Source organism: Embleya sp. NPDC056575, assembly GCF_042793325.1.
Classification (GTDB): Bacteria; Actinomycetota; Actinomycetes; order Streptomycetales; family Streptomycetaceae; genus Embleya.
Genome location: NZ_JBHTVA010000052.1, coordinates 1 through 57671, shown reverse-complemented (window position 1 = coordinate 57671; position 57671 = coordinate 1). Strand labels below are relative to the sequence as shown.

The 57671-nt window shown below is 70.9% G+C and carries 50 protein-coding genes and 4 pseudogenes (1 of these 54 running past the window's edge); 33 read left to right on the top strand and 21 right to left on the bottom strand.

Translation table 11 applies throughout. The annotated features are described in order from the left end of the window. A pseudogene (locus ACFRCG_RS33600) lies at window positions 1-470 on the bottom strand (IS5 family transposase); it reaches 342 nt to the left of the window's first position. Between the two features lie 706 nt (window positions 471-1176). Between ACFRCG_RS33600 and ACFRCG_RS33595 the strand changes: the two are divergent. Then, complete coding sequence (locus ACFRCG_RS33595; RefSeq protein ID WP_380038492.1) at window positions 1177-2004, top strand: hypothetical protein; 828 nt, start codon at window positions 1177-1179, stop codon at window positions 2002-2004. A gap of 297 nt (window positions 2005-2301) precedes the next feature. On the opposite strand, the gene ACFRCG_RS33590 is transcribed toward ACFRCG_RS33595, so the two are convergent. Next, entirely contained in the window at window positions 2302-3543 is a 1242-nt protein-coding gene (locus ACFRCG_RS33590; RefSeq protein ID WP_380038490.1) for an MFS transporter, read from the bottom strand. Between the two features lie 43 nt (window positions 3544-3586). Continuing rightward, complete coding sequence (locus tag ACFRCG_RS33585; protein WP_380038487.1) at window positions 3587-4384, bottom strand: alpha/beta fold hydrolase; 798 nt, start codon at window positions 4382-4384, stop codon at window positions 3587-3589. 229 nt (window positions 4385-4613) lie between these two features. Here ACFRCG_RS33585 and ACFRCG_RS33580 point away from each other — a divergent pair, with 229 nt between their 5' ends. Further along, a complete protein-coding gene (locus ACFRCG_RS33580) occupies window positions 4614-5177 on the top strand; it encodes a cupin domain-containing protein (protein WP_380038484.1) in 564 nt (187 codons plus the stop codon). A 17-nt stretch (window positions 5178-5194) separates the two neighbouring features. Then, on the top strand, window positions 5195-5764 hold the full coding sequence (locus tag ACFRCG_RS33575) for a carboxymuconolactone decarboxylase family protein (RefSeq protein ID WP_380038482.1): 570 nt from the start codon (window positions 5195-5197) through the stop codon (window positions 5762-5764). A 21-nt stretch (window positions 5765-5785) separates the two neighbouring features. On the opposite strand, the gene ACFRCG_RS33570 is transcribed toward ACFRCG_RS33575, so the two are convergent. Beyond that, a complete protein-coding gene (locus tag ACFRCG_RS33570) occupies window positions 5786-9004 on the bottom strand; it encodes a BTAD domain-containing putative transcriptional regulator (RefSeq protein WP_380038480.1) in 3219 nt (1072 codons plus the stop codon). A 130-nt stretch (window positions 9005-9134) separates the two neighbouring features. Continuing rightward, window positions 9135-11702 carry a 2Fe-2S iron-sulfur cluster-binding protein gene (locus ACFRCG_RS33565; RefSeq protein WP_380038478.1) on the bottom strand — a complete coding sequence of 856 codons (2568 nt, stop codon included), beginning with the start codon at window positions 11700-11702 and terminating at the stop codon, window positions 9135-9137. Window positions 11703-11924: 222 nt separating this feature from the next. Here ACFRCG_RS33565 and ACFRCG_RS33560 point away from each other — a divergent pair, with 222 nt between their 5' ends. The 9 genes and pseudogenes from ACFRCG_RS33560 to ACFRCG_RS33520 all read left to right on the top strand — a co-directional run bounded on the left by ACFRCG_RS33560 (window position 11925) and on the right by ACFRCG_RS33520 (window position 19300). Next, window positions 11925-12623, top strand: a complete 699-nt coding sequence (locus ACFRCG_RS33560; protein ID WP_380038476.1) for an alpha/beta fold hydrolase — start codon at window positions 11925-11927, stop codon at window positions 12621-12623. Between the two features lie 48 nt (window positions 12624-12671). Beyond that, window positions 12672-12884, top strand: coding sequence for a 2TM domain-containing protein (locus ACFRCG_RS33555; RefSeq protein ID WP_380038474.1), 213 nt, complete (start codon window positions 12672-12674; stop codon window positions 12882-12884). Window positions 12885-12913: 29 nt separating this feature from the next. Continuing rightward, window positions 12914-13405, top strand: coding sequence for a DUF4188 domain-containing protein (locus tag ACFRCG_RS33550; protein ID WP_380038472.1), 492 nt, complete (start codon window positions 12914-12916; stop codon window positions 13403-13405). Then, a protein-coding gene (locus tag ACFRCG_RS33545) for an IS5 family transposase (protein ID WP_380038469.1) occupies window positions 13290-14164 on the top strand; the annotation gives its coding sequence in 2 pieces (ribosomal slippage) (window positions 13290-13647 and window positions 13647-14164; 876 coding nt in all). Before ACFRCG_RS33550 ends, ACFRCG_RS33545 begins: the two co-directional genes overlap by 116 nt. A gap of 162 nt (window positions 14165-14326) precedes the next feature. Then, window positions 14327-15403, top strand: coding sequence for a polyprenyl synthetase family protein (locus tag ACFRCG_RS33540; RefSeq protein ID WP_380038466.1), 1077 nt, complete (start codon window positions 14327-14329; stop codon window positions 15401-15403). A gap of 53 nt (window positions 15404-15456) precedes the next feature. Next, window positions 15457-16044, top strand: a complete 588-nt coding sequence (gene idi, locus ACFRCG_RS33535) for an isopentenyl-diphosphate Delta-isomerase (protein WP_380038464.1) — start codon at window positions 15457-15459, stop codon at window positions 16042-16044. After that, window positions 16041-17025 (top strand): annotated as a pseudogene (locus ACFRCG_RS33530) (hypothetical protein). The gene idi and the pseudogene ACFRCG_RS33530 overlap by 4 nt, the downstream one beginning before the upstream one ends. 40 nt (window positions 17026-17065) lie before the next feature. Continuing rightward, the gene (locus ACFRCG_RS33525) at window positions 17066-18586 is read left to right on the top strand and encodes a cytochrome P450 (RefSeq protein ID WP_380038462.1); all 1521 of its coding nucleotides are present in this window, start codon (window positions 17066-17068) and stop codon (window positions 18584-18586) included. A gap of 381 nt (window positions 18587-18967) precedes the next feature. Continuing rightward, window positions 18968-19300 (top strand): SH3 domain-containing protein, encoded by a 333-nt coding sequence (locus ACFRCG_RS33520; protein WP_380038460.1) that lies wholly within the window; start codon window positions 18968-18970, stop codon window positions 19298-19300. Between the two features lie 369 nt (window positions 19301-19669). On the opposite strand, the gene ACFRCG_RS33515 is transcribed toward ACFRCG_RS33520, so the two are convergent. Next, window positions 19670-19948, bottom strand: coding sequence for a SchA/CurD-like domain-containing protein (locus ACFRCG_RS33515; protein WP_380038457.1), 279 nt, complete (start codon window positions 19946-19948; stop codon window positions 19670-19672). Window positions 19949-20083: 135 nt separating this feature from the next. Between ACFRCG_RS33515 and ACFRCG_RS33510 the strand changes: the two genes are divergently transcribed. Together ACFRCG_RS33510 and ACFRCG_RS33505 are read left to right on the top strand one after the other, a co-directional pair. After that, window positions 20084-20338: a helicase associated domain-containing protein gene (locus ACFRCG_RS33510; RefSeq protein WP_380038455.1), complete on the top strand. Its 255-nt coding sequence runs from the start codon at window positions 20084-20086 to the stop codon at window positions 20336-20338. A gap of 355 nt (window positions 20339-20693) precedes the next feature. Further along, window positions 20694-21809, top strand: coding sequence for a pentapeptide repeat-containing protein (locus ACFRCG_RS33505; protein ID WP_380038453.1), 1116 nt, complete (start codon window positions 20694-20696; stop codon window positions 21807-21809). Between the two features lie 76 nt (window positions 21810-21885). Here ACFRCG_RS33505 and ACFRCG_RS33500 read toward each other — a convergent pair whose 3' ends face one another. Further along, a complete protein-coding gene (locus ACFRCG_RS33500; protein WP_380038451.1) occupies window positions 21886-22311 on the bottom strand; it encodes a hypothetical protein in 426 nt (141 codons plus the stop codon). 269 nt (window positions 22312-22580) lie between these two features. On the opposite strand from ACFRCG_RS33500, the gene ACFRCG_RS33495 reads away from it, so the two are divergent. Continuing rightward, window positions 22581-23030: a hypothetical protein gene (locus tag ACFRCG_RS33495; RefSeq protein WP_380038449.1), complete on the top strand. Its 450-nt coding sequence runs from the start codon at window positions 22581-22583 to the stop codon at window positions 23028-23030. Between the two features lie 146 nt (window positions 23031-23176). Here the strand turns inward: ACFRCG_RS33495 and ACFRCG_RS33490 are convergent, their stop codons facing one another. Further along, window positions 23177-23353 carry a hypothetical protein gene (locus tag ACFRCG_RS33490; protein ID WP_380038447.1) on the bottom strand — a complete coding sequence of 59 codons (177 nt, stop codon included), beginning with the start codon at window positions 23351-23353 and terminating at the stop codon, window positions 23177-23179. 230 nt (window positions 23354-23583) lie between these two features. On the opposite strand from ACFRCG_RS33490, the gene ACFRCG_RS33485 reads away from it, so the two are divergent. Beyond that, window positions 23584-25170, top strand: coding sequence for a tetratricopeptide repeat protein (locus ACFRCG_RS33485; RefSeq protein WP_380038445.1), 1587 nt, complete (start codon window positions 23584-23586; stop codon window positions 25168-25170). A gap of 156 nt (window positions 25171-25326) precedes the next feature. Here ACFRCG_RS33485 and ACFRCG_RS33480 read toward each other — a convergent pair whose 3' ends face one another. Continuing rightward, window positions 25327-25485, bottom strand: a complete 159-nt coding sequence (locus ACFRCG_RS33480) for a hypothetical protein (RefSeq protein WP_380038443.1) — start codon at window positions 25483-25485, stop codon at window positions 25327-25329. 190 nt (window positions 25486-25675) lie between these two features. Here ACFRCG_RS33480 and ACFRCG_RS33475 point away from each other — a divergent pair, with 190 nt between their 5' ends. Then, on the top strand, window positions 25676-28660 hold the full coding sequence (locus ACFRCG_RS33475) for a transcriptional regulator (protein ID WP_380038442.1): 2985 nt from the start codon (window positions 25676-25678) through the stop codon (window positions 28658-28660). 152 nt (window positions 28661-28812) lie between these two features. Here ACFRCG_RS33475 and ACFRCG_RS33470 read toward each other — a convergent pair whose 3' ends face one another. Further along, window positions 28813-29061, bottom strand: a complete 249-nt coding sequence (locus ACFRCG_RS33470; protein WP_380038537.1) for a HEAT repeat domain-containing protein — start codon at window positions 29059-29061, stop codon at window positions 28813-28815. Between the two features lie 73 nt (window positions 29062-29134). On the opposite strand from ACFRCG_RS33470, the gene ACFRCG_RS33465 reads away from it, so the two are divergent. Together ACFRCG_RS33465 and ACFRCG_RS33460 are read left to right on the top strand one after the other, a co-directional pair. Next, the gene (locus ACFRCG_RS33465; protein ID WP_380038441.1) at window positions 29135-29494 is read left to right on the top strand and encodes a hypothetical protein; all 360 of its coding nucleotides are present in this window, start codon (window positions 29135-29137) and stop codon (window positions 29492-29494) included. A gap of 329 nt (window positions 29495-29823) precedes the next feature. Further along, the gene (locus ACFRCG_RS33460) at window positions 29824-31425 is read left to right on the top strand and encodes a protein kinase (protein WP_380038440.1); all 1602 of its coding nucleotides are present in this window, start codon (window positions 29824-29826) and stop codon (window positions 31423-31425) included. 116 nt (window positions 31426-31541) lie between these two features. Here ACFRCG_RS33460 and ACFRCG_RS33455 read toward each other — a convergent pair whose 3' ends face one another. Further along, window positions 31542-31976 (bottom strand): hypothetical protein, encoded by a 435-nt coding sequence (locus ACFRCG_RS33455; protein ID WP_380038439.1) that lies wholly within the window; start codon window positions 31974-31976, stop codon window positions 31542-31544. A gap of 70 nt (window positions 31977-32046) precedes the next feature. Further along, window positions 32047-32298 carry a hypothetical protein gene (locus ACFRCG_RS33450; RefSeq protein ID WP_380038438.1) on the bottom strand — a complete coding sequence of 84 codons (252 nt, stop codon included), beginning with the start codon at window positions 32296-32298 and terminating at the stop codon, window positions 32047-32049. Between the two features lie 760 nt (window positions 32299-33058). Between ACFRCG_RS33450 and ACFRCG_RS33445 the strand changes: the two genes are divergently transcribed. Beyond that, window positions 33059-33307, top strand: coding sequence for a hypothetical protein (locus ACFRCG_RS33445; protein WP_380038437.1), 249 nt, complete (start codon window positions 33059-33061; stop codon window positions 33305-33307). A gap of 75 nt (window positions 33308-33382) precedes the next feature. On the opposite strand, the gene ACFRCG_RS33440 is transcribed toward ACFRCG_RS33445, so the two are convergent. Then, a complete protein-coding gene (locus ACFRCG_RS33440; RefSeq protein WP_380038435.1) occupies window positions 33383-33661 on the bottom strand; it encodes a hypothetical protein in 279 nt (92 codons plus the stop codon). 610 nt (window positions 33662-34271) lie between these two features. Between ACFRCG_RS33440 and ACFRCG_RS33435 the strand changes: the two genes are divergently transcribed. After that, window positions 34272-34490 carry a hypothetical protein gene (locus tag ACFRCG_RS33435; protein WP_380038433.1) on the top strand — a complete coding sequence of 73 codons (219 nt, stop codon included), beginning with the start codon at window positions 34272-34274 and terminating at the stop codon, window positions 34488-34490. 185 nt (window positions 34491-34675) lie between these two features. Here ACFRCG_RS33435 and ACFRCG_RS33430 read toward each other — a convergent pair whose 3' ends face one another. The 3 genes from ACFRCG_RS33430 to ACFRCG_RS33420 form a co-directional block, all read right to left on the bottom strand. Next, complete coding sequence (locus tag ACFRCG_RS33430) at window positions 34676-36187, bottom strand: tetratricopeptide repeat protein (RefSeq protein WP_380038431.1); 1512 nt, start codon at window positions 36185-36187, stop codon at window positions 34676-34678. Window positions 36188-36446: 259 nt separating this feature from the next. Continuing rightward, entirely contained in the window at window positions 36447-37610 is a 1164-nt protein-coding gene (locus ACFRCG_RS33425) for a methyltransferase domain-containing protein (protein ID WP_380038429.1), read from the bottom strand. Continuing rightward, window positions 37607-37732 carry a hypothetical protein gene (locus ACFRCG_RS33420; protein ID WP_380038427.1) on the bottom strand — a complete coding sequence of 42 codons (126 nt, stop codon included), beginning with the start codon at window positions 37730-37732 and terminating at the stop codon, window positions 37607-37609. The genes ACFRCG_RS33425 and ACFRCG_RS33420 overlap by 4 nt, the downstream gene beginning before the upstream one ends. Before the next feature lie 623 nt (window positions 37733-38355). Between ACFRCG_RS33420 and ACFRCG_RS33415 the strand changes: the two genes are divergently transcribed. From ACFRCG_RS33415 to ACFRCG_RS33405, 3 genes are all read left to right on the top strand, one after another. After that, a complete protein-coding gene (locus tag ACFRCG_RS33415; protein ID WP_380038425.1) occupies window positions 38356-38826 on the top strand; it encodes a hypothetical protein in 471 nt (156 codons plus the stop codon). A gap of 234 nt (window positions 38827-39060) precedes the next feature. Next, window positions 39061-40269, top strand: a complete 1209-nt coding sequence (locus ACFRCG_RS33410; RefSeq protein ID WP_380038423.1) for an AAA family ATPase — start codon at window positions 39061-39063, stop codon at window positions 40267-40269. Beyond that, the gene (locus ACFRCG_RS33405) at window positions 40158-41225 is read left to right on the top strand and encodes a tetratricopeptide repeat protein (RefSeq protein ID WP_380038535.1); all 1068 of its coding nucleotides are present in this window, start codon (window positions 40158-40160) and stop codon (window positions 41223-41225) included. The genes ACFRCG_RS33410 and ACFRCG_RS33405 overlap by 112 nt, the downstream gene beginning before the upstream one ends. A 131-nt stretch (window positions 41226-41356) precedes the next feature. Here ACFRCG_RS33405 and ACFRCG_RS33400 read toward each other — a convergent pair whose 3' ends face one another. Beyond that, complete coding sequence (locus ACFRCG_RS33400; RefSeq protein ID WP_380038421.1) at window positions 41357-42004, bottom strand: transposase; 648 nt, start codon at window positions 42002-42004, stop codon at window positions 41357-41359. On the opposite strand from ACFRCG_RS33400, the gene ACFRCG_RS33395 reads away from it, so the two are divergent. The 5 genes from ACFRCG_RS33395 to ACFRCG_RS33375 all read left to right on the top strand — a co-directional run bounded on the left by ACFRCG_RS33395 (window position 41899) and on the right by ACFRCG_RS33375 (window position 49866). Further along, on the top strand, window positions 41899-42375 hold the full coding sequence (locus ACFRCG_RS33395; protein WP_380038539.1) for a hypothetical protein: 477 nt from the start codon (window positions 41899-41901) through the stop codon (window positions 42373-42375). The two genes, ACFRCG_RS33400 and ACFRCG_RS33395, sit on opposite strands and share 106 nt — an antisense overlap. Before the next feature lie 1360 nt (window positions 42376-43735). After that, entirely contained in the window at window positions 43736-44284 is a 549-nt protein-coding gene (locus ACFRCG_RS33390) for a SigE family RNA polymerase sigma factor (protein ID WP_380002039.1), read from the top strand. Next, a complete protein-coding gene (locus ACFRCG_RS33385) occupies window positions 44281-44859 on the top strand; it encodes a PASTA domain-containing protein (RefSeq protein ID WP_380038419.1) in 579 nt (192 codons plus the stop codon). Before ACFRCG_RS33390 ends, ACFRCG_RS33385 begins: the two co-directional genes overlap by 4 nt. A 1594-nt stretch (window positions 44860-46453) precedes the next feature. Next, on the top strand, window positions 46454-46894 hold the full coding sequence (locus ACFRCG_RS33380; protein WP_380038417.1) for a hypothetical protein: 441 nt from the start codon (window positions 46454-46456) through the stop codon (window positions 46892-46894). Next, entirely contained in the window at window positions 46891-49866 is a 2976-nt protein-coding gene (locus ACFRCG_RS33375; protein ID WP_380038415.1) for a tetratricopeptide repeat protein, read from the top strand. Before ACFRCG_RS33380 ends, ACFRCG_RS33375 begins: the two co-directional genes overlap by 4 nt. A 437-nt stretch (window positions 49867-50303) precedes the next feature. Here ACFRCG_RS33375 and ACFRCG_RS33370 read toward each other — a convergent pair whose 3' ends face one another. Beyond that, the gene (locus tag ACFRCG_RS33370) at window positions 50304-51134 is read right to left on the bottom strand and encodes a leucine-rich repeat domain-containing protein (RefSeq protein ID WP_380038413.1); all 831 of its coding nucleotides are present in this window, start codon (window positions 51132-51134) and stop codon (window positions 50304-50306) included. 93 nt (window positions 51135-51227) lie between these two features. On the opposite strand from ACFRCG_RS33370, the gene ACFRCG_RS33365 reads away from it, so the two are divergent. Together ACFRCG_RS33365 and ACFRCG_RS33360 are read left to right on the top strand one after the other, a co-directional pair. Then, window positions 51228-51599: a transposase gene (locus ACFRCG_RS33365; RefSeq protein WP_380038411.1), complete on the top strand. Its 372-nt coding sequence runs from the start codon at window positions 51228-51230 to the stop codon at window positions 51597-51599. A 193-nt stretch (window positions 51600-51792) separates the two neighbouring features. Further along, a complete protein-coding gene (locus tag ACFRCG_RS33360; protein WP_380038409.1) occupies window positions 51793-52812 on the top strand; it encodes a transposase in 1020 nt (339 codons plus the stop codon). A 34-nt stretch (window positions 52813-52846) separates the two neighbouring features. On the opposite strand, the gene ACFRCG_RS33355 is transcribed toward ACFRCG_RS33360, so the two are convergent. Further along, window positions 52847-53716, bottom strand: a complete 870-nt coding sequence (locus tag ACFRCG_RS33355; protein WP_380038407.1) for an IS5 family transposase — start codon at window positions 53714-53716, stop codon at window positions 52847-52849. 473 nt (window positions 53717-54189) lie between these two features. Between ACFRCG_RS33355 and ACFRCG_RS33350 the strand changes: the two are divergent. After that, a pseudogene (locus ACFRCG_RS33350) lies at window positions 54190-55061 on the top strand (IS5 family transposase). Window positions 55062-55076: 15 nt separating this feature from the next. Here the strand turns inward: ACFRCG_RS33350 and ACFRCG_RS33345 are convergent. Beyond that, on the bottom strand, window positions 55077-55559 hold the full coding sequence (locus ACFRCG_RS33345; RefSeq protein ID WP_380038405.1) for a MarR family winged helix-turn-helix transcriptional regulator: 483 nt from the start codon (window positions 55557-55559) through the stop codon (window positions 55077-55079). 142 nt (window positions 55560-55701) lie between these two features. Between ACFRCG_RS33345 and ACFRCG_RS33340 the strand changes: the two genes are divergently transcribed. Then, window positions 55702-56808, top strand: a complete 1107-nt coding sequence (locus tag ACFRCG_RS33340) for an epoxide hydrolase family protein (protein WP_380038403.1) — start codon at window positions 55702-55704, stop codon at window positions 56806-56808. Between the two features lie 93 nt (window positions 56809-56901). Here the strand turns inward: ACFRCG_RS33340 and ACFRCG_RS33335 are convergent. Then, window positions 56902-57576: pseudogene (locus tag ACFRCG_RS33335) on the bottom strand (transposase); the annotation flags it as partial. Window positions 57577-57671 lie beyond the last annotated feature (95 nt).

Genomic DNA, 57671 nt, shown 5'->3' with positions numbered 1-57671 from the left:
GGGCGGCGGCGCGGTCGGTAACGTCCGCGCCGGTGACCAACACGGTCAGCAGCAACCCGAGTGCATCGACAACGATGTGCCGTTTGCGGCCGTTGACGAGTTTGCCGCCGTCGAAGCCCCGACCGTCGGCGGGGACCGAGGAAGCCGCCTTGACCGACTGCGCGTCGACGATCGCCGCGGTCGGCTCCGCGTCGCGGCCTTCTGCCTCACGGCAGCGTGCCCGCAACCGGTCGTGCAACTCGCGCACCAGCCCGCGATCACGCCAGCGGGCGAAGGAAGAACGCGTAAACCCGGTCCCAGGGCGGGAAGTCCGCGGGCATCGCCCGCCACTTGATCCCGTTGTCGACCAGATATCGCACCGCGTCGATCATCTGCCGGTGGCAGTACGCCTCAAGCTGCCCGCCCCGGCCTTCCAGCCATGCCGGCACAGGCAGCGATGCCCGGACCACCGCCCACTCCGCATCCGTCATGTCCGAGGGATACGCGCACACCCGGTCCGCCTGCCCGGCCGCGTTTCCGTACACGTGCGCGAGGCAGTCACACCCAAGGCTGAACCGATTGGACTCGCCCACCGCGACCGCGTACAACCGTGGCAACAGGGCCTCCTGGACCTCTTGATGGCGTCGACAACCACCAAGATTCCAAGAGGCCCTGCTCTTATGCGTGCACGGCTTCGACTTCACCCCATCGGGAAGCCAAGTCCTATAACCCGACGCCAAGTTCGGTACAACTACGGCCTCTAAGGCGTTGGAGGTCGCTCCTCTGGTGAGGGCTGCTCAAGGGCACGACGATCTGATCACCCGAGCGCGCGAAGCCGACGCGCTGCACTGGCAGCAACATCGCCGCCCTATCTCGGCGGAGTCGCTCCGCAAAGAGCTCAAGGTCGGCGCGACGCGATCGCGGGAGCTGGTGACGCAACTCCGCGGCGCGGTGGATTGGCCCGGATACCGCACATGAGCTGGTCGCTGCCTGTCTGCTGTGTCCGAGCCGACGCATACGCGGGTTTTCCGCGTACAGACTGCGCCTTGTCGCTATGGTTGGCGCAGGCAAGGAGCTTGGGACTGTACCTGAGCCACCGCCGAACCCTTCAAGGCACGGAGCGTCGGAACGCGCCCTCGCCACCGCCTTCTCCCATTACTTCACGCTGCCGGTGGGCCCTCTACGGTTGCTGCGACGATGCCGGTCAGCGTGTACGACCGCCGCGGCGGCGGCTTCGAGCACTATCCCCGCACGCACCTGGCAGCCCTCACCGGCCCGGACGCCCGCGCCGACCTCCTCGCGGGGGCGCACAGCCTCTGGTACGAGCTTGCCAAGCTGCTCCTCCACCAGGCCCTTTCCGACCTCGACGACGCACTTGCCGCGGTCCCGCCCCCTGTGCGCACCGCAGTCGATGCCGAACTGGCCACCGAGGAAAGCGAACTCAGCGCCGCTTTGGCGCAATTCTCGGAAGCCATCGAGCCTCCGGACTCGGAGAGCCCACGCGTATGGGACTTCGATTCACCCGTGGTGGCCCTGGAAGAGGGCCGGGACGAACTTGGCGGTGACGCCCGTGAAGGGCTGGACCGGCTCGAGCGGCAGCTCCTGCCAGGGCATCTCGATCAGTCCGTCGCAGACCTCCGCTTGCTCGCCGAGGCCTACACGCTGTACCGGGGTGAAGCGGGAATGCTGGAGACGGAAAACCTCGTCATCTTCAACGAACCCTACGACTCGGACGGGTACTTCATCACCGTCGGAACGCCGCAGCGCGAAAACGGGGACGGAGCCTGGCGGGTCGAAGTCAGCCATTGGGTACCCGACGACCCCGACGACGAGGACTGCAGCAGCGCCACAAGCGATCGACTCCTCGTGTGCGCCCTCCCAACTCCGCCCACTGCTGCCGAAATCGCGGATCTGCTGCACCGCGGCGAGGCACAAGCGGATCAACTGGCAGCCTGGGCGCGGACGCCTGTCGGCGAGACCCTCGCCGGAACCGGCTTCGTGGTCACGGAGCGAGACGACGGGTGACGAGCCCCGGCCCACCGTGTCCCCCCGTCCGGCATCCGTTCACGCGCCGCTAAGCGACGTATTGAATGCGCTCAACCGTCCGTGAATGTGAACCACAGCTGCCGGGGCCTCCTCCCTGGAGGCAGAGGTGTCATAGATGGACGCGGTGGAGACGGCGGCATCGAGCACCCGGCGGGACATTCGGACGTCACCGAACATGTGTCCGCCCTGGGGAAAGTGACCGACGGCCGCGATCCGGACCGGATGTCAGCCTTCGCGCGCGAAGGCTGACATGACAACTGACGACCTGGCCCGCGGTCATGCGTGGACCGGGACGGGCGCTGGCTTCACCCGTGCGATGGTCGTGAGGTACAGCAGCAACCCGGCGGTGGTGAGGACGAAGCCGGCCCAGACGGTGGACAGGGTGCCCCAGCCGGCACCGAGGGCGACGGCGCCGCCGATCGCGCCGAGGCAGTTGGCCAGGTTGAGGGCGGCCAGGTTGAGCGTGCCCATCAAGGTCGGGGCGTCCGGTGCGAGGCTTGTCAACCGGACCTGAATGGTCGGGATGGCGAACATCATGGTCGCGCCGACGCCGAACAGGCAGGGCAGCAGGATCATCAGGTTGCTGCCTGCCAGACCGATCAGCACGAGGAACGCCAGCGCACCGCCGTACCCCCAGATCAGGCCGCGGCTCTCGTGCCGGTCGGCGACGCGTCCGCCGACATGGTTGCCGACCGCCATGCCGACGCCGAAGACGGCGAGCGCGATCGGGATGAGCGACTCGTCCCGCAGCGCCGCGTCGGTGACGAACGGGCCGATGAAGGTGTAGACGGCGAAGATGCTGGAGATGCCGAGCGCCGCGACGGCGACCATCAGCCAGACGTCGCGCCGCCGGATGGCGCCCAGTTCGCGTGCGAGGGAGCTGCCGCGCAGGTCCTCGGTGCGCGGCAGCCAGGCCATCAAGGCGGCTCCGGCGAGCAGGCCGGCGGCGACCACCGTCCCGTACATGGCGCGCCAGCCGGCGTGCTGGCCGATGAAGGTGCCGAGCGGCGATCCGGCGATGGTGGCCAGGGTGAGTCCGCCCATCACCGTGGCGAACGCCTTGCCGCCCTTGCCCGGTCCGTACACGTACGCGGCGACGACGGCCCCCGCGCCGAAGAACGCCCCCTGGACGCTGCCCGCGACGAACCTGAAGACGACGAACAGGACGATGTTCGGCGCCAGGGCGGAGAGCCCGTTGCCGACCAGGAACAGCCCGATCAGTCCGAGCAGCAGCGTGCGCCGGTTGACCCGGGCGGCGAGCAGGGTGATCGCCGGAGAGCCGATCATCACCCCGAACGCGTATGCGGTGATCGCATAGGTCGCGGCCGGGACGGACACCCCCAGATCGGACGCGAACAGCTGGATGATGCCGTTGCTGCCGAACTCGCCGGCGCCGATCGCGAAGGTGCCCAACGCCAGGGCGAACAACGTGAGTTTCGGATTGGTGCTGTGCGACTTGGCCAGGGTGTGCCGGTGCTCCTCGGCGGAGCACTGGCCTTCGTACGCGTGCTGATGCATCGTTTCGCCTCGTCAGGTCAAGCGCCTCGTCGGCTTGGTGGGGTCAGCGCGCGGCACGCTTGATGAGAGCGGCCGTCGCGGCGGGCTGCGCGATCATCGCGACATGCGAGGTGTCGGCCTCGAAGGTGCGCGCGCCGGCCCGGCTCGCCATGAACCGCTGGGCCTCGGGGGGCAGCACCTTGTCGTTGCGGCCCACGAGGTACCAGGACGGAATGGTCTTCCACGCCGGTGCCCCGGACGGCTCCCCGAGAGTGCGCACATCGGCCGGCCGCTGGCCGGCCCACATCAGATCCGTCGTCGCCCTCGGCAGGTCCCCGGCGAACACGTCGTGGAAGAACTCCTTCTTGATGTATCCGTCGACGAGGCCCGCTCCGTAGGGGCGGAAGTCCAGCGCCGCCTCGCTGAGCCTGCTTCCCGGGTACTTCGTCTGCAGCCCCAGCAGCGTCTCGCCCTGGTCGGGTACGAACGCGGCCACGTAGACGAGCGCCTTCACGTTCGGGTTGCCGGTCGCGGCGTTTGTCGCGACGATCCCGCCGTAGGAGTGCGCGACCACGACGAGCGGGCCGCTCAGGGTCGCGAGGATGGCGGCCAGATAGGCGGAGTCGGAGGCCACGCTGCGCAGCGGGTTGGGCGGCGCGATGACCGGATAGCCGTCGCGGAGGAGCCGCGAGGCGACTCCGTTCCAACCGGAGGCGTCGGCGAACGCGCCGTGCACGAGCACCACGGTGGGCTTTGGGCCGCTGCTGCTTTCGGTGTGTGCGTGCGCGGCGGGCGCGTCGAGTGTGGCACCTATTACGACCGCGGCGGATCCGGCCAGAAGTCCCCGGCGAGTTGTCGTCACGATATCTGCCCTTCGGCATCCGGTGTTCTCGGTGTTGATCGCGGATCAGCCTAGAAACGGCCACTTGACGAGGACTGAACAACAATCCCTGCCTATGCCAAGCGCCGCTTCAGAATGGGTTCCGTTGTTGTCAAGAACGCCCGACTAGCCTGCGGACACAAAGCCGGGAAAGCCCGCAGACGGCTGATACGGCAACCCGAACGACTTCCGAGAAGGAGAGGACTCCGCCGTGAACGCGACGCGACCGTTCCGCAGGATTGTGACCGGCCATGACCCGTCCGGCCGTGCACAGATCACGCAGGATGCACCGCCGTCCCGCGTGGTCCAGATCGGCGGGCCCGGCGGCCCGACCTTCCACGAGGTGTGGAGCACGCGGGAGACGCCGGCCGCCATCGACCGGCAGTCGGACGAGCCGGCGGAGGACGGCCTGGTGCTCGGACCTCCCAAGCACGGCACGCGCATCAGGGTGATCGATTTCCCGCCGGAGGACGACCGTATCCGAACCCTGACGCCTGCCGAGGCGGCCGAGAAGTTCGGGGAGATGGGCGGCGCCGACTCCGCCAATTCCGCCGCGGGCGCCCCGCATCCGTTGATGCACCGCACGCAGACAATCGACTACGGAATCGTCATCGAAGGCGAACTCACCATGATCCTCGACGACAGCGAAACGACCGTCCGTGCCGGCGACATCGTGATTCAGCGCGGCACCAATCACGCGTGGGCGAACCGCTCGGAGGCGAACTGCCGAGTGGCCTTCGTCCTGATCGACGGCCAGTACACCGACGGACTGTGACAGGGAGACGCATACGCATGCGCATTCACCCCATTCCGCCCGACAAGCTGGACCCGCAACTCCGCGAGGTGCACGACGGTATTGCCGGGTTGGTCACCGAGGAACAGGGCCGCGTCGTGATCCTCGACGACGACGGCGCGCTGGTCGGACCGTTCGCGGCGATGCTGCACTTCCCCACGTTCGGGGTCCCCGCGCTGCTCCTCCAACGGGCGGTCGCGGCCGAAGCGCGTCTCGATCCCGTCGTCCGCGAGGTGGCGATCCTCACCGTCGGCAGTGCCTACGGAGCGCGCTATCTGCTGTACGCACACGAGCAGACGGCGGATGAAGTCGGCCTCGGTGCCGCCCAGATCGCGACGTTGGCCGCCGGCGGGCGTCCCTCCGGGCTGAGCGACGCGCAGGCGATCGCCCACGACGTCGCGCGGGCGTTGACCTCGGGACACACCGTGCCGGATTCGACGTACGCCCGAGCCACCGAGCTGCTGGGCGAGGAAGGCGTCGGCGAGCTCGTGTTCCTCATCGGCAGCTACTGCCTCATCGCGATGGTGCTGAACTGCTTCGACGTGCCCGTCCCCGGCCAGGACCGCTGAACCGCGCGGCCGGGTCCGCGCTCATCCGTTGCCTCCGAGTTCGGAGAGGAGTCGTTCGGCACGGCGGGCGGACAGGTGGGCCTCGCGCTCGACGGACAGTGCGTGCGCCCGCTCGGCAACGGCCCGGCAGGCGGCGACCGGCTCGCCGCGTGCCTGCATCACCTGCGCCCGGAGCACGAGCACCAGGCCCTCGGCATAGCGCTGGCCGTACGTGTCGAGGGCCGACTGCGCCCGGTCGAGCGCCGCGAGGGCCTCGTCCAGTTTTCCTGCCACCAGCCACATTTCACCGAGGAACCCGTACCAGACGGCCAGATCCGAGCGCGGCGGGTCGGAGAGCGACGCGACGATCAGGTCCTGTGCCTCCGCAGCGGCGCCGGCCGGGTCCTCGCCGGTAACCGCACGCGCCCAACAGCGGGCCAGCCGCTGGTAGCTGCCCAGGAAGCCGAACGAGGACGCGGGGTCGGCGGCGGCCCCGTGCTCGGCGGCACGCAACGCCCGCGCCGGGTCGCCGATCAACGCGGCGACCCGTGCGGAGTAGGTCGCCCACACGGTGATCACGTAGGGGTCGTCCTCCGCGGCGGCCTCCATCGTGTCGAGCAGGGCCAGCGCCGCGTCGGGGTCACCGTGCAGCGCGGTCATCATCGCGAGCATCCCGACCCCGATCAGCCGCAGATCGCGCCCGAGCGGGTCCTCCTCCTGATCGGCCAGGTCGCCCGCAACGGTCCCATTGGCCCGGCTCACATAGCGGAACGCCTCGCCGACGTTGCCGACACACCACTGCTGGATGCCCCAGGCGTACCAGCCGTACGCGCGCACGACCAGGTCGTCGGATACCTCGCCCTGCTCCAGCAGCCGGCTCGCCAGTCGGCCGGCGCGGTCCAGTCGTATGCCTTGGGCGTACGAGGCCCAGCGGGAGTAGAGGAAGGCGGTGGCTTCCCGTTCCCGGCCGAGTCCGCGGGAGAGGTGTTCGGCCCGCTCCAGCAGGTCGATCGCGGAACCCACGAATCCCGCCCGCATGCCCTCCACTGCGGTGAGCAGTGAGAGGGCTGCCAGTTCCAGCTCCGCCAGACCCGCTGTCCGCGCCACCTGCGCGGCCGCGTGAAGGTGTCGCGAGGCTGCGTCGAGAGCCAGTTTGGCCGCCGCGCAGCGGCCGGCACGGACGAGCTTGGCTGCGGTTCGGGCCGGATCCGCGAACGGGCCGGCCGACCAAAGGTGGTGGGCGAGGCGCTCGGCCACCAGCTCGGCCTCCGCGACCCGGTGCTCCAGGGCGTCGGCGACCATCAGGTGCAGCCGGGCCGCGCGCGGCGGCGGTATGTCGTCGGCCACGGATTCGCGGACCAGGTCGTGCGGAAAGCCGAACGAGTACGGGTCCCCGGGCGACGGTCCGAGCAGGCCGAGGGCTTCGCACGACTGAAGGCCGTTCAGGCACGTCTCGTAATCCAGTCCGGCGGCGCGGGCCAGGAGGGCGAGGTCGACGGTACGGCCGATCAGCGCGGCGATCTGCAGCAGGTTTCCGGCATCGTCCCCCAGTGCGGCCATCCGGTCGCGGACGACGTCCCGGACGGTGGCCGGCACCGCGGTCCGGGCCGCGGTGGCCTCATTGAGGACGTCGCCGTCGGCGAGGTACCGGCACAGCTCGCGGACGAAGAAGGGGTTGCCGGCGGTGCGGGTGTGGATGAGACCGGCGGCGCCGGGACCCGGGTCCCGGCCGGTCTCGCGACGGACGAGTTCGGCCACCTCGGCCGGGACGAGTGGGGCGAGCGGGATCCTGCGGTGCCGGGGCAGCCGGCTCGCCGCGGCGAGCAGCCGCCCCACGACCGTGCTCGGTGCGGGCGCACGGTCGCGGAGCGCCGCCATCACGACGGTGCCGTCCGGCAGCCGGGCCATCAGGTGACCGAGGAGGTCCAGCGAGGCGGCGTCGGCCCACTGAAGGTCGTCGACCACGAGCACCACTGCTCGCCGTGCCGACACCTGGCGGACGAGCGCGACGGCCTGCTCGAAGAAGCGGAACTGGACGCCGCTGTCCGGCAGCACCGACGTCGTGGGACCGCCGTCGTGCGGTGTCAGAAGGCGACCGAGTTCGCCCGCGAGCCAGTCCTTCCGAGCTGCGGACGGCACTTCGTCCAGGAGCCGGCCGACGACCTGCACCCACGGCCACATGGACGGCGTGCCGTCCCCCGGCAGGCAATGGCCCCAGACGACGAGCGCGCCCCGGCGGTTCGCCTCGGTACCGGCTTCCTCGAGCAGGCGGGTCTTGCCCACCCCGGGTTCCCCCTCGACGACCACGAGCGCCGTCGAGCCGGCGAGTGCCGATTCCACCGCCTGCCGCACCACGGCCAGTTCTTCGGTGCGGCCGACCAGATCGTCGGCGGTCGACGCTCCGGCCGCGGGTATCGCTTGCCGTTCGTGCGGCGGGTACTCGGCCGGCTCCCGTTCCAGCACGCGCAGGTGGGCGGCCACCAGCACCGGGCTGGGATCGATGCCCAGTTCCTCGGCCAGTCGGGCGCGGACCGTCCGGAACACCGAGAGCGCTTCCGCGGGGCGGCCGGCGGCGGCCAGGGCATCGATGAGACTCGCCTGCACCATCTCGTGCAACGGCGCCATGCGGGCAGCCATCTGCAGGGACGGGAGCACGCGTTCGGGCTGGCCGAGCGCCACCGCCAGATCGGCGGCCGCCATGCAGGCGTGGCGGAACTCGTCGTCCAGCCCTGCGAAGATCGCCATCGCGGTCGAACCGTAGGCGACTCCGTCGCCTGCCGAGCCGTGCCAGAGCCCGACGGCCGCCAAGTACCCGTCGAGCGCGGCTTCGTGCCGCTGCTCCTCGACGCCCCGGTCGGCCGCGTCGACGAGTTCCCGGAACCCGACGACGTCCAGTGTGCCGGCGTCGGCCACGAACAGGTAGCTGCTGCCTCGGCGTTGCAGGTACGAGCCGGCTTCGCGCGCGGGCAGCGCCGGCTCCAGCAGCCGCCGCAGCGCGCCGACGTACTTCTGGACGATGTTGATCGCCGAGGCCGGGACGTCCTCGGCCCAGATGAGGTCTACCAGCTCGCTCATGCTGACCGGCTCGCCCGAACGGGCGAGGAGGACGGCGAGCACACACGCTTGCTGCGGAGGCCCGGCGTCCAGTTCCACGCCGTCCTGCCACACCCGCAGCGGACCGAGGACCTGCAGCCGCAAAGCGGCACCGGAGAAAGCCAATTCCCTTTCCCACTCCCAGTCCCGGGCCGCTCTCGCCGCCATCCGCTGTCCATGGTGACTCAGATCCGGCGGCGGGGAAAGCGGCAACTGGCAATCGCCGACCGGAAATGCACATGCTCGACCGGAAACGACCAGCGGTGACAGTAGCCGCGGCCGATTCCTTCAGGCCGTCCTAGCCGTCGATCACCAAGTCCCCGGTGGGTAGTGTCTGGCAGGCCAGCCGCCAGCCCGCCGCCAACTCGTCGGCGGAGAACATCCCCCGGTCGTCGGTCTCGTAGCCGCCGGAGAGCACCCGCACCCGGCAGGTGCCGCACGCGCCTTCGCCGCACGACTGGGGCAAGGCGAGGCCGACGGCGTTGGCTGCGTCGAGGACCGTCTGCCCGGGAGGGCAAGCGAACGCCGGTGCGCCGCCGACCGTTCCGATCATGAACTCGGTGACCCCGGCAGCCGCGGCCGCGACGGCGATGGCGTGCGCCTTCTCCCGGCGGGTCTCCTTGCTCCGGCCCGATACGAACGCCTCCGTGTGGATCGCCGTTCGCGGCACCCCCAGTTCGGCCAGGCAGCCGATCAGGTCCTGCATCATCGGCGCCGGCCCGCACAAGTGCACGCGGGTCGCCGGACCGGCATACGGGCGCAGCTCGTCGAGACCGATCCGCCCTGTCCGGTCGGTAGCGAAGACCGACACCTCGAGCCCCGGCAGCCGGGACCGCAGCGCGGCGATCTCCGGCCCGAACACCGCCTCGCCCGCGGTCCGGTGGCTCGCCAGCAGGACGATCCGCCCCGTATGACCGGCGTCGGCAGCCGCGAACAGGACGCTCATCAGCGGCGTGATGCCGATGCCCCCGGCAAGCAGCAGGAGAGTGCCCTCGTCGGTGCCCGGCTCCCAGGTGAACTCGCCGTGCGGGCCGCTCACCCGCAACGCAAGCCCGACCTCCGGTTCCTCGTGCAGAAACCCCGAGCCCAGCCCGTCCGGCTCGTGCTTCACCGCTATCTCCACGAAGCCGCGCTCCCCGGGGCCGCTGCAGATCGAGTACGACCGTTCGATCGGCTCGACGGAGACGGGCAGTTCGACCTTCACGTACTGCCCCGCGGCGAAGGTGAACGGCATCGTGCCCCCGGCCAGGGGTTCGAGGCGGATCCTGCGGACCGTCGGGGTCAGCACCTCGATGCCGGCCACGCGCAGATATCCGTCCCAGGGCGAGGCCGGGAGATCCGGGGCCTTCCCGCCGGCGCGGATGGCCCGCCACATCGTCCCCTGCTGCCGCGGTCTCAGGACCGCGTTCGCCGCCATCAACCCGCCCGCCAGCGCCCCCACCACACCGGACCCCCAGGCGTCCTGCCCGGCAACGAAGAGGCCCTTGACCGGCGTACGGCACCCCGCACGCGGCGAGCGCAACCGCTGGGGAGTCGCCGCGAGTCCGTAGAAGGAGCCCAGCACGCTGTGCTGGTATGTCTCGAACGACAGCGGCGTCGCCAGTTCCGCGAAGGCGATCGTCTCCCGGAAGCCGGGCCAGCGTTCCTCCAGGCGGCCGATGAGCCGTTCGGTCAGCTCGTCCTTGAACTTGCGGTAGCTGTCGGGCCGCTCGCCCTCGGGCGTCCCGCGCCACTGGTCGACCACCGCCGGATCGACGAGTTCCAGCAACTCCACCGTGTGGAAGCGCGCGGCCGGGTTGTTGAGCGAGGCGAACGAGACGTACAGCGTGCCTTCCCCGGGCAGGCGACCAGGGCTGTCGGGGTCGTCGAGATCCGGCATGAACCAGTGGTTCTCGCCGTGCAGCCCGAACACGGCCGGTGACCGGTCCAGGCCGAGGAACAGCATGACCGCCGACCGCTCCTCGGGCAGCTCCGCCAGTTCGTGGCTCTTCCCGATCAGAGCGTAGGTGTTGCGCACCCCGGCTGCCGAGACAACGGTGTTCGTCCGCACACGGTAGCGGCGGCCGGTGCCGGTGTCTTCGACATCGACGCCGGTCACCCGGCCGTTGTCGACGACGACCTCATGGACCGTCTGCCGGGCGCGCAGCTCCACGCCGTAGCGCCGGAGGCCCTCCAAGACCACCCGGTTGAGCTCCTGTGGGCCGCCCACGGGATGCGCGGTGCCGTCCATGAAGTAGGTCAGCGGGACGGCAGCGTGATAGCCGAACGCGCTCGACGTCGGCGGAGTGCCATAGAGCCCCCATCGCGCGGCCAGAACGGCCCGCAGCTGCGGATCGCGGAAACTGCGGGCAACCTGATCCCGCAGCGTCCGGTACGCCGCCGGGAAGAGCCGCCTCATGACCGGCGCACCCGCTTTGTGCAGCCCTCCGGGGAACGATGCGAAGACATTGCGCACGGTCAGCCCGACCATGGCCCGGCGCGTGGTCCGGAAGAATCCGTCGATCGCGTCTGCCTCGTCGGGGAACCGTTCCTTCAGGCGCGCACGGAACCGTTCCTTCGTGGCCGGGACGGCGAAGTCGAACCCGGGGAAGTGCAGTGCGTCGTACTCGTCCGGCAGCGGCCGCAGCTGCGCCCGCCCGTCCGTCATGAACCCGAGGAACGGGCCGGCGTTCGCACTCATGTAGTGCAGCCCGGTGCCGAACCGGTAGCGCCCGGCGCGGGAGAACTCGTGCGTCATCCCGCCGAGCGTGTAGTGCTGTTCGAGGACGAGGACCCGCTTCCCACCGAACTGCGCGATCGCGCGTGCCGCCGCGAGACCGCCCATGCCCGACCCGATCACCACGACATCGGCCTCTTCGTCCGACACGATCCACCCCCGGTCATCCGTCCTGAGAGGGCTCAGACTGACCGCACCCGCTTGATGTCGACTGAATGATCCGTGAAGGCCGCCGGGAACCGCGTCCCGGTCGCATTCAATCCACGTCCAGTGCGACGCCGTAGCTTTGCGCCGAGCACCAGGAAATCGAACCGTGTCGTTCGTCGCAGAATTGGAAGAGGTGGGTCCACGGTGAGTGGGAATCCGACAATCGTGCTCGTTCACGGAGCCTTCGCCGACAGCAGCGGCTTCAACGCCGTCGCCAAGCGCCTTGTCGCCGACGGCTATCCGGTGATCGCCGCACCGAATCCACTCCGGGGGCTCGCCTATGACGCGGCCAACGTCAAGGCACTGCTGGACAGCATCGACGGGCCGATCATCCTGGTCGGGCACTCCTACGGCGGAGCGGTCATCTCCACCGCCGCCAAGGGAAACCCGAACGTGAAGGCACTGGTCTACTTGGCGGCGTTCGTGCCGGACACGGGTGAGAGCGCGCAATCCCTCGTCGAGAAGTTCCCGGGCAGCACGGTGGGCGAGTCCCTGAAGCCGGTGCCGCTGCCCGACGGGCAGGTGGACCTCTATATCGACCCCAGGGTCTTCCACCCCCATTTCGCGGCCGACGTATCCGCGGAGGAAGCCGCGCTGTTCTCGATCACGCAACGCCCGGCCACCGGCGCAGCCCTCGGCGAGCCGGCCGCAGGCCCGCAGGCGTGGCACACGATCCCGAGCTACAACCTGATCAGCGGCGCCGACAGGATCATCCCGCCGGCAACGCAGGAGTTCATGGCCCAGCGCTCCGGCGCAAACACCCAAGTGGCCGAGGGCGCCTCGCACATGGTGTTCGTCTCCCGGCCGGGCGCCACAGTGGCCCTCATCGAAACGGCCGCGCAGGAACAGACGCTCCCGCAATAGCACCGCCGCGCCCCGCAAGTGCACCGACCCGTCGATCCAGGGGAGAGCATGCACAAAAGCGAAAAGGCCATGAAGTGGGGCCTGCGCATCCACGCGCTCTGGTACATCGTGGCCAACCTGGCCCAGATACTGCTGTGGGCAATCCTCACCCCAGACCACTTCTTCTGGCCCGTGTGGTCGATTCTGGGCTGGGGCATCGGCCTGGCATCCCACTACTGGGCGATTCGCTCGAAGTCCCGATCGGTCGCCCGGCCAACCTGAGCCGCGCGAGGGGGAACAAAGGGGGAAGCATGTCCCAGAAGGTAGTTCCAGGTCGCAATACTGCCGCCGCCGAAGGCGAGGTCGTCGTCTTCCACATCGGGCTGCGCATCAACCGGCTGCGGTCCTTCTCCAGTTGGTTGCCGGCATTCATGTCGATGCCGCGTATGCTGCGCGAGCTGTCACAGGAGAAGAGCAGCGGGCTTCTCGGCTACAAGGTGCTGTACGGCAGCCTCCGAGACTTCTACGTCATCCAGTACTGGGCCGACAAGGAACGGCTGATCGCCTACGCCCACCAGCAGGACAAGCAGCACCGGCCTGCATGGACGGCCTTCAATCGGCGAGCGCGCGCCGGAAAGGGACACGTGGGTATCTGGCACGAAACGTTCATAGTCCCGGCAGGCTCCTATGAAACGGTCTACGTTGATATGCCTGCGTACGGCCTTGGTGCCGCAACAGGTGTGCTGCCGGTCGGTCGGCGCGGCGAAACGGCGGCCCAGCGACTCAGGGCGGCAAAGCGGTAGGCGTCCGTTCAGCGACGCGGTGGCGTTCAAGTACCGCAACAATCTCGTCTGGCGTGACCTGCCGGGTGAATGCCCGCCGTGGCAGACGGTGTTCGACCGCTTCACCCGCTGGGCCCGGGACGGCACCTGGCATCGGATCCTGACGACGTTGCAGGTCCGGGCGGATACCGAGGGCGACCTGGACTGGCTCGTCGGCGTCGACTCCACGATCGTCCGCGCGCATCAGCACGCCGCGGGTGCCCTGAAAAGGGGGCACCCGCGGGCGAGCCGCCCGACCATGCCCTCGGACGGTCCCGGGGTGGATTGACCACCAAGGTCCACCTCGCGGCCGACGGCCGGTGTTGTCCGCTCGCGTTCGTGGTCACCGCCGGGCAGGCGGGCGACGCACCGCAGTTCGAGAACGTCATGGCCGCGATCCGAGTGCCGCGTGCGATCGGGCGCCCACGTGTCCGCCCGGATGCGGTGCTTGCCGATCGCGCCTACTCGTCGAGGGCGATACGCACCCACCTGCGACGACGCGGGATCCGCGCGGTGATCCCCGAACCCGCCGACCAACAGGCGAACCGGAGGCGACGTGGCCGGCGCGGCGGGCGTCCCGTCGTGCTCGACCGCGACGCCTACCGCGCGCGCAACGCGGTAGAACGCTGCATCAACCGATTGAAACAGTGGCGCGGCATCGCCATGCGCACCGACAAACTCGCCACCAACTACCAGGCCGCACTCCACGTCGCAGCCATCTTCCTCTGGCTCAAAACCTGATCCACCAGACAGGGCCTAGGTGGTGCTCCCGTGCGCCGCTTCAGTTCCGGCGGTTGCGTGGCCCATCGTGGGAGCGGTTTCGGCCCTTCGTTCGACGGGTCGCCCGCCCGGCCCGGAATGCGTTCGGGCCTCGGGATCACGATCGCCGGGGAGTGATCACCCGTGACGTACCCGCCCGCCGCCGGGGAGCGGATCGACATGACCGTCGTGCGCGAGCAGGTCGACGCCGTGCTCGAGGAGTTCCTGGCCGGCAAGGCGCGCGAGGCCGCCGAGTGCGGGCATCCGCCGGAAGTGGTCCCGGTGGTGCGGGACTTCCTGGCGGCCGACGGCAAGCGCATCAGGCCGGTGTTGTGTGTGGTGGGTTGGCATGCCGCGGGTGGGCGGGGCGAGCGGCACGCGATTCTGCGGGTGGCGGCGTCGCTGGAGTTGTTCGTGACGTTCGCGCTGATCCACGACGACATCATGGACGACTCCGCGACGCGCCGCGGTCGTCCGACCGTTCATCGCCTCCTCGCGAAGCGCTACGCCGACCACCGCCGACCGGAGCGCATGGGCGCGGATGCCGCGCTGCTGGTGGGCAACCTCGCCCTGATCTGGTCCCGGGAACTCCTGCACTCGGCGGGGCTGGACGCCGATCGGGCGCGGGCGGTGCACGCGGTGGACGACACGCTGCAGGCGGAGGTGATGTTCGGCCAGTACCGTGACCTGCTGGGCGGCGACCGCTTCGACGAGGACGTCGAGGCGGCATTGGCGATCGTGCGGTACAAGACCGCGGGCGGGACCGTGCAGCGCCCCCTCCAACTGGGCGCGGCGGTGGCCGGCGCGGGCCCGGATCTCGCGAACGTGTTCACCGCGCTGGGTCTGCCGCTGGGCGAGGCGTTCCAGTTGCGGGACGACCTGCTGGGCGTGTTCGGCCGCCCGGACTCCACCGGCAAGCCGAACCTGGACGATCTGCGCGAGGGCAAGCGAACGGTTCTGCTCGCGCTGGCGCTGCGTCGTGCCGACGCCGAGCAGCAGGCCACGTTGCGGGCCCTGGTCGGACGCGCGGATCTGGACGAGGACGGCGCGCGCCGGATCCGGGTCGTGTTGGAGGCGACCGGCGCGCGACGGGGCGTCGAGGACATGATCACCGCCCGGTACCGACGTGCCCTGCGCGTGTTGGACGAGGCCGCGTTCGCGCCCGCGCCGGACGCGGCCCTGCGGGAGTTGGCCCTGGCCGCGACCGCACGGGAGATGTGACCGCTCACGGCGCCTCCGCCACGACGCGGCGGGCCCGACGGGAGGGAGGGGCGATGGCGAAGGGCTGCGGCGACCTGGTCGTGTTGTTGAACGAGCGGTGGGAAGCGATCGGCGTCGCCCCCGGGGCGACGATCCATCACGAGGACACCCCGTTGCATCTGGCGTTCACCTGCTACGCGTTCGATGCCGCGGGCAGGTTCCTGTTGACCCGGCGGAGTTGGGCGAAGCGGACGTGGCCGGGGGTGTGGACGAACAGTTGCTGCGGCCACCCGGCCCCCGGAGAGGCGCTCCACGACGCGGTGTGCCGCCGGCTCGACGCGGAACTGGGCGCGGTCCCGGACCGGTTGGACACGGTGTTGGCGGCGGTGCGCTATCGGGCGGTGATGGACAACGGCATCGTGGAGAACGAGGTCGGACCCGTCGTGCGTGCCTTGCTCACCGGCGGCATCCGGCCCGATCCGCGGGAAGTCGCCGAGACCGCGTGGGTCGACTGGAGCGATCTGGCCGCGGCGAACACGGTCGGCGTCGCGTGCCTGTCCCCGTGGAGCACCGTGACCATCGCCGCCCTCGCCGCTCTGGGCCCCGACCCGCGCGCCTGGCCGGCGATCCCCGCCCTCGATCTTCCCGGAGGACTGCGATGACACCCGCGCAGGCCGCGACCGGTGCGACTCCACCCCGGGTGTCGCCGACCGGGGCCGGTACGCCTTTCGTGATCCCGTTCCCGCCGCGGGTCTCCGCGGTGCCGGCGTCGGCGCTCGAGCGTAATCTGCGGTGGGCCGCGGGCCACCGCATCGTCGTCGGCGACGAGGCCGCCGCGCGCTATCGCGCGTCCCAAGTGCCCGACATCGCCGCGTATTTCTTCCCCGACGCCGTCGGCCCCGACATCGACCTGGTCTGCGACCTGTCCGCGTTCTTCTTCCTCTTCGACGACGGCTTCACCGTCCCCGCCGGGGCATCCCCCGACGTAGCCCTGGCCGCCTGCGATCAGCTCCTGACCGTGCTGTCGCGACCCGACGGCGGGGCCGGCGACGACGCCCTGCCCATCGTGGCCGCGTTCGCCGACGCGTGGGAGCGCGAGCGCGAGGGCATGTCCGCCACGTGGTGCCGGCGCGCCGCCCACGAATGGCGACGCTACCTCTACGGGCACTACGCCGAGGTCGCCGACCGCACGGGAGCACCTGGCGACCCGACGCGACACGCTCGGGTTCCGGCCCACCGTGAACATGGGCGAACGCGTGGGAGGCTTCGAGATGCCGCTCGCGGCCCTGCACCACAGCCGCTTCCGGGCCATGCTCGAAGCGGCCCTCGACCACGTCCTCGTCGTCAACGAGATCTACTCGCTCGACAACGACGAGATCACCGGCGACCACAACCTCGTCCACTGCGTGATGCACGCCCACGACCGAACCCGGGCCGAGGCCATCGCCGATCTGGTACATCTTGCCGACGCCCACGCCCGCACCCTCGCCGCCGCGACGGCCGGGACGAACGACCTGTGCCGCGCGCTGGGACTCGATGGCGACGAACGCCGCGCGGTGCGCCGGTGGGTCGCCACGCTGTGCGACTTCGTGCGCGGCAACCACGACTGGGGCTTCGCCGCCGGCCGCTACCGCGCCCCGTGAACACCACCTTCTCCCACCCGCACCCGGGAGTGACCGAAGCATGAGCCGCGACACGCACACCGACCCCACGACCGACCGGCACCCGCCGCGGTTCGCGCGACTGCCGGGCGCACGGCCGCTGTTCGGCCACGCCCCGGCCCTGCTCCGCCGGCCCTTCCCCCTGCTGGCCGCCGCGGCCCGCGCGGGCGACCTCGTGGAGATCCGACTGGGCCCCAGGCCCGCCTACCTGGCGTGTACGCCCGAACTGGTCCGCGAAGTACTGCTCCACCCGGAGACCTACGACCGCGGCGGGGTGTTCATCGACGCCGCCCGAGAGATCGTCGGCGCGGGCCTGGTGACCTGCCCATGGTCGCAGCATCCCCGTCAACGACGCCTGGTGCGCGCCGGGTTGACGCAGGCGCGGCTTCGGACGTACGCCCCGATCATGATCCGCGAACTCGAGGCGGCCGCGAGCGACCTGCGCGAGGACGTGCCCTTCGACCTCCGTGCCGAGGTCGGGTCGATCAGCGCCCGCGTGATCGTCAAGACGATGATCTCCGCGTGTCCCACCGACGCCGACGAGAACGCGATCGCGACGATGGTCCGGGACCTGCCGGTCGTCATGTCCGGCCTGGTGGCCCACGTGATCGTCCGTGCCTGCGGCCTGCGCGGCATACCCACCCGCGGCGACCGTGCCTTCCGGCGGGCGCGAGCGCGACTGTACCGGGCCGTCGACGCCGTCGTCGCGGACTACCGCGCCCATCCCCGCGCCCCGGCCGGTGCCCCGGACATGCTGCGGGCCCTGATGGATCATCGCGACGAGGACGGCGAGGCGTTCACCGACCGGGAACTGCGGGACCAGGTGATGACCGTCCTCACGGCGGGCCAGGCCACCACCGCCGTCGCGCTGGCCTGGACCTTCAAGGTCCTGGCCGACCATCCCGAGGTGGAGGCGCGCGTGTTCGGGGAGATCGACCGCGTCCTGGCCGGGCACCCGGTCACCGCCGAGGACCTGCCCCGGCTCGAGTACACCCGGCGCGTACTCACCGAAACCCTGCGCATGTACCCGCCCGTGTGGGTCTTCACCGAGAACGTCGCCGAACCGACCCGCGTCGCCGGCACTCCCCTGCCCGCCGGCGCCACGATCGTGTGGAGCCCCCACCAGATCCATCACGACGCCCGCTGGTACCCCGACCCCGAACGCTTCGGCCCCGACCGGTGGCTCCCCGAACGCGCGGCCATGACGCCAACGGGGGCCTTCCTGGGCTTCGGCGCCGGCGCGCGCCGCTGCGCGGGAGCGGACTTCGCCCACACAGAGATGCTCCTCGCCCTCGCCGTCCTCACCCGCGGCCGACGATTCCGCCCCGCCCCCGGCGCCCGCGTACGCCCCATCACCACCGTCGAGTACGCCACGGGCCCCCTGTACATGACGTACCAATCCCGCAGCCCGCGCGCTCGGCGCCCCGGCGCCGCCCCCGACATCGTCGGCCGGCCCGGGCCGGCGTGCGCCCGGCATCCGCGGCCCACCGACGACCACCGTCTCCGGCACCGAGACGACCCGGACGGGACCACAGCACCCTGACACCCACGCCGACACCGGACGGGCGCGGCGCGGGAACGCCGGGAGGTACTCCCGGCATGCCGGCGCGGGCACCGCCGGAATCCCCCGCCGGCGCGCTTTATGCACGAACGGCGGGTGCAGGACCCTCGCGACACCGTCCCGGGGGGAAGGCGAGGAGAGCCTCGACGAACTCGACGACGGCCCCGACGAGTCCCACGCCACCGACTACCCGACCGAACAGGTCGCGCGGGGCGCGGGCGGCCGGCTCGACGACGTCGGCCCGGGCGTCGTCCACCGCGGAGCACCGATCGGGCGGTGTTCGTTCGAATACTTTCCACTCTCCGGTGGAACCGTGTGGTTGGTCGGTGGTCTCGCCGGCCGACCCCGCGTCGAGGAGTCCCCGTGTCCCCCGTATCCCGTCTGCTCGTCCGCGCTGGCACCGCCGTCGTCGTAGTGACCCTCGCCCTCGCGGGCACCGCGTCCGCCGCGCCGCACCACGCCCCGCCCACCGCGTCCGCCGCGCACGCCCCAGGACACCGCGCCGGGGTCCAGTGCAACGTCAACGACGACAACGTCACCTACCGCAACGGACCCGGCACGGAGTACAAGGCCCTGGGCACGGTGAACCAAGGCCAGGAATTCGACGTCACCGGCCAGAACGGCGAGTGGTACCAGGGCGACCTCCCCGGCATCGCCAGCGGCGTCTGGATCAACGTCGGCAACGTCGACTGCTGATCCACACCCGACCACCCCGAACGCAACGGGCCCGGCCAGCGCGACCCCACCATCACGCGACGGTGGCCTTTGCACGTGCCCCGTGGTGGGGCGCCGGGCCCGGGTGGGGGACACCCGCAGGCGCCGCGTGCCGGTTCCGTGGCACCGCACGTCCGCAACGGGGTCGCCGCGACCAACCGCGAGACATCGAGGTCCGCGGCGCGAACATCCCCCACGTCGAGGAGCACCTCGACGAAGCCGGCGGCGCGTTCCTTCCCGGCCCGGTCCGGTGCGACCGGGACTCGCGCCTCGCCGGGGGGATCCACCCCGTCGTGGGCGGCGGGTGGGCCGAAGCGTCACCGGGCATGCGGGGCCGGTTCCGCCCCGCCGTCAGGTGGGGTCGCCCCGGCCGCGTTGGTACACGCAGGGCAGTTGCGCGTGGCGGAAGAACGCGGCGAACGCTTCCGCGGAGTCGATGCTCGGGTTCTCCGGCAGGTGGGGGGCGAGTTCGCGGGCGAGGCCGCCGGAGAGGAGGGACCGGCCGATGTGCAGCAGGAGTCGGCCCAGGTCTCCCCGGTAGTGGACGACGCGCAGGAGCCGGTCGTCCCGGGCGAAGACCGCGGTGCCGAGGCTGCGGGCGACTTCGGTGCCGTCCGCGTCGCGGACCACGGCGGCACCGCGGCGGACACCGCCTACTCGAACGAAGGAAGCCGAGGCGCGGCGCAGCACGAGCAGCCGCTCGCGCCCGGGCTCACCCCGCCAGCGACGGTCGACACCGCGGCAGCCGAGCCCGAGACGGCGGCGGTGCCGGACGGGCCTCGGCCGAAGCGCACGCGGGAGCAGGCATGGGCGATCGCGGTGGGCGCGGCGGCGGCGTATCGGGCCCGGGTGGGGCACCTGGAGGTGCCGCGCGCCCACGTGGAGACGGTGACCGCGTTCGACGGGTGGCCGCAGGACGTCAGGCTCGGGGTGTGGGTGACCACGACCAGGAGCAGGCGGGCGAAGCTCTCGGAGGAGCGGATCGCGGAGTTGGACGCGTTGGGGATGCGCTGGACGTGAGCCGGGGGCGGCCGGGCCGGCCGGGGGTGGATTGGGGTTACTCACGATGAACCCCATATACAGCCTGCGCATTTTCGAGGGTGCACATTCGCCCCCGACCGGCCCGAACACCCACGTGGGCCCCGTCGTTTCCAAGGACGACGGGGCAGGCGACGCCCCAGGCGACGGGGCAGGCGACGGGGCAGGCGACGGGTAAACGGTCGGCCCGGGGGCGGGCCGGGCGCGGGCCTCGGTGCGCGGGTCGGGTGAGTGCAAGGGGGCCCGGTCCGGGCTTGCTGCTGGGGAGTCCCCTCGGAATCTGAGCGAACCCTTGGTTGGCTCCCCGGGCGGTCCAGTCGCGCTGTTCCATGGGGGTATGAGGCTTCCTGGGTGGGGTTGGCGGGTGTGGGCCGGGATCGGCGGAGTCGTCGCGGCGGGGGTTGCGGTGATGGCCGCGTGGTGGGGGGCGGCGGTGCTCCACGCGCTGGTGCCGATGTCGCGCCCGGGATGGGACAAGCTGAATGCGGAGACGCGTGCGCAGGCCGAGGGGCAATTCCGGCTGGCGCTGATCCAGGGACTGGCCGCGCTCGGCGCGGGGTTCGCGTTGTTCTACACGGCCCGGAACTTCCGGTTGAATCGGCGTGGTCAGGTGACCGAGCGGTTCACCAACGCGCTGGAACGGCTGGGGTCGGATCTGCCTTATGTGCGGTCGGGTGGGGTGTTCGCGCTGGAGCAGATCGTCCAGGACGCCCCGGAACAGACCGACCACATCGTGCGGATCCTCGTCGCGTTCCTGCGGGACCGTGTCCCCGCCGCCGGGGCCGAGGGGGCGCCCGGCCATCCCGACCCGGACGTGCAGACCGCACTGACCACCCTTGTGCTCCTCGAACCCACCCGGTCCCTGGTCAACCTGTCCAGGATCCACCTGCACGGCGCGGGCCTGGTCAACGGGAACCTGAGGCGCGCGGACCTGACCGGCACAAACCTGGCCGCCGCGTATATGCGCGGCGCGGATCTGCGCGGGGCGCACCTGTACGGCGCGAACCTGACCGGCGCGAACCTGAGCAGTGCGAACCTGACCGGCGCGAACCTGCGCCACGCGGACCTGCGCGGGGCGCACCTGACCGGCGCGGACCTGAGCCACGTGAACCTGCGCGGGGCGCACCTGACCGGCGCGGACCTGAGCCACGTGAACCTGCACGGCGCGGACCTGACCGACGCGGACCTGAGCCGCGTGAGGCTGCGCCACGCGGACGTGATCGTCGCGGTCCTGAGCGACGCGCAACTGGACTGCGCGGACCTGACCGGCGCCAACCTGACCCACGCGAACCTGCGCGGCGCGCGCCTGACCCGCGCGAACCTGACCCGCGTGAACCTGAGCGGCGCGGATCTGCGCATCGCGGACCTGACCAGCGCGGACCTGACCGGCACGAACCTGACCGGCACGAACCTGAGCAGCACGAACCTGACCGGGGCGACTCGGGCAACCTGACTCGGTCGGGCGGTGTCCGGCACGACGGGCAATCCGGCCCCGGCGTCGTGATCCTGGAGAACGGCGACAGGTTCAATCAGGTCCAGGATCCGCCCGTTCGAGGGGGCCGGGCCGGCCATCGTTCACCCGCGAGCGCGCGTTCGACCAGGACCACGGCGCGTTCGGTCGCCGCGGCGCGGGATCCCTCGTACTCGTACATCCTCAACACACCGTCGATCGCGTGCACCGGGATCGCGTCGCGCAGGTCCAAGCGCGCGGTGCCGTAGCCGTCCCGGGCGGCGGCGAGGGTGGCCGCGACGTGTTGGCGCGCCATCCGGGCCAGGATCAGCGGGTACTTCCGCAGGTGCGGATGGTTGCGGTACCCGGGCGGGCAGAGGTCGAACAGCCACGCCACGGCGCTGTCCTCCCATCCCGCCTCGCCGGGCGGGCGCACGCCCCGAGGCCACCCGGGCGGCGCGATGCCGTCCCGCCCGGGTGACTGCGGGGAGGGATCTTGGTGCATGTGTCCGAGTATGGGCGCCCTATCCGGAGCGGCACGCTCCACATCCGTGGGTGAGCGGTGTACAACGGTCTGCACCCCACAGGGCTGGAGGCGATCACATGAGGTGGCACCTGCGCCGGACCCGCCGCCGGACGCGCCGCGCGACGGTGCGGTGCGGGTCGTGCTGGTCGACGGACGTCACGCCCGAGGCGCCCGGGATGTGGCGCTGCCACCGGTGCGCGTACGAGTGGGGGACCGAGGCCACCTGGCGGCCCCGGGAGGTGGTTCCGATGCTGCCGCCGACCCCCGCCGAGGACCAGGCCGTCGCGGCCCGGCTACACGAGCCTCGGCGGTCCGGCGCGGCGGGCCCGCGCCGGCCGTGGGCGGCACGTCGCATCGACCCGTACGACGCGCCCGACGACGGGCCCGAGAACGATCCCGGGCCTGCGCTGGACGCGTACGAGACACCGATCCCCGCGGCCGAGGCCGCCGCGTCGGAACCGACCCCGGACATGGCTCTCCCGGGCGGGCCGGCGGAACGCCCGTCGCCGAACCCGGATGCGGTGGTCGCGGCGCACGCCTCCCGGATCCTGGATCATCTCGCCGGTATCGCCCTGGTCGACGGAGGCGACCCGGCCGTCACCCTCGTGGTGCTGGGCGACGTCGCCACTGCGGTGGAGACCATCCAGGCCGGCGCCGCGCACGCACGACGTACCCGACCCGCACCGCGGCAGCAATGACCGACACCACCCCTGCACCCACCGGGTGCACGTGGTGCTGCGCGGCGTGGTGGGTGACCCGGCCGCCCGCGCTGCACTGCTGCCCGTGATGGGCAACGGCACGCCGGATCGACAGCGTCCCGCCGTTGCGATGGTCACGCGAGACGTCAGCCGTGGGTGATCCACCACACGAGCCAGGTCCCGGCGGCGGTACCGATACCGGTGGCCACGCCGCGCGCGGCGGTCGCGGTCAGGACTCGGCCGGCACGGGCCAGACGAGCCCACGCAGTCACGGTGGACGAGGCGGTGGGGCGGTCGGGCGTGCCGGGGGCGATGGTGGTCATGTCTGTGTCCCGAGGATGCGTCGTGGATGGATGGGCGGTGTGAGGTGCCGCCTTGTTCCAGCGTGGACGTGTCGGGGGTGTGCGAGCCGTGCGGGCACACGGGAGCCGGACGCGAACGGCACGTGTTCCACACGAGGTCTGTCGTGGGCGGATCGGCGTTTCGTCTGCGCAAGGCACGTGCGGCGCACGAGACTTGGCGGAAATTGGCGTACGGGTGCATGGGGGCGTGGATGGCGATCGGGATGCCGGACGAACGACGGTTGCCGGCGGGCGCGCGGCGGGAGTTGGTGATCGCGTTTCACGCCCTGTACACCGACGCCGGACGGCCCGGAACCCGCGCCGCAGCGAACGCGATCAGCCGACGCGAGGATCTGCCGTCCACGGTCAGCCACGAAACACTGTCCGCGCTCCTCCATGGGAAAAGCGTCCCCGACTGGCCGCGGTTGGCGTCCGTCGTGCGGCACTTCGCCGGCGAGTCGGTGCACCACCCCGACCCGGATGAAACCGTGGTGCGGTTCCACGCGCTGTGGCGCGCCGAACGCGACGCACCCCCGTCCCCGAGAACGGATCGACTGACCGTCGGGGCACTGATCGGGGCCTGCCGACCCGATCCCACCGACGCCGAAGCGGTCCTGCGCGAGACGGGCCTGGACCCGGACACCGAACTGTCCGTCGGCGAAGCCTTCACGCTCCTGACCGACTTGGGCGCCCAGTGGCACGCCCTGCGCAAGGAACTCGCCGACGCCCACACTCGAATCACCGAACTCCGCGACGAACTGGTCCGATCGGCGCCGACGCCGACGCCGATCGGGAACCCGGACATCGACACACCGGACGATCCCGCGCCCGCAGGTACCGACACGACCCGCTACAACCCCATCGCGGCGCGCCTACCCCACCTCGCCGACACACTGAGCAAAATGGGCCTCTCCCTACGCGACGCGGGTCGGCACGAGGACGCAGCGACCGTGTTCACCGAGGTCGTCTTCCTCCACCGCGACCTCGCCGAGCACGACCCCACACACCGCCCCCTCCTCGCCAAGTCACTGTCCATCCTGGGCACCGAGTTGAAACACATGCGTCGGCACAAGGACGCGGCGAACGTATACGCCGATGCGGTCGCCGTCACTCGCGACCTCGCCGAGCACGAACCCGGACACCGCCCTCGCCTCGCAAAATCACTGATCACCCTGGGCACCGAGCTGAAACACATGCGTCGGTACGAGGACGCGGCGAACGTATACGCCGATGCGGTCGCCGTCACTCGCGACCTCGCCGAGCACGACCCCGCACACCGCCCCCGCCTCGCAAAATCACTGTTCAGCCTGGGCACCGCCTTGAACAACGTGGGTCGGTACAACGACGCGGCGAACGTATACGCCGATGCGGTCGACGTCACTCGCGACCTCGCCGAGCACGACCCCACATACCACTCCGACCTCGCCAACTCACTGGACATGCTGGCCTTGACCCTGCACTCACTGGGTCGACACCAAGAGGCGGCGAACGTGCTCACCGAGGTCGTCGCCATCCGCCACGACCTCACCGAAGGCAACCCCGGACACCGACTCGGCCTCGCCAACTCGCTGGAAAGGCTGGCCTCGACCCTGGGCAGCATGCTTCGACACCAAGAGGCGGCGAACGTGCTCACCGAGGTCGTCGCCATCCGCCGCAACCTCGCTGAACAACACCCCACGCACCGAAACCGCCTCGCCAACACGCTGGACAAACTGTCCACGACCCTGCACTCACTGGGTCGACCCGAAGAGGCGACGGCCGCCCAAGAAGAAGCCGTCACGCTACGAGAGGACATGTGAAACCCGGGCAGAGCGTTGCAGCCACTTGGAGTGGTGGGCGCTTTTCGCCTTTTGAGGCATGTCGCCGCCGTCGCCCGGCGTGGTCCCACTACGGTGCCCGTGGCGGCCTCGGGGCCGGGCGTCGGGTGCTGGTGGTGGAGATGGTCACGCGAGAAGTCAGCGGTGGGTGATCCACCACACGAGCCAGGTCCCAGTGGCGGTACCGATACCGGTGGCCAGGCCATGCACGGTGCTTGCGGCGAGGGATCGGGTGATACGGACGAGGCGGCCGCGGCGCGCGGTGGTCGGGTCGTTGGTCGACTGGTCGTCGTTCACGGTGGTCTCCCCGAGCGGGTGCGAACTCCTGGGCGGGTTCGCGTCGTCCCATCGAGCGCCCACGGACGTTTTTCCGGCGACCGCCTCAGGGCCGGTGGTCCGTCTCTAGGCTGCTGGGTCCGGGTGCGCGGGTTATCCGGTGGCCGTCCGGACCGGATCCGGACCGGATGCGTCGAGAAGGTCGGGGTTCGTGGCGGGAGATGCGGGCGGCAAGGCAACGGAACTGGCGGAGTCGCTGCGGAAGTTGTACGAACGGGCCGGATCGCCCACGTACGCGACACTCGTCCGCCAAGGTGCCGGGCAGGAGCAGCCGGTGGTGTTGAGCACCACGGTGCTCAGCGACTGGTTCAACGGACGCGGTGTGCCGGCCGATCCGGTTCGGTTCGCCTTCCTGGTGAGGTGGCTCGAACAGGAAGCCGCCCGCCGCAACCACGCCTATGTCGCGACGCCGACCGCAGCGTGGGAGCGCCTGCGGGGCGAGGCCGTGCGCGAACGCCGCCCCATGGGGCGCCCCCACACACCCCGCGACGGTGAACCCACGGTCGTGGGCGAAGGTTTCGCCGGTCGACCGGTTCGCGAGTTCACGGATCCGTTCGCGTTGGAGGTGCACCGCGCGATAGAGGGCCCCGAACACACGCGAGCGGGGCTGCCGGTGCTGCCGGTGTACGTACCCCGCGCCCACGACCAGGTGCTGCACGAGGCGGTGGAACGCGCGACGGGCGGGGAGAGCACGATGGTCACGTTGGTTGCCGGGTCCTCCACCGGCAAGACGCGCGCCTGCTGGGAAGCCCTCCACGGCGTGCCGGACGGGTGGCGGTTGTGGCACCCCATCGCCCCCGGACGCCCCGAAGCCGCCCTGGCCGAACTGTCCGCGGTGGGGCCACGCACGGTCGTGTGGCTCAACGAGGCCCAGTTCTACCTGGAACCGGCCGGGGCCGGCGAGCGCGTCGCGGCCGAACTACGCGAACTCCTGCGTGATCGCGCCCGCGCGCCGGTGCTCGTCCTGGCGACGTTGTGGCCGGACCCCTTCTGGAACACCCTCACCAGTCGGCCCTCCACCGACCGCCCGGATCCGCACGCGCAGGCACGGGCGCTGCTCACCGGCACCGATGTGCGCGTGCCCGAGGCGTTCACCGGCACCGACCTGGAGACCCTCCGCGCCAAAGCAGGCGAAGACCCGCGGTTGGCACACGCCCTCGCCAGTGGGACCGACGGGCGCGTGGCCCAGTTCCTGGCGGGCGCCCTCGCGTTGCTCAAACGCCTCGACCTCGCCCCGGCCCACGGACGGGCGGTACTCGAAGCCGCCATGGATGCCCGCCGCCTCGGCCACGGCCCCGTCCTACGCCAGGGATTCCTCGAGGACGCAGCCGACGCCTACCTCACCGACGACGAATCCGACGCACTGGCCGACGACTGGTTCGAACAGGCCCTCGCCTACACCACCGAACGCGTCCACGGCGCCACCGCGCCCCTGACCCGCATCCGACCACGACGACGCACCCGCAACCCGGCCACGGGCGACGGACCCACCTATCGCCTCGCCGACTACCTCGAACAACACGCACGCCACACACGCGGCGCCCTGTGTCCCGGCACCTCCTTCTGGAACGCCGCCCACGACCACGCCCGCACCACTGACGACACTCTCACCCTCGGTCGCGCCGCATACGCACGGCTACGGATACGCCACGCCGAACGCCTCTACGCGAAGGCAGCGAACGCCGACGATCCACGCGGGTGGGGCGCACTGGCCTATTCGCGGCACGAGGCGGGAGACCTTGAGAGCGCCGAGCGGTTCTACCGCCAAGCCGCCGACGCCGGAGACACCGAGGCATTGGAACGGCTGGTTCTGGTGCTGGCGGACGCAGGGGATTTGGCGAACGCTGAACCCCTGGCACGCGAAGCCGCCGAAGCCGGCTCCCACAACGCGCTGATGTGGGCAGCCACGGCTTGCGAAAGGGAGGGCGATCGCGAGGCCGCCGAACGCCTGGCCCGCGAAGCCGCCGATGCCGGACACTTCTACTCGCTGTCATGGTTGGCCGAACTACGGGAACAGGCAGGCGATCATCAGGAAGCTGAAGATTTGGCCCGCAGAGCCGCTGGCATCGGTCACCCGGAGGTACTCACGGACCTGGCCCTGTTGAGGGAACGGGCAGGTGATCGTGGCGGAGTCGACAATCTGTACCGCGAAGCCGCCGACGCCGGGGACGTCGGGGCACTCATGCGGTTGGCCGCGCTACGCAGGCAAGCCGGCGACCATGAGGGCGCCGAACACCTGTACCGCAAAGCCGCCGACACGGGAATCCGTGAAGCCCTGACGGGGCTGGCCCTGCTGCGCGAGCAAGCGGGCGACCATGAAAGCGCCGAACACCTGGCCCGCCAAGCCAACAACGCGGGAAGCATTGACGCACTGACACAGCTGGCCACGCTGCGGGAGGAGGCAGGCGACCATGAGAGCGCGGAACGCTTGGTTCTCGAAGCCGCCGAAGCCGGGAACCTTCGGGCACTGACGTGGCTGGGCGCAACAGGCGAACATGAGAGCGCCCAACGGCTGTACCGCAAAACCACAGACACCAGGAACCCCGAGGCGCTGGTCTGGTTGGCCGCGCTGCGCGAGCGACTGGGCGATCGTGAAGGCGCCGAACACTTGTACCGCGAAGCCGCCGACATGGGAAACGTTGAGGCACTGAAAGGGCTGGTCCTGCTGCGCGAACAGGCGGGCGATCGAGAAACCGCCGAACGCCTGGCCCGCCAAGCCGCCGACGCGGGAAACTTCGACGCGCTGACACAACTGGCCGTGCTGCGCGAGAAAACAGGAGACCACGAAAGCGCGGAACACTGGGCCCGCCAAGCCGCCATTAAAGGAAATTACTACGCTTTGGCAGGGCTGGCCCTGCTGCGCGAGCAAGCAGGCGATCGTACGAGCGCCGAACACCTAGCCCGTCAGGCGGCCGTCCACGGACATTCCTATGCCCTGTCATCCCTGGCAGAGTGGCGAGAGAAGGCGGGTGATCACATGGGCGCGGAGCGCCTGGCCCGTGAAGCGGTCGAGGCCGGAAACAGGCATGTGCTGATGAGCTTGGCTCACTTGCGACAAACAGCGGGCGACCACGACGGCGTCAAACTCTTGCGCGAGTGGTCGCAGCAGGGCTTCGATGCAACCGACGAGATGTGACAGAGGCAGTCCAAAGCACGCCGGGAAGCTAGCAGAAACCCGCTCTGACCTGCGAAAACGTGCGATCTAGTTCGGTTAACGGACCACCTGCTGCGGCAGCAACCAACCCTGGCAGACCCCCGCGCCCATGAGCGCATGTACAAAGACACCCCTCACTCAGAGGCCTGTTGGCGATCCTTGGCGTGGTGTCGCGTGCTGGCTTGGACCGCGACTTCCCGAACGCCGGCGGGGGTGTCGGTGGTGGCGAGGTCGCGAAGCAACGCGAGCGTCCCCGAATCATCCGACCACCCACCCGCAATCGCCCCGACCGCAGCTTCCCGAACGCCGGCGTCGGTGTCGGTGGTGGCGAGGTCGCGAAGCAACGCGAGCGTCCCCGAATCATCCGGCCACCCACCCGCAATCGCATCGACCGCGACCTGCCACGGCGGCCGTCCGGCGGACCACGTCTTGCTGGGGTCGCTCGTTGGGGCGGCGATGGACGGCTGCGTCTCGTGTCAGGACTCGCTACTGACGCTGTTGATCGACGACGCGGACGAGTTCCTGCTGGGGTGGGTGGCAGCGTGCGGCGCCGAGGACTCCGTGCTCGGCTGCGCGGTCCACCTCGGGGAGGTCCTGGTGGTGTGGGGCCCCGGGGAGTGGCACGGCATCTCGTCGCACGGCTCCCCCGACGACACCGCGACGGTGGCGCGGGCCGCCGAGCGGGTCGCGGCCGAGATCGCGGACCGGCGGTGGATCGTCGCCGGCGACCCGGACGACGACACGCCCCGCCCGGCCGGCCGGGACGAACTGCGGCGGGCGGTGCGCGCGGCGCGCGGGGACGACCCGAACCGGTAACCGGCCGGGTCGGCCGGGCACAGGCGGGCGAGGACGCCCTCGCGCCCTGTGTCGTCCAGCGGCTCGCCGCACGCCGCCGCCGGATCGACGACGTCCTCGGCCGAGGAACACCCGCAGCGTGGTTCGGCACGAGAACGCGCAATTCCGCGAATGGGTCAACGACTCGACCGCGGTCGGCGACTCGGCTGTGCGTCGCGTACGCCACGCCGGATCGCGTCCCGGCGGCGGCCGATGAACACGATTCGGTCACTCGCGGGTGTCGGCGGGATCGGCGATGGCACGTTGGGACGCGGCGCTGTGGGGGCGCCGGTCCGGGGGGGTGGGTGGTCGTGCGGGTGTTGGCGGGGCGGTACGAGTTGGTGCGGTTCGTGGGCCGGGGCGGGATGGGGGAGGTGTGGGAGGGCCGCGACCGGGTGATCGCGCGGCGGGTCGCGGTCAAACTGCTGCCGCACGCGCCGGGGGACGCGGCCGGGGCGGCGTTGTTCCTGCGCGAGGCCCGCACGGCCGGGGCGCTGCACCACCCCGGGGTGGTGACGGTGCACGATCTGGGCCGGGACGAGGCGGACGGGTCGTTGTTCCTGGTGATGGAGTTCGTCGAGGGCCGGGATCTGGCGACGGTGTTGCGCGAGGACGGGCCGCCGCCGGTCACCGTCGCGGTCGAGTGGGCCGGGCAGGTCGCCGCGGCGTTGTCCCGGGCGCACGCCGCGGGGATCGTCCACCGGGACCTGAAGCCCGCGAACCTGATGCTCACGACGGACGGGCGGGTCAAGGTCCTCGACTTCGGGATCGCCCGGTTCGTGGAGTCCACGCATCGGTCCAGCAAGGTGATCGGCACGCTGGCCTACATGCCCCCGGAACGATTGGACGAGCACCCCGGCGACGCCCGCTCCGACCTGTACTCCCTGGGCTGCGTCCTGCACGAACTCCTCACCGGCACGGTCCCGTTCGAGGCCACCAGCCCCGTCTCGATGATGAACGCCCACCTCCGCAAGACCCCCGAACGCCCCGGCGCACACCGCCCGGGTGTCCCCGCCCGGCTCGACGACCTCGTCCTCGCACTGCTCGCCAAGAACCCCGACGACCGACCCGCCACCGCCGACGAGCTACACACACGCCTGCACGCCATCGGCACACCCGACCGGGCGACACCCGCGTCCCCGATCCCGGCGGACGGCCGGCCACCGGCGGCAACCCCCGCCGCACCCGACCCCGACCCCGAGCCGGACCCGGAACCGACGCCACACGAACCACACACCGACACCGACACCGCCCTCGCACAGGCACCCACACGCACCCGGGCGCCCACACCACCCCCGCCCACACCCACACCGGCCGGCGAACCGGTCGACGGCACGCCGACCGCCGCCCCCGAACCGGCAACCGCCACCGCTCAACGCGACAGCGACAGCGATGCCGACGGGTCCGCGTCGACGGCCGCATTCCCCGGGCGACGCCGGTTCCTGTGGATCGCCGCCGGAACAGCAGCCGCCGCCGGAACCGGCATCGCCGTGGCACTCACCCACACCGGAGGCGGCACGGCGGCTCACAAGACGAACCCGCCCACCGGTCCACAGGCACAACCGGCGACGTCCCCTCCCGAAGCCCCCGTAACCGCGACGACGTCCGCTCCCGGAGTCCCCGCGCCCCCCTCGACCGCGACCTCGACCTCGACCGTCCGACCATGGCGCTTCACCACCGGCGACGCGGTCTTGTCATCCCCGGCGGTGGTGAACGGCGTGGTGTACATCGGCAGCCAGGACAAGAACGTGTACGCCATCGACGCCACCACCGGCACCAAAAAATGGGCCTACACCGCCGGCAGCGGGGTCGATCCGTCCCCGGCGGTGGCCGGCGGCCTGGTGTACGTCGGCAGCGACGACAAGAACGTGTACGCGCTCGACGCCGCAACCGGCGCAGGGCCGGCGACGTAGGCGGCGACGGCTCGCGTCTCCCCGGCGACGTCGGGCCATCCCGTGCCGCTCCCCCGGGCCCCACACCACAGGCGCGACGACCTCGTGCGTGCGGCGCGCGGGGATGATCCGAACCGTTAACCGGGCGGGTCGGCCGGGCGCTGCCTGGCGGGCCACCGTTCGCCGGCCAGCGCCCGCTCCACCAGGCCCACCGCGCGCTCGGTGACCGCCGCGCGGGAACCCTCGTGCTCGTACATCCGCATCACCCCGTCCATGCCGTGCACCGGCACCGCGCCGCGCAGCTCCACGCGGGCGCCGGCGTAGCCGTCCCGGGCCGCGGCGAGCGCGGCCGCGACGTGCTGCCGCGCCATCCTCGCCAGGACCAGCGGAAACGCGCGCAACACCGCGTGGTCGCGGTAGTCGGGCGGACATTGGTCGAACAGCCAGGCGACGGCGGTGTCCTCCCAGCCGGCCTCCCCGGGCGGGCGCACGCCCCTGGGCCATCCCGGCGGCGCGACGCCCGGCCGGCGGCGGGGCCGGTCGGGCGTCGGGTTCTCGCCGATCTCGCGCATATGCCGAGTATCGGCGCGAATCCGCCGACGCCGCGCACGGCCCCCGCGGTGGGGGGCGGGTCAGGCGTTCCTACGTTGTTGGTGGATCGGACGGGGGATCCGCGTGCTCGTAGTGGCTGCGGCCGTACTGCCAAGCGCAGCCGTCCGATTCGAGGGCGACCCCACCCGGGTAAGGCGGGTCGCCGTCGTCGACGACCAGCCACTCGCCGTCCAACGGCCCGCCGACCAGCTGGATCCCGGCCCGGTCGGGGTCGGGATCGGGGTTGCGGGGATCGTGGCCGTACCAGGTCCGCAGGAGGTCGGGGGTGTCGTCCGTCGTCATGGGGGCGACCGTAGCCGGCCCCGCCGACGCGCGGACGGGGATCGGGAGAACACGCCGGTTGCGAAGCGCGGTGGATCCGCCCCGACCGGGCGGGGCACGGTGGGGGGTTGCGGGAGATCCGGCGAAATCCCCTACCAGTCTGCGCCGTTCGCGGTGGCATACAGGGGCGCCGACCTGCGGCGATGCCCGCCCGGGGGCGCCGATCCAAACCGGCGCCCGGAACGGCGCCCGGAATGACGGGGCCGACGGCGGGGCGAACGGCATCGATCCACGACCCGTTCGGCGCGGCCGGCCGAGCCGAGCCCGGTCGCCACCCGCGCCGATCCGGAATCCAATCCTCCACAGCAGTCCGTGATCGGTGTACAACTGTCTGCCCCCCGGTCACGGATGGAGGGGATCGCATGCGATGGCACCTGCGCCGGACCCGCCGGACCCCGGTGCGGTGCGGGTCGTGCTGGTCGACCGACGTCACGGCCGAGGGCGATGGCCTGTGGCGCTGCTACCGATGCGCCTACGAATGGAGCACCGAGGCGGCGTGGAGGCCCCGGAACGTCGTGCCGATGCTGCCGCCGACCCCGGCCGAGGACCGGGCCGTGGCCGCCGCACGGCCGCACGAACCCCGGCCCGGCACGGCGGGGCCGCGCCGGCCGTGGGTGGCACGTCGGGTCGACCCGTACGACGGGCCGCACGACGGCCTCGAGGACAACACCGGGCCAGCGCCGGACACGTACGAACCGCCGATCCCGCAGCCGAACCGGCCGTGCCCCAACCGGCGCCGGGCGCGGGCCCGGCGACCCCGGCCGGGCCCGCGCAGCAGTCGACGTCGCCCGACGCCACGGTGGCCGCGCGCGCCTCCCGGATCCTGGATCGGGTCGTCGCCATCGCCCCGGTCGACGGCGACGACCCGACCGTCACCCTCGGCGTGCTGCGCGACGTCGCCACCGCGGTGGACACCATCGTGGCGAGCACCACCGCCCACGCACGCCGCACCCGCCCCGGCGCCGGATGACCAGATCCGGCCGGGCCGAGCGCGCCAAGCGCCTGCCACTTACGGGATCAGAGACAGATGTCCGGGCCGGATCGGTCAGTTGTAGACCCACAGCTCGTAGTCGTCCCCAGGAAGCCAGCTGCCGTTCTTGCACTCATAGCGCGTCCACCAGCCGTTGCTCTTCCCAACCTGGCCCGCCCAGTTGCAGTCGCTCTTCCAGGCGTAGTAGTCGTAGAGGGACCAACCTGCGGCCGACTTGGCACCAAGCGTGCGGCCCTGCGCCGGTTCGGACGCGGCCTGGGCGGGGGCGGCGAGACCTCCTACGAGGAGTGCGGATCCCAGCGTTGCGCCGGCAAGGAGCTTGCGAATACGCATCGGTCTTCCTTTCTGTGAGGCGCTCCCGGAAGCCGGTAGCGCGGCGGTCCTGACTTGTGCGCTGTTGTCATCGACTGCTTCTGCTCGTCACCCGACGAACCGAAAGTGAACGAAGCCACCTGCACGAGGGCCGGTCCGCAGCCGGGAGGATCGGTGCCTGCCCCCGAAACCAGGGTGCCGAGAAATGGTCAGGAGGTCCTTGTCATGGCATGCACGGTTCTTGACCGTTCGCGCACAGCTCCAGGATCGTGAAGGTTTCGGTACTCCCCCGGAGTCATGCCGTATGCAACCCGAAAGGCCCGGCTGAAGTTGGCGCCGTCCGACCGTCAACGGCAACGACGAACCCCCAGGCCACACCAAGCGGATCGAGCTCTCGCGCGCGCACCGCACGCGCACCCGACATCCGCCGACGCCTCCCGCCCCGTCGACGCACGCGCCACCGACACTGCGTACGTGCACAGGCGCTGCGGCCGCGCCGGTTTCCGCTGGGCGCACCCGGACGAGCTCTGTCGTGAAGCCACGGCGTTCCAGGAGGAGGCGACGTCACCCTCGCCGTGCTGCGCGACGTCGCCACCGCCGTGGCCACCGTCGCCCGTACACGGAATTCCTCGTGGTGCGCCAGGTGCGGATGCACGACCTGCACGGCCACCGCGCGCCCACCCGGCGACAGGCCCAGGAACACCTGGCCCATTCCGCCCGCGCCCAGCCGGGCATGAAGTACGAAATCGCCCATCCGCGTCGGATCTCCAGCCGCCAGCGGCTCCATCCCACGCCCCTCCGGCACCACGCGCCCCTACCCAACCACCAGGACGTCGGGCCCGTTCCGTAAACATGTCACGTGCCGACGCCCGGGGGAACACGTCCCACCGTTGAGGTCGGGTTCGCCGAAGCCGCACGGCGGCCGCCATGGGCGGCACCACCGATCGTGTCGCGAACACCCGCCTGCGCCGTGAGGCCGCGGCCTGGGGACGGTCCGCGAGAGAACTCGCTCGGCGCCGCGATCCGCCTCGCCGGTCAGGCGCCCTTGATGCGGTTCAGCTTCGTCAGGAGGTTCGCCAGGTCGGTGGCCGCAGAATGGTGGCCGTCGGCAAGGGCACGCCGATACAACTCCGCGGCGTCCTCCATACGACCCAACTTCTCCAATAGGAGCGCAAGGTTGTAGGCCGCAGAGCGGTGCCCGGCAGCGACGGCACGCCGATACAACTCCTCCGCTTCCTCCACGCGACCCAACCTCGCCAAATACCAGGCGAGGTCGAAGGCGGCGTACTCGTATCCGTCGGCGAGGGCACGCCGATACAACTCCTCTACCTCCTCCACACGACCCAACTCGATCAGGAGATTCGCAAGGTTGTTGGCGGCGTACGGGTTGTATCCGTCGGCGAGGGCCCGGCGATACAACTCCTCCGCCTCCTCCACACGACCCGACCTCGCCACCAAGAGCGCAAGATTGTTGGCGGCGTCCTTGTGCCCGTCGGCGAGGGCACGCCGATACAACTCCTCCGCCTCCTCCACACGACCCATATCCGACAAGAGGAAGGCGAGGCCATAGGCCGCGCGAACGTCCCCACCAGCGAGGGCGCCGCGATACAACTCCTCCGCCTCTCCGACATCCCCCGAATCGTGAGTTCGCTTGGGGTTGTCGTCGAGGTCGGTGTCCGTGGTCGAAGGCACGTAGGCGGTCTCTTTGGGGCTCTGGGTTGTCGGTCGACGTTGGTCGCCATGGGGTGGGAGGCGGTTTCGTGTCTCTGTGGCGCTGGTGGGGCGATCCTTTGGGTTTTTGGCGAGGAGGTCCAGGACGAGTTGGTTCAGGTTCGGTGACACGTCGGGGCGTAGCTCGATCGGCGCTTGCGGCTCTTCGTGGAGGTGGGCGTACATCTGCCCGGATGCCTCGTGGTGGGCGAAAGGTGTTCTACCGGTGAGGAGTTCGCAGAGGATGCAGCCGAGGGAGTAGAGATCGCCGCGGTGGTCGCCGACGCGTCCTTGCCAACGTTCGGGCGACATGTAGGGGGTGGTGCCGATCATGGCGCTTGCGCTGGCGGTGATGGTGGCGTAGGTGCGAGCGAGGCCGAAGTCGAGGATCTTGATGCGGCCTTCGTGGGTGAGGAAGAGGTTCGCGGGCTTCAGGTCGCGGTGCACCAGGTTCGCGGCCTGGGCGGCTTCGAGGGCGTCGCAGATCTGGCGGGTCCAGTCGACGACCTGGTCGATGGAGGGCAGGTTCTCCCGGCAATGGTGGGCAAGGTCTTGTCCGTGGAGGCGTTCCATGACGAGGTACATGGGTTCGCCTTCGGCCCCGCCGCCGGCGTCGTAGATGGTGACGACGTTGGGATGGTTGAAGGTGGAGGCGGCCTGGGCTTCGCGGACGAACATCCTCTCGGCCGCGGGGTCCCCGTTCTTGGTGAGGAGTTTGACGGCGACGGTCCGGTGCAATCGAAGGTCGTGGGCGGTCCAGACCTCACCCATGCCGCCATGGCCGAGGCGGTGCAGGAGTTCGTAACGCCCGTCGACGATGCGGTGTGTGTCGGCCACGGTGTGCCCCCTCTGCGCGTGGTCCTGGATTCGATGGTCTACCAGGCTGTGAACGGGCGCATCAGGGCTTTCCCCGTCTTGGGTGCGGGAGGAACGACGACGTGTCCGGCGCCGGCACCGGATCCGGCTGACGCTGCCCTGCTCGGAGGCTCGCGGGGCGGACGCCTCCAAGCGTGACAAACGTGGATCGGCTGCCACGTCACTCCCGGGCGGCCCTGATCGCGCCGTCGCCGGGCCGCGCCGCAGGGTATGCCGGGCCTCACCCGATCGTGAGCGGCGTGGGCACGGGAAGGGGCCATCGGGTGCCGGTGTCGGGGTCGCCCGCCCAGACGAACTGCTCGTCGTCGGCCGTGACGGTCATACCGTGCTCGTACAGTCCGATCGCGCCCGCCGCGGTCCACGCGTCCCACGCGGCCTCGAGTTCGTCGACGAGGCGACGCGGACCGCCCTGAGAGGCGATCGGACGACCGTTCGGCGGCGTGGTGATCGTCGCCCAGGACTCGGTGCCGTCGTGGAGACGGGCGTGAACGCCGCGGGTGTCGGCGGTGGTGTCGAACATGACGTCGGGCAGGCGCAGGCGCAGCGCCCACATCAGGTGGGCGTTGTCGTGCAGGGGGCGCGGGTCGCGGGTGAAGGCGCGTTCGTGATCGGGGTCGCGGTCGGCGCGGACTTGGCGGTGCGCGGGGGCGGTGGGGGTTCCGCGGGCGTTCATGAATTGGGCGAGGCCGTGGAGCCATCCACTCGCGGAGCGGCCGTCCTTGGCGGTGGTGAGGGCGAAGTAGCCCAGGCGGGTCCAGGGGAGGACGATGTCGCCGCCGGGGGTGGTCTGTTCGATCCAGGCCCGGGGGACGCGTTCGACCGCGTAGGTGGCGATCACCCGGTCGTAGGGGGCGGCCGGGGGCCGGCCGAGGGCGCCGTCGCCGATCCGGACGTCCACGCGCGCTCCGGCGCGGGTCAGGGTCGCGGCCGCGCCGGTGGCGAGGGCGGGGTCGGCCTCGATGCTGGTGACGTGTCCGGTGGGACCGACGCGGTGGGCGATCAGGGCGGCGTTCCAGCCGGTGCCGGTGCCCAACTCCAGGACGCGGTGGCCGGGTTCGAGGTCGAGGGAGTCGAGCATGTCGACGACGATCGACGTGCAGGACAGGGACGAGGAGGGGATGCCGTCGGTGATCTCGGTGATCGTCGCGTCATCGGGTCCGGCGTGGACGAGTCGGGCCCAGGCCTGCGGGTCGCCGGCGCGGTCGACGCTCTGCCAGGCGTGGCCGTCCCAGGTCCACAGGACCTCGGGCGCGAAGGCGTCGCGCGGCAGGTCCTCGACCGCGTCACGCAGCCACGGGGAGTCCTCCGGCCACGCGTTGTCTGTGTCCATCGCCGCGAGCGCGCGGCGGCGATGGTCGGCGATGTCGCCGGGGCCGGCGTTCACTCCTGCCGGTCCTTCTTGTGCTTGCCTTTGGGGTCCTCGGGCTTGGGAACGCGGCCGTCCCCGTTCCCGGGGGGCGGGTCGCCCTTGTCCAACGGCTGATCCGGCTTGTTGTGCTCGCCCATCGCGCACCTCCAGGCTCGTCACGGTCCGAAGTCCCATGATGACGCGGAACACACTCCGAGGGGAACCGATCGACACTCGAGGTCGCTGTCACGGCATCGACCGTGGCCGGGTGCCCCGGACGGCAGATCGAGTCGAAGGGCCGACCCGGCCGGGCGAGCCCCCGGTTCAGGCGTGGCCCGGGATGGGATGCAGGTTCGCGTCCAAGAGGGCGAGATGCGGGTGGCCCGCAACTCCTGCTCCCGTGCCCGGTCCACGAGGTCGGCAGCGCCACCACTCGGAACTGATCGTGCTGGGCAGGCAGTTGCGGGGGCGTGCGGTCGTGCTGGCCGGGTTGGTGGTGGCCTTGGACGAGGCGGGCAGGCCTGATTTCGGGCGGCTGCAGCGGCGGATGGCTATCGCCCACCCGGGCCGAGCGCGGGGATTGTCGGCACTTGTCGGGCACCGACGGGTGCTCATCGCCGGAACCTACGGTCTGTAACTGACTCTGGGCTGTTTCCTGTGTCCTCCTCGGCGGTATGTCGGTTCTCCGGTGGAACGGCCTTGTCGGTACCGAGAGTTGGTAGTGGGGCGGGTGGCCGGCGTGGTGTGCGCCGCACCGGGCTCCTGTCGAGGGGGCGTAGCGGTGGATTCGTTGGTGGACCCGGTCGTGGTGGCCGCGGGTGGGGCGTTGGTGGGGGCGATGGCCACGGACGCGTGGCAGCGGACCCGGGACGCGGTGGCCGGCTGGTGGAGGTCCCGTTTGGTCAGGCCCGGCGGGCCACCGGGCGCGTCGAGTCCGGGCGGGGTCGAGGACGATCGGGCGGTGCTGACCGCGTTGGAGGGATTGCGCGAGGCGGTGCTGGTCGCGCGAAGGGCCGGAGACGTCAGGGCCGAGCGGGAGCTGGCGGAGCGGTGGACCGGGTGGCTGCGGGGTCTGCTGGCCGCCGACCCGATACTGACCGACGGACTGCGCCGGCTTCTGGAGGACCACTTGGCGCCCGCGCTGGGGCCGGATCAGCAGGAGCACATCCGGTCGGTGATCATGCACGGGACGGCGTACGACCACGGACGGGTGTTCATGGCCGGTCGCGACCAGCACATCACCGGCACGTGACCCGCTCCGGCCGGCAGGACCCGGCATCCGACCCGCGGGCAGTCGGCAGCGACGGTGATGACACCGACCGTGTCGGGTTGCTGCCGCGGGAGGTGCACCTGGAGGCGATCGCTCGACGAGGGCCGCGTCTACGCTGCCGGGCGTGACCAGTACATCACCCAGGTCGTCCAGCCGCCGACGCCATCGGAGCCCGCACTTCCGTCCCAAACGCAGACGCTGCGGCGGGCAGCGGCGGTGTTTACCGGCCGCCGCGAGGAGTTGGACCGGCTGTTGGCCGCCGCCGACCGGACGCTCGGCGGCGCGGGAGTGGTGCAGGTTCGGGCGGTGGACGGGATGCCCGGAGTGGGCAAGACCGCACTGGTCGCCCACGCCGCCGCCCTGCTCGCCGACCGGTATCCGGACGGGCGGCACGTAATCGAGCTGCACGCCCACGCGCTGGATCGTGGCCCGGCCGACCCGGCCGAGGCCCTGGCCGCTCTCTTGCGCCGGACGGGCGTGGACTCCCGCTTCGTGCCCGACACCCTGGAGGAACGCGCCGCGATGTGGCGCGACCAGCTCGCCGCCCCCCGAGGCGACCCGCCCGCCAAGCGACGGGTACTCCTCGTCCTCGACGACGCCGCCGACGCCGCCCAGGTCGAGCCGTTCCTGCCCGGCCCCGGCACCGACGGGTGCCTGGTCCTGGTCACCAGCCGCCGTCGCCTGCCCGGCCTGCACGCCACCGACACCATCGACCTGGGCGTGATGCCGCCCGACGACGCCGCGCTGTTGTTCACCCGCATCCTTCGGCGGCCTCCGGCCGCCGATCCGGCCCGGCGGGCTGCGGACCAAGCCGCCGTCGAGGAAATCGTCAGCCTGTGCGGTCATCTCCCCCTGGCCATCGACCTGCTCGCAGGGCGCATCGCTGCCCACCCGGGATGGGGCCTGCCCGCCTACGCCCGCGAGTTCGCCGAGACACGGGACCGGCTCGCCGAACTCACCGACGGCGACCGAGCGGTGGCCGCCGCGTTCGAGATGTCGTACCGCGGCCTGACCCCCGCACTGCGCCGAATGTTCCGTCGGCTGGCCCTGCACCCCGGCTCCGAAATCGACCGGTACGCCGCCGCCCTCGCCGGGGTGCCCCTCGCCCGGGCCCGGCGGGAGTTGGAGGCGCTGTACACCGCCCGCCTGATCACCGAACCCGCCCGCATCCCCGACACACCCGCCGGCACCGCGATCGGCCGCTACCGGCTCCACGACCTGCTCCGGGCCTACGCCCACACCCTCGTCACCCGCCCCGAGCCCGCGACCAGGCCCTCACCCGCCTCCTCGACCACTACCGGCACACCGCCCGAATCGCCGACCGGCGCCTCGGGCAGTCCTCGCACACTCCCGACGAGGCCGGGCCCACCCTGCCCGACCGCGACGCGGCCCTGGCCTGGCTGCGCACCGAACGCCGCAATCTGACCGCATGCCTCGACCACGCCGCCGCCCACGACAAACCCGCCCACCTGATCCACACCACCACCGCCCTTGCCACGCTCCTGCGCCTGGACGGCCCCTGGCCGGAGGCCGCCGAACTCCACCGGCGCGCCGCCGACACCGCACAGCGGACCGGCGACCACCTCGGGCAGGCCAACAGCCTCCAGGAACTGGGGCGGGTACGGAACCTGATCGGGGACTTCCCGGGGGCGGCCGATCTGCTGGAACGCGCCCACACCCTCCACACCGACCTCGGCAACCGCCAAGGGCAGGCCGCCACCGCGTGGGAACTGGGGCGGGTACGGACGGCCACCGGCGACTATTCGGGGGCAGCCGATCTGCTGGAACGCGCCCACACCCTGTACACCGACCTCGGCGACCGCCTCGGGCAGGCCAACACCCTGTTGGCGCTGGGGCGGGTACGAACGGCCACCGGGGACTGCTCAAGGGCAACCGATCCGCTGGAACGCGCCCACACCCTGTACACCGACCTCGGTATCCGTCACGGGCAGGCCGACAGTCTCCAGGAGCTCGGGCGATTGCGGACCGCGACCGGGGACCATGAGGCCGCCGCCGACTACCTTCGGCGCTCGCTGGTGCTGGTGCGGGAACTCGGCGATCCACAGGGAGAGGCCGAGGTGTTGAACAGCACCGGTGCGCTGCTGGCGCTGTCGGCCAGACCCGGGGAGGCGTTGACCGTGTTCCGCAAGGCCCTGACACTGGCCCGGACGGTGGGCAGCCCGGTGGATGAGGCGCGGGCCCTGGAAGGCACGGGCCGCGCGCTGGCGGCCACCGGGGACCGCAGCGACGCGCTGGCGGACCTGCGGACGGCGGTGGCGCTCTACCGGCGGATCGGCGCCGCAGAGGCTGCGACCGCTGCGGCGTTTTCGGCGGAGCTGGAACACAAAACACGGCCGACGGCCCGGACGCGGGCGACGTGACGGGCTGAACCGCCGGGCCCACCCGCAGCGGGGGCGGACCCGGTCGATCGCGCCGCCTCCGCCGCATCCTCCTCCCATGACCACCACGGAGAGCTACCACCGAATGGATGCTGTTGGCGATCTTCTGTGGGTCAGTGATTCCGGGGGATCGCGAGCTCGTCGCAGAGTCGTTGGAAACGGCTGGGAGCTCTGGGTGTTCGGGTGGGCATCGTGCCTGGTGGCAGGCATCCGCTGAGCCGGGCAATGTTGGTGCCAGCGGCGGCGAGAACGTGTTGGACATGGGTCTTGGCAATGCCGCGGTAGCGGCAGTTGCGCATCCCGTGGGCCCGGACGGTCTCGGAGACGATCGCCTCACAGCCGGCCCGCATCGCGTACCGCCGCCGCCATTCCGGGGCCTGCTGATCCCGGCGGACCCGACTCTGGATCTCGTGCAGAGGCCGGGGCATCAGGGTCAGATGTCGACCACGGCCGCCGGTGTTGCCGGTGCTCGTGCGCGCAGAACACGAAGACTCCGCATGCGCCCGACGTCGACAGGGTCGCCGGTGCGCCCGAGGTCGGTGCGGCCCAGCGGACGGCCGTACGCGACGTCGAGGCCGCGTACACGGCGCTGGAACAGTCGCTGGGCGGGCGCGCCGAGCGCCGTGGCGAGGCGGTGTCGGACGTGTGCGGCGCCATGTTGAAGCGTCCGTCGTTCTTCGGCGAAGGGGGCGGGAGGTGGAGCAAGGTCCGCTGTGAGCGCGAGATCGTGCGCGCGTACGTACTCGACGGACCCAGGGCAACGCACGCAACGATCGTCGCCGACGCCCTGACCGCCGCCGGCTGGTCCCGCCCCGGAGCCGATCTCGTGGATCCGGGTACCTCCCCGTGTCCCGCGCCCGCGCCGTCCACCCCCCGAACCTCCTCCACGCAGGTCGTCCACGAATACCCGTGCACCATCGAGGCGACTCTGCCGTCCCGCGTGAGCCTGCATGCGCGGTTCTCGGACCAGGACCCGTTGCCCTACTTCTCCTCCCGGCTGCGACCCACCGACGCACGTTCCACCACCGGCACGATCACCGATTTCGACGTCCACTCCGTCACGAACACGCCCCGAGCGGCCGGGATCAGCGTCGTGATCGTGTCCGTCCTCGATCCCTACTTCCAGCAATGACCGTGTTCCCGAACCGACTTCGCGCCCGCGCCTGAACCGTCCGTACGGCGTACCGGTCCACCGGCGCGAGGCTCCGACACCGGCGGACCCTCCTCATCGAGACCGTTGCGATCCGCGCTGCGGGGAAGCACGAGGGCCCCTGACCTGGGGGCAGGGGCCCGGTGCCGGGAGCCGCACGCCGGGGTCACCCCTCGGGCGTGTGGGCGGAGGCGCCCGGCGACGCAGGACACCGGATGTGCCGAAGCACGCTGGTTGTCACCAACGACCGCGTCGAGCTGCGATTTCCCGCCGACGAAGCACGCAGGTTGTCACCGGATCGGCACACCGCTTGTCACCATCGACCGACAAGGCACACGTGTTGTCACCGGCCGGATCGCTCCGACCACTCCCCGACCTGCCCAAAAACGTGTCCCTCCGAGCAGAGATCCACGCGAACAACCGTGCCGATGTGACAACCAGCGTGCCTCGGCACACGACAGGCTCAGACGTCAGACCGACAACCCCACCCGAAAGTCGTAAGGAAAACCGGACAGGAAAACCCGACAGGAACCCGAAAGACGCCCCACAGGAACCGCCACTCCAGCGACACCGGTTCACCTCAACCGCGGCCAGGACCCGCCGACCGGACGCCCAGGCCTCACCCACCGAAACAGCCCGCCACCCGTCCACAGGTCTTCCCAACCGAACCGACCATCCGTCCCAAATCCTGCAAAACCACAGGCCACAAGCCAGACCAAAGCCGAGCAAGACGCAAAACCCAGGCCACGCACCCAAGATCCAAAATCCCAGATCCTGCAAACACACTGGTCAACACATGATCAATCGACAAGAACTTTCAAAACAGCCGGGACGGAGCAACCGACGCGGTACTGCTGGGGTGGGTGGCGGCGTGCGGCGGGGCCGAGGACAGCCCGCTCGGATGCGCGGTGCACCTCGGCGAGGTCCTGGTCGTGTGGGATCCCGGGGAGTGGCACGGGATCTCGTCGCACGGGTCCGCCGACGACACCGCGACGGTGGCGCGGGCCGCCGAGCGGATCGCGGCCGAGGTCGCCGACGGCCGGTGGATCCTGGGCGCCGACCCCGACGACGGGGCGCCCTACCCCGCCGGCCCGGACGAACTCGCGCGTGCGGTGCGCGCCGCGAGCGGGGACGCAGATCGGTGGCCGACTGCGGGCCGCCCGCCCGGCGGCCCTCCGCTTTGCCGGGCCCCGCCCGCACCCCGGGCGGCAGCGGCGCGAGGTCCTGGGACACCCTTCCGTCCCGGCTGTGATTCACGTCACTGCCGGCGGCTCGGTGCAGCACCCGGCCCCGTTCCGCCGTCATGGGGGCAGTGATCGGGACGAGGAGAGGAGGTCGGCGGGTGAGGTTTCGCAGGAGCGGTCCGGGCAACGGATTCACGGAGTTCGTCGCACAGCGGTCGGGAGCGTTGTTCCGCACCGCGTATGCGCTGACCGGTGACGTGCACGTGGCCGAGGATCTGGTGCAGGAGACGCTGGAGCGGGCGTGCCGACACTGGCGGAAGGTCGCGGTGGCGGACTCGCCGGAGGCGTACGTGCGCAAAGTGCTGGTCAACCTGGCCAACGACCGCTGGCGGCGGCTGTCGCGCCGGGGCGAGCGCCCCGGGCTGTCGGGGGTGCCCGAGACGGCCGACCCCCGGGACCGGTTCGGGCAGGTGGATCTGCGCGCGGAACTGATCGAGGCACTGCTCGGGCTGCCGATGGGCATGCGCAGCGTGGTGGTCCTGTACTACCTGCACGATCTGGACGCCCGGCAGGTCGCCGACGTCCTGGACATCTCTTCGAGTGCGGTGAGGTCCCAGCTCGCCCGCGGCCTGGCCAAGCTGCGCGATTCCGTATCGGGCGCCCAGGCGCCGCACACGCCGTCGGCCGCTTTCGGAGGTACGAAGTGAGGAACACGTCGTCCGGACCGGCCCCGTTCGAGCCGGGCCTCGAAGCCGAGCTGCGTGCCGCGGTGGCCTCCTTCGCCGACGGGCCGACGGCGCCGGTCGTCGACGCGGCCGCGATCGAGCGAGCCGTCAGCCGCAGCCGCACCCGCCGGGCGCTCCTCGGCACCGCTGCGGCGTGCTGCGTGCTGGCGTGCGCCACGGTGGGGTTCTTCGCGCTGGAGCCCGTGTCGCCCGCGCCCGGCGCCTCCCCGTCCCTGTCCCCACCGGCGAACGGGGCGTGCACCCCGCTCGCCACCGGCACCCCCAAGAGCGGAAGCGCCGATGCGACTCCGACACAGGAGCAGGAGCAGACCGCGGGAGCGGGCATCGCGCTGCCGGACCTGGCCGGCATGCCGGTCGAACAGGCCGAAAGCCTGCTGCGCGGACTCGGACTGAGCTGCACGATCATGCGGCACACGGACTGGAACGCTCCCGCCGGGCAGGTGATCGGCAGTCACCCCCGGGGCGGCGCAGAACCGGTGACACCGGGCTCGTCCGTCCTCCTGCTGGTCTCGACGGGCAAACCCGGCAGAACCTGAGCGACCGGGCCCTTCGGCCCGCGCACCGGCCGAGTGACCCAGGGGCCGGTGCCGGGCAGTCCGTCGACTCGGCACTCGGCCGCCCGCGCCGGACTCGACGGCGCGAACGACGTGATGTTCGCGACGGTCACCGCGATGTCCCCGGACGATCGGCGCGGCGCGGCGAACACCGCGATCGACACGCTCGCCGGCGTCCTGGGCATGGGCATGGCCGGCCCGCACTGCGTGGAGCCGGGCCAGGCGGGCCGCCTCGGTGGTGGTCTCGTCGGCGCTGCTGCCGCCGTCCGGCCGGCGGTCCGTGCGGGCCGGCAGATCGGCGGCGAGGTGGGTCTCGGCGACCGTGGGCACCCACACACGACCGTTCAGCTCCACGGCGGCCCCGTACTGCAGGGTCCGCAGGGCGTCCCGGCAGAGCAAACCCGGGTCGGCGCGAGAGCAGTCGCGGCGTCCGCCCGCCCCACCCCCACCCGGCCAGGGATGTCCCGACCTCTCGGACCCGGTACACGCGGCGCAGCGAGCACGGTTCCGACGCGCGAACACACCGCCCGCCACAAGGAATTCCCCATCGCGTTGCGCGGCCTTCCCAAACCCTGCGACACCGCAGGTCAACCGACCCATCGCCGAAAGGCACACCCACCACCACAGACCGAAGCCCCATGTCACCAAGCACAGGCCGATCTTCTCGATCGGTGCCGCACCCCAGGTCAGAGCACCGCACCCCGAACCCGCCATTGAGAAGAGGCACCGCTGCGCGCACCCCGCGTCCGGTCGTCCTCTCGAACCCGGGAACCGAACCCACCGAACCGCAACGGGGCGTTGGCGCCCGCATCTCGGGCGAGCCTGGCGCGGCGTACCTGTCAACTTGGGAGTTCGGGCCGGGACGGTGCCGGGCGGTATGCATTCGCTGAGACGGACGAGGTTGGTTCCGGCGGCGACGAGGACGTGTTGGACGTGGGTCTTCGTCCGGAGGGGCCGGCTCGCCCGGACGTCGAACGGCGCCCGCATCCCCGGTCCGTTCGTTCGACTCCTACGCCCCGAACATGTCGGACGCCGCTGCCCGGGCGTGCCCGTACACGGACTTCCATGGCGCTCCGGCGGCGGGTTCCGGCCGGGTTCTCGTCGAAGTGCCCGACCCGGGCGTGGCCGGCCTCGTCCACGAGCAGATACTCGATGGCGTTCCCGACGGAGAACGACGAGGTCTCACGGCCGAGCGTGTCGAAGACCCGGACCCGATTCGCACATGCACCCGACGGAAGGGGACGCCAAAGGGAATTCTCAACCGCGTTGCCCGACCCCCTCACACCCTGCAGCACCGCAGGTCAACCGACGCCCCACCGAAAGACACACCCGACACCACACACCGAAACCCCAGGCCACGAAACACGAAACAACATTCTCAATCCGTGCCGCACCCCAGGTCAGAGGACCACACCCGCACAACCCCGCTGAGACGACACACCCGACGCGGATTCGGGCAAGCGATCGTCGCCTCGACGTGAACCCCGGCGGCCTGTGGGACGCGTCGGTGTCACGAGCCGGTCACCGTCGCCGCGAGTGGACTCCGCGGCGGGAGCGGCGGTCGGACGATGGGGGCATGACGGCCAAGACATGGGCGTGGGTGGGCGGCGTGGTGGCCGGTGCGGCGCTGGTGGGGTTGGCGGTGTATCTCGCGGTGGTGGGGCTGGACGAGGCGGACAAGTGGGCGAGCGTGCTCGGATTGTTCGTGACGTTGGCCGGGTTGGCGGTGTCGGTGATCGGGATGTGGCGCGAACGCGCCTCGTCGGGCGGGCAGTCGGTGACCGACAGCACGATCGGCGGGGGTGTCGCGCAGGTCGCCGACACCGGTGGCAACGTGCGGATCACCCACCGCGGCACCGGGCCCGTCATCCCGCCACCGACCCCGCAGGGCGCGCCGCCTGCAGGAGGCGTTCCGCCGGCGGACGACGGGCAGCGGGTACAGGGCAGTACGGTCTCCGGGCCGGTCGACCAGGTACGGGCCACCGACGGGGACGTCGACATCGACGAGGGCCCGTGACCGGCCCGAGGCGCCGGTTCGGCTGGTGGCCCCGCCGCGGCACCCCGCCCGTTCCCGAGCCCGGAAAGCGCCTGCCCCGGCCGGCGGGCGCACCGGCGCCTGACGCGCGGGTGCCGACCGTGCGGGCGCGGCCGGGGCAGTGGGTGTCGGGGTCGGTGGTGTACGGACCGGTGAGCATGGTCTCCGGCGTCACCGGGGACGTGCACATCACCACGCACACCGGCGCGGAACGGGCGCTGTACCGCGTCGACGCCTTCCCGACGGAGCGCGCGGCGCCGACGGTTGCGCAGGCACGCGCGCAACCGGCGCGGTTGCTGCAGGCCCGCTACGCGCTCGTCGGCTTCACCGGTCGTCGGGGCGAGTTGGCGCGGTTGGCCGCGTCGCGCGACGGTCCGGGAGCGGTGTCGGTGCTGCTGGTGCATGGGCCCGGTGGGCAGGGCAAGACACGCCTGGGCGCCCGCTTCGCCGCCGACACCCGTGCCGGTGGCGGTGGTTGGGAGGTGTTGCAGGCCCGGCACGTCTCCGACCCCACCTCTGCGGACGTCTTCTCGGGTGCCGGTGACCTCGCCCGCCGGCCGGGTCCGGCCGGCGAACGGGTAGCGGCGGCAGGGGTGTTGTTGGTGGTCGATTACGCGGAGCGGTGGCCGGTGGACGACTTGCTCGCGTTGCTCGCCCACGCGGCCGTGCAGGGGTGTCGGGTGCGGGTGCTCCTGGTGGCGCGTCCGGCCGGGTTGTGGTGGCAGACGCTGGCGCATCGCCTGGACCGGCTCGACGTGGACACCGACGTCCTGCCGCTGCCGGCGCTGACCGACGATCCGGGTACCCGGCCCGACGCACTGTTCACCGCGGCCCGGGAGCGGTTCGCCGCCGCACCCGACGTCCCCGACCCGCACCGGGTTCCCGCGCCCGCCGCATTGGGGGATCCTCGGCGGTTCGGGCAGGTGCTGGCCGTGCACATGGCCGCCGTGGCCGCCGTCGACGCCCACCGCACCGGCACGGCGACGAACCTGGACGCGCCGGGGCGGATCTCCGGCTACCTCCTGGACCGTGAACGCGACCACTGGCGGCGCCTGCACGCCAACGGGCGCGTCACCGTCCCCGCCGAGACGCTCGCCCACACGGCATACACCGCCGCGCTGGCCGGCGCGTTGGCGTACGACGACGGTCACGCCGCGCTCGTCGCGATCGGCGCGTGCACCGGCGAGACCGTCGACCGCGCGCTGACCGACCACGCCGTCCCGTATCCACCCACCGACCCCCACGCGGGCACCGTCCTGGAAGCGCTGTACCCCGACCGCCTCGCCGAGGACTTCCTCGCGCTGACCACCCCCGGACACCACCTGGCCCACGCCACCCCCGACCCCTGGACCACCACCGCACCCACACGCCTGCTCCACCCCACCCCCGACGCGCACACCGGCACCACCGCGGTCCCCGCGACGGACATCACGGCGTGGGCCGCCGGTCGGGCCCGTACCGCCCTCACCGTGCTGGTCGCCGCCGCCGCCCGCTGGCCCCACCTCGTCCCCACCCAACTCGCACCTCTGCTCACCGCCCGTCCCACCCTCGCCCTCCACGCCGGCGGCGCCACCCTCACCGCTCTCGCAGCCCTCGAGGGTCTGCCGGTGGAGGTTCCGGAGGCCATCGATGCCCGGCTGCCCGAGGGCCGGCACACCGACCTCGACCCCGGCATCGCCGCCCTCACCGCACGCCTGACCCCCCACCGCCTCACCACCACCACCGACCCCACCCGCCAGGCCCGCCTCCACGGCGTCCTCGCCAACCGCTACGCAAACGCCGGACTCCACCACCAGGCCCTCACCGCCGACCGACACGCACTCGACATCTGGCGTCGCCTGGCGCAGTCCGATCCGGCCGCGTACGAACCGGACCTCGCCGGCTCGTTGAACAACCTGGCGGTCCGACTCGCGGACGTGGGTCGGCTGGCCGAAGGCCTGATCGCGAGCGAGGAGGCCGTCGAGGTCTACCGCCGCCTCGCAACAGCCAACCCCACCGCCCACGAACCGAACCTCGCCACCTCGTTGAACAACCTGTCGAACCATTTCGGGTACGCGGGCCGGTTATCCGAAGGCCTGGCCGCGAGCGAGGAAGCCGTCGAGCTCTACCGCCGCCTCGCCGCAGCCAACCCCACCGCGTTCGAATCGGGCCTCGCCATGTCTTTGAACGAATTGTCGATCCGACTCGGGGAAATGGGTCGGCGCGCCGAGGGCCTGGCCGCAATCGAAGAAACCGTCGAAATCCACCGCCACCTCGCAACAGCCAATCCCGCCGCACACGAACCGGATCTCGCCGACTCGTTGCACAACCTGGCGGCCCAACTCTGGGCAGTGGGTCGTTGGGCGGAAGGCCTGGCCGCAATCGAACAATCCGTCACCATCCGGCGCCCCCCTGGCCGCGGCCCATCCCGCCGCCCACGAACCCAACCTCGCCATGTCGTTGCACAACCTGGCGATCGACTACGGTGCGGTAGGTCGGCAGGACGAAGACCTGGCCGCGATCGAAGAAGCCACCCGGATCCTCCATCGCTTGGTCCTGGAGGCACCCGGGGTGTTCGCCGAGCGTCTGCAGACCGCACAGGAGACTCGGGCGGCCTTGCTCGACGGACTCGGTCGCTCCGAGGAAGCCCGAGAAATCCGCCGACGGCTCAGCGACGAACCCCCCGGCGACTGACAACGTCCGGCTCCGGTAGGGATACGGCGGCGCACCCCGACCGCCTCTACACCGAGCGCAGCGCGGCGCTGGACGCGTTGGTGGAGGGTGAGTCGTGGCATCCGCCGCATTCGCCGGTGGCGTGGCAGCGGCACCCGACCCACGCGGCCGAGTACCTGCGCGAGCGGGCCGAGCGGGGCGAGGGCGGGCAGTTGGACGACGTGGGCCTGGACGTCGTTCACCGCAGGGCGGGGATCGCGGGTGGTGGGTCGCCCGGCAGCGGTCCGGGTGGGACGGGCTGAACACGGCGCAGCGCGAACAGCTGCTTGCGCTCGGGTTGACCCCGCCCGGGATGATCGACACCGCCGGCTCGGCCGGGGCCGGGGTGGCGGCGGTGGCGGTGCCGGACGGGCCACGGCCCAAGCGCACGCGTGTACGCGGGTCGGCTGGGTCTGTCGGCAGTTGGGGCCGCCGGATCGGGTGTCGGCGGCGAACCTGCGGTGGCTGGTCGGGTATCGACATCCCCGCAACAGGGGTCGCCCCGGGCTGATGGCCTCGGCGCTCGAGGCGTTCACACGAGAACGGCCACCGATCGAAGGCATCGAGGTGGTCGGCGACCCGCTCGAAGTTCTTCCCCGCATCTTCCACGTCCTGTGGCACGGGTGGTTTGACGGCAGCGAGCACACATGCGAGTGCGGAGGGGATCGAGCACGTCGCCGGCGGCGCCGACGACCGGACGCTATTCGCTACGCTTCAGCCGGGGTGGGGAGAAACTTGCCGGCGGCTGGCCGATGTCCGGCCCGCCGGTGTGCGGCGTCGGGACGTAGCCCTCGGTCGGTGCGGGCAGCGCATCGACGCAGGCCGTCGAACAGGCGTTGACCAGCAAGGGCAGCACGTCGGCGCCGGATGTCCACAATGAGATCCACACCTGGCGCAGGTTCGCACCGTGGACACGCTCGTCGCAGACGCTGCACGTGCGGATCGAGGTGGCGCCCCACACCCCGGGGTCGACGTCGTCGAGGTCCGCGGCCCGATCATCGGTTGCCGCGGCCCGGAGCGGCGGAAACGGCGGCCGCTGCTTGTAGTTGCCGTAGACGGCACGGGAGCTGACCGTGCTGCGCCGAAGATTGAGGCACCGGGTGATCTCGTACGGGAACCAGTGCAGGCGGTACGAAGTGTACGGGGTGAACTCCTCGAGGCTCGTCATCGCACCGATCTCGGGCGGGATACGCACCAGGTTGCTGCCGTACAGCACGAGGTGTTTCACCGAGGTGAGTTCGGCGATGGTCGCCGGGAGCGTAACGACCTGGCGCCGCTGCTCCGCGGTGAGTTCCACCAGCGGCTTGAAGACCTCCCGTCCGTCGGCCGCGGCCTCTTCGATCAGTTCGAGAAGGCGGATCCATCCCGGTGCGGTGGTGTCCTGACGTTCGGGATGGAAACGGGTCGGCGACTGTGTCCGGGAGGCGTATTCGATACACCCGCATCTCTCGCGCGCCGGACCCTGATCGCCGGGCCCGGTGGCATCGGCCCACCGGTTGGGAAACACCTGCGGCCTCGAGTCCTCACTCATCGGCTCACAGTAGACGTCACGGCCGGCGAGACGTAGAGGGGGTCCGGAAGGGTCGTTCAGGGAAGCCGAGTCGGTGGTCGCCTGTCTCGGGGGATGCGGATCATGGTCGGGCCGCGCGCCGTCCGACGTGGAAGGGGAGGTCCTCGCCCCTCTCGTGCCGCCGCCGAGGCCGGGAGATCGACCGGGCATCCCCGGCGCGAGATCCTCAACGCGCCCTCGTATCGGCTTCGGGCCTGCTGCGCACGGCGCCTGCCTCGGCACGACTTCCCGCCGTACCGGACGGTCCACCGCTACGGGCGCAGGTGGCGGACCGAGGGACGATCGGGGGCGATCCCCGGCGCGCTCCGGGAGCGGGAACGCGCCGGTCGGGCCCGTGATCCGACCTCAGGCTCCGGGATCGTGGACAGCCGAAGTGTCAAGGAAACGGAACGGTGGGCCAGGGCAATCCCGGCGGCGGTGCCGTAACCGGGCGAGACCAGGGCGGTGGACGCGGCGCTGTCGCCCGCAAAGACGGCCGTCCCCCATCCCGCCCGGCCGACAGGACCCGACGTGTTGCGCTTCGCCCGCGCCCGGTCGTTCGCCCGCGATCGGCCGATGACGTTGGACGAACACCTCGGGGGCGCCGCCCCGGCCGGTCGTCGTACCGGAGACCATCGTCGTGGATCGCGGAAAGGTCTTCCTGTCGAGGGCGTTCACCGCCGCGTGCGAGACGCTCGGGATCGGCGTGCAGCCCGCCCCGCCGTACGACGGCCAAGGGCATCGTGGAGCGCGCCTTCGGATCGATCAACTCCCCGTTCTGCCGACACCTTCCGGAATACGCTCCGACGCCGGCCGATGCGGCAGGAACGCCGAACGCGACGCGTACTTCAGTGTCGCCCGGTTGCAGGGCCTGCTCGACGAATGGGTCGTGCACCGGCACCATCGCCCTCACGAGAGGCTGCGGCATCCGGTAATGCCAAGGGTCGCGCCGGCGCCGAACCGGATGTGGGCCGCGCCGGTCGCGACCTGCGGGTACGTGCCGGTACCGCTGAGCGGCAAGGACTACCTCGAGTCGCTGCCGCTGCGGTGGCAAACGGTCGGCGAACGCGGGATCCGCATCGACCACCGCACGTACGACCACGAGGTGCCGGGCCCGCTTCGCGGGCAGTCCTCCGGAATCGTCGCCCGAGGCGGGAAATGGGAGGTCCACCACAACCCCCACGACGGCCGCCAGGTATGGGTGCGCCTGCCCGGCGAGTTGACCGAGATCCCGTGGATCCACCGCGCCCACGTGAACGCCTCGTTCGACGTCCACCCGTGGAGGCACGTGAGGGAGAACGTCGAACGACGCGGGGACCGTGAGCGGCACGAAACCAACCTCGCCGACGGCATCGCCCCGACCCGTTCCCGCCGAGGACCTCGCCGCCGCCTGCCCGGCAAGCTCCACGGCGACAAGGCCTACGACCACCGGTTCATCCGAAGATTCCTGCACGAGCGACGGATCACCGCCCGCATCCCCCGCCGCGGCAGCGACAGCAGCGAACGCCTCGGCCGACACCGCTGGGTCGCCGAACGCACCATGGCCTGGCTCGGCAACTACCGCCGCCCCGCCCGCTGCTACGAACGCAAAGCCGACCACTTCCTTGCGTTCGCCGCCATCGCATGCGCGGGCATCGCCTACCGACGACTCACCACGTGAGACACGGTCTTAGAGGTCGTTTTCTCCTGTTGTTTTAACCCTGAATACGGTGTTCATCCCGTTGTGTCGGATCGCGCCAGGAGATGGTGGTCTCGCCGGTGAGACGGCGGGCCATGAGGTCGGTCATGGCGATATGGATCATGGCTTCGGAGCGGGCGGGCAGGGCCTCGTAGTCGCGGGTCAGTCGGCGGTGGAGCATGAGCCATCCGTAGGTGCGCTCCACCGCCCAGCGCTTGGGTATCGGGGTGAATCCCCTGGTCCCGGGGGTGCGTGCGGAGATTTCCATGTCGATGCCGAGCAGGGCGGCATGTTCGACGAGGTGTTGACGGTAGCCGCCGTCGACCCGGGTCTTGCGGATCGTGGGATGGGTCGCGGCGACCCGGTCGAGCAGTCGGGCGCCGGCAACCGAGTCCTGCACGCCGGCCCCGGTGACCAATACCGCGAGCAGGAGGCCGAGCGTGTCGGTGACGATGCTGCGCTTCCTGCCCACGATCCGCTTCGCGGCGTCGACGCCCTGTTCGGCGGCAGGGACGTTGGTGGAGGTCTTGACGCTCTGTGCGTCGATCACGCAGGCCGACGGCTCCGCATCGCGTCCTGCGCCTTGTCGGACCAACTCCCTTGGCAGGCCGTTGAGTTGGACGAACACACCGTGCTTCTCCCATTTGGCGAAGTAGCCGTAGACCGTGGGCCAGGGCGGGAAGTCGTGCGGCAGGTAGCGCCACTGGACCCCGGTGCGGTCCACGTACAGGATCGCGTCCAGGATCTCGCGCAGTTCGTGCCGGGGCGGGCGGCCGAATTCCAGTGCCCGGCCGCGGCGCTCGAAGCGCCAGGCCGCCAACACCGGCTCGACCAACTTCCAACGGGCATCGGACAGATCACTCGGATACGGACGTCGCGCAGTCACACATTCACACGTACCGCCGCCGACGCCGTACGCCCAGGCGCGCATCGGTGGTGTCGGGAGCACACAGCGCACAATCGGGGCGCCCCGGGATGAGACAGGTACAGGACGCATGCCGTCCCACCCCTGACATCACTCACCTCACAAGCCCCGCTACCTGGCGGAAGCACCATCCGCACCATCTTGACGCATCCTTGGAATCACCAGATAACCAAGCATTCAAGGTGAAAACGACCTCTCAGAGGACGTTCGTGTCGTTTACGTGCAGGTTTGGGTGGTTTTGCCGCTCGCCTGAAGGCTCCGCAGATGCGGCTTTCACCCGATAGGTAAGGGCTGCCCGGGCGCCACGGGCACCGCAATCCATCATGTCTTGCGCCGAAAACTCCTGTCCGGCTCGAAAACGTCGCGGATTGTCCGTGGCGGTTCACTCGGACGAGCGATGGCAGACTTCAACTCCCTTATGTACCAGCGGAGTTATGGCGAACCCGCCGCAGCGCAAGGCCTATCCGAGTGATCTGTCCGACGCCCGCCGGGCACTGGTGGAGCCGGTCCTGACCGCGTGGCGGACCGAACGGCAGAAGATCTCGCTCGGCCTCGGCGGCAGGGTCTCCGACCTGCGGGAGGTCATGAACGCGATCCTGTACGTGAACCGGACCGGGATCGCCTGGCGCTACCTTCCGCACGACTTCCCGCCCCACACCACCGTGTTCGCCCACTTCAGCGCATGGACACGGCGGACGGCACGATCGAGCGGCTCGGAGCCCGACTCCACCGCCTGGTCCGCGAGAAGGAAGGCCGGTCGGCCGAGCCGACCGCCTGCGTGATCGACGCGCAGAGCATCAAGACCGCCCCCAGCGCGACCCAGGGCGTCGACGCGGCGAAGAAGATCGTCGGCCGCAAGCGCAGCATCGTCGTCGACACCCTCGGCCTTCTCCTGCTCGTCACGGTCACCGCCGCCGGCGTCTCGGACAACGACGCCGGAAAGCAGTTCCTCACGCAACTCGCCACCGCCCACCCCACGATCACCAAGGTCTGGGTCGACACCGGCTACAAGACCCAGGCCATCGAACACGGAGCGAAGCTTGGCATCGACGTCGACCTCGTACCGAGAAACACACAGGTCAAGGGCTTCTCGGTCGTCCCGCGGAGGTGGATCGTCGAGCGCGGCTTCGGCTGGATCATGCCGCATCGCCGACTGGCCCGCGACTACGAGACCAGGCCCGAGCACTCCGAGAGCATGATCCGCCTCGCCATGATTTCCAATCTCGCGAAGCGAGCAACCAGCGAAAGCACCATAACCTGGCACAATCCCTGGACTATCACTCAAGCGAGCGAGACGTCCTCTTGAGGGCGTGCGGCTTGTTCACATGTTCTGGCCATGATGATCCACAAGGGCGGCGAGGAGCCGGGCCAACTGCTCGCGTTCCTGCGGGGTCAGTGGGGCAAGCACATTGTTTTCCACCTCGGCAAGCAGTTTATCCAGCTTCAGTAGTTTTCGGCGCCCCTGCTTGGTGACCGCGATGATGTTCTGCCGGCGATCGGCAGGGTTGGGCGAGCGTTCCACCAGCCCTCGATCGGCCAGTTCGTTGACGACCGCGACCATGTCGCTGCGATAGATCCCCGTGCGGCGACTCAGTTCCGCCTGGCTGGCGGGTCCGAACTCGTCCAGTGTGGCGAGCGCCGCGTAATGCCACTTGCGGGTGCCCGTGCGCCCCAACTCCTCGTTCACCAGGCGATCCGACTGGATCGCGGCCAGTGACAGAAGCCGGGTCCCCAGATTCCGCAGCCGTGCGGCAGTGGCCGGGCGGTCGGTCGCGCTCGCCGTGTCGGGCGTGCTGTCGCTCATGCCGCGATCGTACGTTGCGTTAGTCCAACTAACAAACTATCGTCACCGACGACAGGAGCGTTAGTGTGACGAACGATTTGGTATGCCAAGCGTTGGTCGCTCGAACATTCGGACGCCTAATAGAGCCACCGGAGTTGAGCCCATGATCAAGCCGTTCCGCATCGACATCCCCCAGGCCGACCTCGACGACCTGACCGACCGGCTCTCCCGCACCCGTTGGCCCAACGAGGTCGCCGACGCCGGGTGGGACTACGGCTTCCCCCTGGCGCGGCTCAAGGAACTGGCCGAATACTGGCGCACCGGCTATGACTGGCGCGAGCACGAGGCCAAGCTCAACGAGCTTCCGCACTTCACCACCGAGATCGACGGCCAGAACATCCACTTCGTCCACGTCCGGTCTTCGAAATCGGACGCGCTCGCGCTGATCCTCACTCACGGATGGCCCGGTTCGTTCCTGGAGTTCCTCGACGTGATCGAACCGCTGTCCCGCGACTTCCACCTGGTGATTCCGTCCATCCCGGGCTACGGATTCTCCGGGCCGACCCACGAACGCGGCTGGGACATGGTCCGGGTCGCGCGGGCCTGGGCCGAGCTGATGCGCCGTCTCGGGTACGAGTGCTATGGCGCGCAGGGTGGCGACTTCGGCTCGGGCATCTCGACAACGCTCGGCGCGGTGGCACCCGAGCAGGTCGTCGGGGTACACGTCAACTACCTGCCGACCCGGCCGCTCGCGGACGCCGACATCGAACTGTCCGAAACGGATGAGGCGCGACTGGACAAGGTCCGGCATCTGATGGCGAATCGTCCGCCGTACCAGGCTCTGCAGGCCAGCACCCCGCAGACCATCGGCTACGCGCTGACCGACTCGCCGGTCGGCCAGCTGGCCTGGATCGCCGAGCGCTTCGCACAGTGGACGGACCCTCGCTCGGCGATCAGTGACGAGCGGATGCTCACCGACATCTCCCTGTACTGGCTGACCGCCACCGCGGCTTCCTCGGCGCGGCTGCACCGCGAGGCCCCGCGGCGGATCGAGCCGTGCCCGGTACCGGTGGGCGTGGCAGTGTTCGCGCACGACATCACGCAGTCGGTGCGACCGCTGGCCGAGCGACTGTACGACATCAGGCACTGGTCGGAGTTCGAGCGCGGCGGCCACTTCGCCGCGATGGAGGTTCCGGAGCTACTCGCCGAGGACGTCCGGGACTTCTTCCTGACCCACGGCAAGTACGACTACCGGGTCGCCACCCGCTAGTAGGACTTCGTTAGGTCTGGATGGGTTTTGGGTGTCTTCGGGTGTTGGTGGGAAGTGGTCGGTGGCAGGTGGTGCAGGTTCCGGTCCAGCAGTTCAGGAGGGATTGGATCGCGTCGACGACCTGGTAGAGCGTGAGGCCCTCGTGGGTGCTTTTGGGGAGAGCCGTTGTTCCGTCAGGAAGGCGTGGGCGGTGGTGACCAGGGTGACGTGGTGGTGCCATCCGGTCCAGGATCGGCCCTCGAAGTGGTCCAGTCCCAGGCCGTGTTTCATCTCGCGGTAGTCGTGGTCGATCCGCCACCGGATCTTCGCCAACCGCGCCACCTCCGCCGTCGACGTCTCCTGCGGCAGGTCGAACAGCCAGTAATCGGTGGGGTGTTCTTCCCCTTCGGGCCACTGGACCAACAGGCCCGCATCGGACAGGACGCCGTCCCACGCCCGGCCCTCCGCCGCGGCCGCCTCGCGGGCGAGGCGGCCCACCGTCTTCCCTGCCGGTCGCACCCGCAGCCGCAGGAACCGCGAGCGCATCGGACCGCGCGAGCCGCGGCGCCAGGTGACGTCGGCGAAGGCGTCACGGCCGCGCGCCGCGGCGAGCGCGGCCACGCTCACGGCCGCCTCGCGATACCGCGCCACCGACGGGCGGCCCGTCCCCGTCCACGCGAGCGCCGCGGGGATCGCGGAGGCGGGGTGGACGACGGCGTCGCCGCGGATCGCGACCACGTGGTCGAGCCCGCGTTCCGTCAACCCCGCCCGGAACAGCGCGTTCTGCCCCTAGGTTCTGTTTCTTGGATCTTCTGACGCGGTCGTGGTTTGTGGTCCAGGCTGTGTGGTGTGGTGGGTCGAGGTGATCTGACGAATGCCGAATG

Coding starts and splice junctions, on each gene's coding strand:
- ACFRCG_RS33595 (WP_380038492.1), top strand. CDS start 1,177: ATGCCGGTCAGCGTGTACGACCGCCGCGGCGGCGGCTTCGAGCACTAT.
- ACFRCG_RS33590 (WP_380038490.1), bottom strand. CDS start 3,543: ATGCATCAGCACGCGTACGAAGGCCAGTGCTCCGCCGAGGAGCACCGG.
- ACFRCG_RS33575 (WP_380038482.1), top strand. CDS start 5,195: ATGCGCATTCACCCCATTCCGCCCGACAAGCTGGACCCGCAACTCCGC.
- ACFRCG_RS33570 (WP_380038480.1), bottom strand. CDS start 9,004: ATGGCGGCGAGAGCGGCCCGGGACTGGGAGTGGGAAAGGGAATTGGCT.
- ACFRCG_RS33555 (WP_380038474.1), top strand. CDS start 12,672: ATGCACAAAAGCGAAAAGGCCATGAAGTGGGGCCTGCGCATCCACGCG.
- ACFRCG_RS33550 (WP_380038472.1), top strand. CDS start 12,914: ATGTCCCAGAAGGTAGTTCCAGGTCGCAATACTGCCGCCGCCGAAGGC.
- idi (WP_380038464.1), top strand. CDS start 15,457: ATGGCGAAGGGCTGCGGCGACCTGGTCGTGTTGTTGAACGAGCGGTGG.
- ACFRCG_RS33525 (WP_380038462.1), top strand. CDS start 17,066: ATGAGCCGCGACACGCACACCGACCCCACGACCGACCGGCACCCGCCG.
- ACFRCG_RS33505 (WP_380038453.1), top strand. CDS start 20,694: ATGAGGCTTCCTGGGTGGGGTTGGCGGGTGTGGGCCGGGATCGGCGGA.
- ACFRCG_RS33500 (WP_380038451.1), bottom strand. CDS start 22,311: ATGCACCAAGATCCCTCCCCGCAGTCACCCGGGCGGGACGGCATCGCG.
- ACFRCG_RS33495 (WP_380038449.1), top strand. CDS start 22,581: ATGCTGCCGCCGACCCCCGCCGAGGACCAGGCCGTCGCGGCCCGGCTA.
- ACFRCG_RS33490 (WP_380038447.1), bottom strand. CDS start 23,353: ATGACCACCATCGCCCCCGGCACGCCCGACCGCCCCACCGCCTCGTCC.
- ACFRCG_RS33485 (WP_380038445.1), top strand. CDS start 23,584: ATGGCGATCGGGATGCCGGACGAACGACGGTTGCCGGCGGGCGCGCGG.
- ACFRCG_RS33465 (WP_380038441.1), top strand. CDS start 29,135: ATGGACGGCTGCGTCTCGTGTCAGGACTCGCTACTGACGCTGTTGATC.
- ACFRCG_RS33455 (WP_380038439.1), bottom strand. CDS start 31,976: ATGCGCGAGATCGGCGAGAACCCGACGCCCGACCGGCCCCGCCGCCGG.
- ACFRCG_RS33450 (WP_380038438.1), bottom strand. CDS start 32,298: ATGACGACGGACGACACCCCCGACCTCCTGCGGACCTGGTACGGCCAC.
- ACFRCG_RS33440 (WP_380038435.1), bottom strand. CDS start 33,661: ATGCGTATTCGCAAGCTCCTTGCCGGCGCAACGCTGGGATCCGCACTC.
- ACFRCG_RS33420 (WP_380038427.1), bottom strand. CDS start 37,732: ATGGGCGAGCACAACAAGCCGGATCAGCCGTTGGACAAGGGCGACCCG.
- ACFRCG_RS33395 (WP_380038539.1), top strand. CDS start 41,899: ATGTTGAAGCGTCCGTCGTTCTTCGGCGAAGGGGGCGGGAGGTGGAGC.
- ACFRCG_RS33380 (WP_380038417.1), top strand. CDS start 46,454: ATGACGGCCAAGACATGGGCGTGGGTGGGCGGCGTGGTGGCCGGTGCG.
- ACFRCG_RS33370 (WP_380038413.1), bottom strand. CDS start 51,134: ATGAGTGAGGACTCGAGGCCGCAGGTGTTTCCCAACCGGTGGGCCGAT.
- ACFRCG_RS33365 (WP_380038411.1), top strand. CDS start 51,228: ATGCGGATCATGGTCGGGCCGCGCGCCGTCCGACGTGGAAGGGGAGGT.
- ACFRCG_RS33345 (WP_380038405.1), bottom strand. CDS start 55,559: ATGAGCGACAGCACGCCCGACACGGCGAGCGCGACCGACCGCCCGGCC.
- ACFRCG_RS33340 (WP_380038403.1), top strand. CDS start 55,702: ATGATCAAGCCGTTCCGCATCGACATCCCCCAGGCCGACCTCGACGAC.